The following is a 57,671-nucleotide window of genomic DNA, read 5'->3' as shown; positions in this document are numbered from 1 at the left end:
TCAGTCACGGGTGGAAACCTGGGTGGAAACAGGCTCAAATGTTTCTTCATTCTATGACCCGATGATTGCAAAAATTATTGTCACAGCAGCAGATCGCGAGCAGGCCATTGCTGCGATGCAAAATAGCCTAAGTAATACGGAAATTGCAGGGATTGAAACCAATCTCGAATACTTACAGGAAATTATCGCGGGTGAGGTGTTTCAGCAAGGCACACAGACCACGCGTTTCTTGAATCATTTTGAATGGAAAACTCAAAAAATAGAGGTGTTGCAGGCAGGAATTCAAACTGCAGTGCAAGATGTAACAGGTCGCTTGGGTTATTGGGATGTTGGTGTTCCGCCTTCAGGCGCGATGGATGCATTGAGCTTGAATGTTGCTAATCAATTGTTGGGCAATGCATTTAACAGTTCTGGACTAGAATGTACTTTGCTTGGACCGACTTTAAAATTTCATTGTGACAGTCAGATTGTCATCACTGGCGGTGAGATGGAGGCTAGTCTGGATGGGCAGCCTGTGGCGATGTGGTCGACCGTTAATGTCCGTAAAGGTCAGGTACTTAAATGTGGTCGTATCAGTACAGGTTGTCGTAGCTATATTGGGATTAAACATGGATTTAATCTGCCTGCTTATTTAGGTAGTTTAGCCACATTTACCTTAGGGCAATTTGGTGGTCATGCAGGGCGTAACTTACTGATTGGTGATATGTTGCCAATCACTGAAGCGAAAATCGAGCAAACAGTTGCATTAAAGCCTGAACAAATCCCAAGTTTTAAAACCGAATGGGAAATCGCGGTCATGTATGGCCCGCATGGTGCACCTGATTTCTTTACGCCAAATGATGTTGCCATGTTTTTTGATCAAGACTGGGAGATTCATTTTAACTCGAGTCGTACTGGCATTCGTTTGATTGGACCTAAACCTGAATGGGCACGGATTGATGGTGGTGAGGCAGGTCTACATCCGTCGAATATCCATGACAATGCCTATGCGATTGGTGCAATTGATTTCACGGGAGATATGCCGATTATTTTAGGGCCAGATGGTCCGAGTTTAGGTGGCTTCGTTTGTCCTGCGGTGGTGATTAACTCCGAGTTGTGGAAGTTGGGGCAACTGAAAGCAGGCGATAAAGTCAGATTTATTCCTGTCAGCTATGCGCAGGCGCAACAGTTAGAACAGCGTTATCAATCGGCCTTACAGAATGAAACGGTATCACAGATTAATTTTGAACCGATATTCAAAGCAGAACCTGTCACCTTAAAAAATGCGGTATTGGCGACTTTGGATCAGGGTGCGGATAAACCCAAAGTAAGCTATCGCCCCGCAGGTAACCAATATTTGTTGGTAGAATATGGTGAACTGGTCTTAGATCTCAATTTACGTTTTCGTATTCATGCCTTGATGCAATGGGTACAGCAACAAAATATTCAGGGCATCATTGATCTAACCCCAGGTATTCGTTCATTACAGATTCATTATAATTCAATGATTCTAGAGCAACTGGATTTACTGCGCTTGTTACAGGTGGCTGAAAGTGAATTACCTGATATTGAAAATATGCAGGTACCGTCTAGAACGGTGTATTTGCCCTTAGCTTGGGAAGATTCACAAACGCAGCTTGCAACCGAAAAATATACGCAATTGGTTCGTCCTGATGCACCGTGGTGTCCAGATAACATCGAGTTCATTCGCCGTATCAATGGTCTTGCATCGAAGCAAGCGGTAAAAGATGTGGTTTATGACACCGCTTATTTAGTGATGGGGTTGGGCGATGTCTATCTGGGCGCACCTGTTGCCACACCACTAGACCCGAGACATCGTTTAGTCACCACTAAATATAATCCTGCACGAACATGGACGCCTGAAAATGCGGTCGGAATTGGTGGGGCTTATATGTGCGTTTATGGGATGGAAGGGCCGGGTGGCTATCAATTCGTAGGACGTACCACACAGGTGTGGAGTCGTTATCGTCAAAATCCGAATTTTGAACCACATAAGCCATGGTTGCTTAGATTCTTTGACCAAATCCGTTTTTATGAAGTGTCTGAACCTGAACTGTTGGACATGCGGGAAGACTTTAAAGCAGGTCGTTTGCAACTGAGGATCGAAGAAGGGGTACTGAATCTCAAGGACTATAATGCTTTTCTAAAAGACAATGAAAGCCGTATTCAGGCTTTTAAACAGGTTCAGCAAAGCAATTTTGAAGACGAGCGCCGTCGATGGCATGAAGAGGGCTTGGCTGAATATGTTTCTGAAAGTCTAGATGCGGTACTGGATGATTCAGAGATCACAGTTCCAAACGGTGGCATGATCGTGGAGTCACATATGCCAGGCTCAGTCTGGAAAATTGAATGTACCGTGGGAGATATTATTGAAGAAGGTGAAACTTTGGCGGTGATTGAAGCAATGAAAATTGAAATCCCAATCCTTGCGCCTGCAAAAATGAAAGTTGATAGTATCTTGATTGATAAAGCGCAAACGGTAAAAACAGGACAGGCATTATTCACGCTTGCACCTGCTGTATAACGATTAAACTCATGATGCAGAAAAGGCCCTATGATGAAACATAGGGCTTTTTTTATGTGCATTTATTCAGCAATTCACACGGTTTTTTTCTACTTTAGTTGGCTAAAAAACTGGCATAGATACTGCATTAAATATTACGAATTATAAATTTGGTATTACTCAGGCTGAGGTGGTTATGAAAACGCAATCAATCCTAATTCAGTATTTCAAAGTTGCAGCGCGCTGTTTTGCCAATTTACTGAGCGTCCGTGCAGGTCTGTATGTAAAGCAAACCCAGCTTCCTAAACACTAGTCTGATCATTATGAATGCTCGTCCTAAACTGACTCGAATCAGTATTACCGTCCCTGAAAAGACGGTTGAAGCCTTAGATCAAACTATTGTCGAAGAGCATTATGAAAGTCGCTCTCAGGCAATTGTCGACATGATCAACAAGCATCTCATTGCTGAACAGGCACAGCAAAATGCAGTCATGGTCGGCACGCTGACCTTGCTGTACGACGCCAGTTGTATGCCGCTGCGTATGCAGCTCTTAGATTTACAGCAGAAGTTTTTAGAACAGGTGATCAGTTCATTACATATTCAACTGGATCAACAAAAAATATTGGAAGTCATGCTGTTACAAGGTGGCAGTAATGACCTTAAACAGATTAGCCAACAATTTACTGCCTTAAAAGGGGTGATTAAAGGGCATCTGGAACTTATGGATGCCGTGATGCCACCCTTACAGCAAAATGAATAGGAAGGGACTACTGCATTCCTATTGTCGATAAACACATGATTGAGATGTGGGCAAAATTTTCAAAAAAGATATGGGGTGATTATGAAGCAAGCAATAGCAACTTTATCTGTTTCAGTGCTGTTGGGACTGGGCCTTACAGCGTGTGATAATTCGGCTAAAGTGCCAACAGCAGAGAAAGCAACGGAGTCCAAAGATTCGATGTCAACGACTCCAATGACGATTGGCTATAGTGATTGGCCTGGTTGGGTGGCTTGGCAAGTAGCAATTGAAAAGGGCTGGTTAAAAGACGCAGGCTTAAATGTTGAATTTAAATGGTTCGATTATTCTGCCTCAATTTCTGCCTTTGCTGCCAATCAACTGGATGCTGTATTTATTACCAATGGAGATAATTTAGTCAATGCCTCGGGTGGAAGCAAGGGCATGGTCATTATGGTGACCGATTATTCTTCGGGTAATGATGTGATTATTGCCAAGAATGGCATCAACAGCATTCAGGATTTAAAAGGCAAATCCATTGCTACAGAAAAAGGATTAGTCGATCACCTGTTGTTATCGACGGCTTTGACCGATGCCAAGATTCCTTTTTCAGATATTAAACTGGTCAACTCAGTAACCAATGAACTTCCTCAAGTGTTTAGCAGTCAGGATATTGCTGCAATTGCCGTTTGGCAACCCGTTGCCAATCAAGCCTTAAAAGCCGTTGCAGGCTCTAAGATCATTTATAGTTCCAAAGATAAACCCGGCTTAATCTACGATACGCTTGCGGTGAATCCAACTCATTTATCTGCACATAAAGAGGATTGGAAAAAGCTGATCCAAGTGTGGGATAAAACAGTGAAGTATATTCAAGACCCTGCAACACATGCAGATGCAGTAAAAATCATGGCTAATCGTGTTGGTGTTGATCCTCAACAATATGAGCAATTTATTGAGGGGACGCATTTACTGGATATTGCTGCGAATAAGAAAGTGTTCCAAAAGGGAACAGGCTTTGATTCGATTTATGGTTCGACCTATCACGTTAATCAGTTCAATGTCGATAATGGGATTTATAAAACTGCAGTGGATGTAGATGGCTTGATTTATCCAGCGTTGGTGGATGAGTTGAAATAGTGCTCTGTTTGATCAGATGTATTTTCAATATATCCAAAATAAAAAATCATAGCGGAGTCATATATACATCTCGTCTTATTATTAAATTAACCACTGCGTCTTGCACTTCAGTTGAAATATATTTCAACGTCGTTCAGGTTCGACCTACTTTTCTTTCGGGAAAAGTAGGCAAAACCATTGTCATCTGCAAAACCTGTTCTCTTCTTTCATTTAAATATAGATATTGCAAAGACAATACTTTTATAGATATCAGGCAGGTTGCAGACGACATTTCCGAGTATCATTTTGTTGATGAATTTAGATTTGCAATATTTAACTTAGTTGAAGAGTGATTTTTTATATTTATAGATTTTCAAATAATTAGGGCGATTACGATAAAGATATTTATCACAATAGCCCTTGTCTAGGTTAATCAGATAGAAACAGGATTAGTAAGTTCGCGTGGCATTTTTTAATAAATGCTTTTGCTCGGCATCCAACCAGTGTTGTGTATCTGTGGTGGTTGCTGTTGTGGTATTAAATACAAAATCAGGTAGATACATATCCAGATGAAAATAAAGTCGATACAGCTCACCTTCAATCTGTTTCAGTTGGAGCAGGGTATTGGCATCTTTTATTTCAAAATCATCGAGTGTAATTGATTGCTGCAAACGACTGGTGATTGTACTAAAACCAATAGAAGAACCATTTAAAGCAACCGAGACTTCATAGCTTTCAATGGCTTTGAGATCATTTTCAGGATGATCAATTGGACCATTCCTCAGTTGATTTTGTTGTTGGGGAAGGCGTGATTGTGCATAAGCCATGTGTTGATCGGCGATCATCAAGCCCCCATCCATAGGTACAATCTTTTGTGTTGCCACATGTTGCATTTGAAATAGACGTAAACCAAGCAATAAGCCATGCTGAGCCTGTTGTCGCCAATCTTCTACGTAGGCATGGGAAGGTGAGAACTCTAAAATGCTATTGCCGATCGGGTAAAGCTTGGCGGGTTCAGGCCATTGAATATGATTCTGATAGTTCTGATGAACCTGCCAAGAGAGTAATTCGCGCTCTGAATCCCATAAAGTATCGCCAATCCATCCTTGTCGCTCATGCACTGCAGTTTGATTGGCATCGATCAGTCGTAGATCAATGCTAAAAGATCTGGACTGAAACCAATACACAATAGTTTTTTCATCGGTCATGCCATTAAAGAAGCTGATACTTTTACGTCTAAAACATCCCAATAAATAGCGTGGTAAGGGCAAGTGATCATCAATTACTGTTGGCTCAAGTTGCGCTAATAAGTTGATTAAATTCATTCGCTTGCTCCCTGTTCATTTAAGCCAAAGGAGTGCAGTGGACGGGCATTTTCAAGTACCAACTCACCCGACTGAATGCGTTGCTTGAGGTACATAAAAGTTTGAGCGGTTTGATTAAATAGATGCTCACCACCTTTCATTGGCGGATATAACGGCACTTCATTTGGAATGAGTGGCTGAATCAGATAGTCATAATCACAGGAGAAGAACAGCGGAAATGAATAACGCTCTTGCTGTACCCGTCTTACACGATGCTTGGTTGCCAGATAACGACCATTGGATAAGATTTCCATCATGTCACCAATATTCATCACCATGGTGTTTTCGATTAAAGGAATATCGACCCATTCACCTTGTTTATTGAGTACTTGCAGACCTTCAGCCGTTGGAAATAAAAGGGTAAAACATTCATAGTCGGTATGTGCGCCAATACCCGATTGATCTTCAGCCTCGGGATTGTAAGGATAATGAATTAGTCTCAATTGGCTCGGCGCATGCTTTGAATGCGGTTCAAAAAAGTCCTCATTCAAATCAAGTGCCAAAGCAAAAGCTTTAAATAGCTGATTGCCGATGGCTTTGATATGTTGATAATAATTTAAGACAGTGTGTTTAAAGTGGGCATCTTCAGGCCATAGCGTTGGGCCGAGCAAAGGACGACGATGCAGCTCACCGAGATAGTCATAATTGATGTCATAGGATTCTTTTAGATCATAGACATTGGTTTTGAATTGTTCTTCGCCGATTGGCACATAACCACTATGATTTTCGGATAGACCAATATAATGTTGCATTTTAGTGGCTTGGTCTTGGCTAAAATAATGCTGCGCGGTTTGTTTTAACTGATCGAACAGTTCAGGTTGAAATTGCTCCCCCTGAATGTATAAGAAGCCGACGTCTTTACAGGCTTGATCAAGTTGCTTCACTACTTGTTTGCGATCTTCTAAACTCGCGCTGTTGAGGAGTGAAATATCAATTAAGGGCAACACATAATCATGGTTCATGAGATTCACCATTGGCTGGTCGTCCAGCAATAAATGAAGCAGATTGGGTCGTCCCAAACGCTATTTTATTTCTGTGTACTCATTTGGGTCATACGTGGAATTTTAGGTAAATCCTGCAACGCGGGATCTAGGGCTTCCTCTTGGTGATGCACCAATAGATCAACACGCTGCCGTAGCTGTTTGAATTCAGGTGAATGCATCAGTTCCATGCTTCGTGGACGTGGTAAATCGACTTCGATAATCTCTTTGACTTCACCTGGATTGGCTTTTAAAGCCACAATACGATCTGCCAGTAAAATGGCTTCATCCATGTCATGCGTGACAAATAAAATAGTGATATCAATGTTTTGCCATAAGTCCATGAGATGCTTTTGCATTTTTTGTCGGGTGTAGGGATCGAGTGCGCCAAAAGGTTCATCCATCAATAAGATTTTGGGTTCATTGACTAGGGCACGGGCAATGGCGACACGCTGTTTCATCCCACCTGAAAGTTCATGTGGAAACTGATTTTCATATTTTTCTAAGCCAATAATATTGATCCATTCACGTGCCATTTCTTCGGCACGGGTTTGACTGATGCCTTTCATCAAAGGCCCAAACATCACATTTTCTTTGACGGTTTTCCATGGAAATAAGGTGTAACCTTGAAAGACCATACCACGTTCTGAACTTGGGCCTTTAATCTTTTGTCCTTCAACCAGAACTTCGCCACTATGGTAGTCATCTAGACCTGCAACCACACGGCTTAAGGTTGATTTGCCACACCCTGAAGGACCAATTACACAGACAAATTCGCGTTTATGAATACGAAGGTCTATCTGATTGAGTACGATTCTTTCAGATGTGCCATGCTGAAAAATTTGTGTCAGTTGCTTGGTTTCCAGCATCACGGGACGCGTATAAATATGCTCAAAATAGGCTTTGGCATTAAAATTATCCGTCATATTTATACTCCTTTTTTCCATTTGAATAGGAAAGTGCCCAGTTTCATTAAAATCAAATCACACAACAGGCCAATTACCCCGATAATCAGGATGGCTGCATAGACATTGTCAAAGTTTTGATAACGTGCTTGTTGGGTAATAAACCAAGTGATCCCAGACGTTGCACCAATCAGTTCTGACACAATCAAATAGGTCCAAGCCCAACCCAGTAACACTCGTTGATCTCGATAAATATCAGGCAGTGCAGCAGGGATCATCACATGAAACAGGCTTTTGAGCTTATTGGTGCCTAGTGTGTAACCTGCTTCAATTAAGCCGCGATCGACCATGCGGGTGGTATTGGCAATAATCAAAATTTGCTGAAATAAGGTACCAATCACGATAATGGCAATTTTCGGAGCATCATTAATGCCTAAAATCGCCACCGCCAATGCCCCAAAGGCAGGTGCAGGCAGGTAGCGAAAAAACTCGACAAAGGGTTCAGTTAGCTTGGAAATGGTATTGGAAAAGCCACACAGAATACCAAGTGGCACACCGATCAATGAAGAGATAAAAAACGCCGTAAATACAATCTTGATACTGTGCCACAGGCTTTGATGTAACCAAGGGGCATCGGCCTGTTGTGGGGGCGTGGTAAACGAGGTGAAAAGTGCTTTCGCCACTTGATGCGGTGCAGGCAAATAAATTGGATTGACCAGAATACCTGTAGGCGGTGTTTTGCCTTGATTGACGGCATCTTGAGCCTCTGCATAATAAGCCTGCTTATCTATTCGGGTGCCTGCCTGTAGATAAGTGGCTGAGCCTGCATTGGTAATTTGAACTTGTGGATGCCAGATAAAAGGTAAGTAACTGACACAGCTCCAGATTAAGATGGGAATCAGAAAAGATCCCAAACTCAAGTAAAGCTTTTTCCTTTTTGACAATACTGAATGATGCATAGGTGCACACCCGTAGTAATACTAATTGAATAAAACGTAATACTATTTAGCAATTTTGATGCCAGTGCAGATGCTGAATCGCAAAATCAGGATGAAGTGCATTCAATGAAAAGTGAGATAGGCACTTTGTAATGCTTTTAATGTGTTTGTGCCTATCTGTAAGTGAGTCCTTAATGATTGAATAGATTCAGGTTGTTGAATTTTATAAGCAGTTGATCAGGAGATTCTACCCACGCTGGGTCAGGCTGAATACAATCGATGGGACAGACAGCGAGGCAGGTGGGTGCTGTGTAGAAACCGACGCATTCAGTGCAACGTTGTGGGTCGATTTCATAGACTTTTGCACCTTCATTAATCGCTTGATTGGGGCATTCAGGCAAGCACATATCACAATTGATACATGCATTGGTAATGATGAGTGCCATATCAATCTGCCGAATAGGCAAGTGCAGCAGATTGCAACTCGGTTGTGGCGTGCGGCAAATTACGAATCAATAGGGCATATTCAATATCGATCTCAGCGGACAGTGGAATTTCTACGATATGACCTGAACCTTTGGCATTTTCAATGACATTGCCTTTAAGATCACGCATCTGTTCTAATTTGAAGTTGATATTGCCTTTGGGTGTCATCAATTCAAGCGAATCACCAATCACAAAGCGGTTTTTAACCTCAATGCGAATATAGCCGCCATTGCGACCAATCACTTCGCCGCAAAATTGTTGATAGTCAAAATGTGATGATCCGTCTGCATAATTTTGATAATCGCTATGCACATGACGACGCAAGAAGCCTTCGGTATAACCACGATTGGCCAATCCTTCCAGTTGAGTCATCAGGCTTGGGTCAAAGACTTTGCCTGCCAGTGCATCATCAATGGCTTTGCGGTAAATCTGCGCAGTACGAGCACAATAAAAATAAGATTTGGTACGACCCTCGATCTTTAAAGAAGCAACACCCATTTGAGTCAGACGATCGACATGCTGTACTGCACGTAGGTCTTTGGAGTTCATGAAATAGGTGCCATGTTCATCTTCTTCGGCGGCAAACATGTCTTCATCATTACGCTGCACCAAAACAGTTTGCGCCATATTTGTGCTGTTTGATGTCTGTGCGCAACATTGCTGTTGAGTAGTAACCTGCTGAACAGGAATGACATCACCATTGGCATCTTCTTGCGCTGAGTGGATTTTATAGTCCCAACGACAGGCATTGGTGCAGGCCCCCTGATTGGCATCACGTTTATTCATATAGCCCGATAACAAGCAACGTCCTGAATAGGCCATGCATAGTGCACCATGCACGAACACTTCCAGTTCAATTTCAGGCACATGTTTCTGGATTTGTTCTATTTCTTCGAGCGAAAGTTCTCGTGACAAGATCACGCGACTTAGACCATAGTCTTTCCAGAATTTTACTGTGGCCCAGTTAATGGCATTGGCTTGTACTGACAGATGAATCTGCATCTCGGGGAAATATTCACGTACTAACATAATCAAACCGGGGTCTGACATAATCAGCGCGTCTGGCTGCATGGCAATAATCGATTCGATATCTCGAATAAAGTTTTTGAGTTTGCTGTTATGCGGCTGGATATTGACCACCACATAAAATTTTTTGCCTAGCGCATGCGCCTCATCAATCCCGATTTTTAAATTGTCATGGTCAAATTCATTGTTGCGCACGCGTAAGCTATAACGAGGCTGGCCTGCATAGACCGCATCGGCACCATAAGCAAAGGCATAACGCATATTTTTAAGTGAACCAGCAGGAGAGAGTAATTCAGTATTCATGATGCAGCATAAAAGGCATATAAAAAATAAGGAATTATTCTAGAAAGTTCAGCACAAGGATTCAACCTAGCATTTTGCTCAGGATTTTATAAACGTTTAGGGGAAATCTAGGCCATAAAAAAGCACCCGAAGGTGCTTTTTAGAATTAGTGATGACGGTGCTTTCTTTTCTTCTTGTATTTTTTAGACTGGTAATTGTCATAGTCACGGTCTTGACCGACTTTACGGCCTAGAGCAGAACCACCTGCCGCACCAGCAGCAGCACCGATATAACCGCCAGTCGTACCACCGATGTTTTTACCTACAGTATAACCACCCACGCCACCTAAACCACCACCAATGGCAGCTTCAGTACGGGTACGTTTGCTACTTGCAGCAGCTGCACCACCAGCACCACCGAGCGCAGAGCCAATCATTGCGCCGCTGTTTCCACCCATTTCTTTACCAATTGCAGTACCTACAACACTACCAAGCGCAGACGTCGCAGCAACACGGGTTGCATTATCAGCATGAGCAGCAGTAACCAATGATGAGCTCGCAAAAACAGCAGCACATAACCAAGCATTTAATTTCATTTTTGACTCCGTGTCCGAAACATGGCGGACCTCTTTTTCATGGCTGCAAATGTAACAAAATTTGCATATGAAAGTGTGGAGAAGCTTTCCTGAATTATTACACTTTAGTGTCTGGATTGTAGTGTTTTGTTGCTAAGAATATCGAAGAATGAGGGTTAAGTTCGATTAAACAATAAGATAGTTAATCACTGCACAAAAAAAATGAAACCTTATTTTAAGGTTCCATTCATTTTTGAATTAATCTAATGAATCATCTTTGCTGCTTTGTTCTTCAAGTTTGAGCTGTCGCGGATTCAGTTCAGTTTGCAAACGTAGATAGTTTAAGTCACGGATATTCTTTTGGGTTGCGACCACGCCAAACAGGCTTAATAAGAAAGACATGATGTAAAAGCCTTTTTCACTCATGGTCAGATCTGCATTCCATAAACTCACCAATAAAAGACCGATACAAAGCGCCATCGAAGCCCAGCATAGTCCATAGTAAATCGCCGTAACGGGAATTTCTTCGAGTTGGTCACGGACAGTTTTCTGTAAAGAAGCCGCAGAAAAAAGTCCATAAAGCAAGATCACCAGATAATAGCCTTTTTCATGCAAGGGCATATTGGCATTCCATAGTCCAATCATAAAGCCAACGCCACCTGCGAGTAAGGCCACCCAGCTCGCAGCGATAAAGGCTGAGGTGGGGCGGTTTATAAAATTATTCATAGATTATCCTATTGTTTTATCTTTCTATTTGTCTTTCATTATTTATATATAAGCCTTGATCAGAGAACAAGCAATGAAAACTAAAACTGAACAATTTGTGATGAAATGGGTGAGGAATAGTAAGTTCCCCTGATTCTCTATGTCTTTTAAGCAGTAGAGTCTGTAAACTATGCGCAATTTTTTGATTTTGCTCGTGCTTCATTGGCACTGAGTCTTTAGATTTTGAGATATTCCGCCCATGAAAGCATCACTCCGTTTAAGACTCGATCAACTTTGTGATCGTCACGAAGAGCTGACTGCATTACTCGCTGATGTAGAAGTAATTTCGGACAATAAACGTTTTCGTAAACTGTCCCGTGAACACAATGATTTAACTGAAATCACCGAGGTTTGGAGCAAATATCGTCAAGCGGAAGAAGATATCGAAACGGCTGAAATGATGAAATCAGATCCTGATTTCAAAGACATGGCCGAGGAAGAAATCAAAGAAAATAAAGCACTTTTGCTTGCGCTTGAAGAGCAATTAAACGTGTTGATGATTCCGAAAGATCCAAATGACGCCAACGCAGCCTATCTTGAGGTTCGTGCGGGTACAGGTGGTGATGAAGCTGCGATCTTTTCGGGTGATTTATTCCGTATGTATAGCAAATACGCTGAAACACAAGGCTGGCGTATTGAAGTGCTTTCTGAAAACGAAGGCGAGCATGGCGGTTATAAAGAGATCATTTGTCGTATCGATGGCGAAGGCGTGTATGGTCGTTTGAAATTTGAAAGTGGTGCACACCGTGTACAACGTGTCCCTGCGACTGAATCACAGGGACGTGTACATACTTCGGCCTGTACCGTTGCGATTCTGCCAGAAGTCGATGTAGATACCACCGTCGAAATCAACCCTGCCGATTTGCGTATTGATACTTACCGTGCATCAGGTGCGGGTGGTCAGCACATTAACAAAACCGATTCAGCAGTACGTATTACCCATATTCCATCGGGTGTAGTGGTGGAATGTCAGGAAGAGCGTTCTCAGCATAAGAACAAAGCCAAAGCGATGGCATTGTTAGTCTCACGTTTAGAAAATGCCAAACGTGCGGCAGCGGATGCAGCAACCTCAGAAATGCGCCGTGACTTGGTTGGTTCGGGTGACCGTTCAGAGCGTATTCGTACCTATAACTACCCGCAAGGTCGTATGACCGATCACCGTATCAACCTGACTTTATATAAGTTGGATGCGATTATGGAAGGTGATTTAACCGAACTGTTAGATAGCTTACATCGTGAATATCAAGCGGATCAGTTGGCGATGCTTGCACAGGAAAATGGCGGCTAATGAATATTGCTCAAGCATTAGAGATCAAAGGTGAAATTGATAGCTATGAACGTCAAGAGGCGGCGTGGCTACTCGAACATATTTTGGGAATTAATACCTTAGAACTTAAATTAAGACTTGAGCAAGAACTGACTGAAATGCAGGAGCAAGCTTATTTAGATGGGCTGGCTCGTATCGAACAAGGTGAACCGTTGGCCTATGTCACAGGTTCACAACCGTTTTGGACGCTCGATTTAAAAGTCACCCATGATACTTTGGTGCCGCGTCCCGATACCGAAATCCTTGTGGAAACGGTATTAAAACTGCCTTTAAGTTCACAAGCCAATATTGTTGACCTAGGCACAGGAACAGGTGCGATTGCTTTGTCACTCGCGTGTGAGCGTCCACAGTGGCAAGTGACAGCAACTGATATCTATGCACCGACTTTAGCGGTGGCGCAGGACAATGCCGTGCGACATGGTCTCATGCAGGTTAAGTTTGCTTGTGGTGCTTGGTTTGAGGCTTTAGAACAGCAACTGTTTGATCTGATTGTATCGAATCCGCCATATATTGATCCTGACGATGTGCATATGCAAAAGCTCAAGTCTGAACCTGAGCGTGCATTGATTGCAGATAAGCAGGGTATGGCAGATATTGAAATTATCATTACCCAAGGTAAAGACTGGCTTAAACCGAATGGCTGGATTGTGCTTGAACATGGTTATGACCAAGGCCAAGCAGTACGTGATATTTTTGAGCAGCATCATTTTAGCCAGATTAAAACAATTCAGGACTACGGACAAAATGACCGCGTGACCTTGGCCTGTTGGATCTAAGCTTGTTTGTGGATGCTATCACGCCAACGTAATAATCTATTTTCCAGTAGTTTCATCAAACTGTCGGATATTTTTCCAAGCAAAGCCAATAAAATAATCGCAATGATCACAATATCTGGGCGTGAAGTTTCTCGTCCATCACTGAGTAGATAACCAATTCCTTGAGTTGCGGCAATCAGTTCGGCGGCAATCATAAACATCCATGATAAGCTCAAGCTATTGCGTAAACCGGTCAGGATTCCAGAGGAAGCAGCAGGCAACACAATTGAGATAACCCGTTGAAATGCATTGAGGCGATAGACCTTTCCAACCTCAATCAGTTTGCGATCTACATTATGGATTGCTGCAACCGTATTGGTATAGGTCGGGAAAAATGCACCAATCGCAATCAGCGCGATTTTAGAAGATTCATCAATCCCTAACCAAAGTAATAATAATGGAATCCATGCAAGGCTTGGAATGGATTTGAGTGCGGAAAAAGTGGGTTCTAAATAGGCTTCCACTTCTTTGCTTAGGCCGACCCAAATCGCAAAAATTAAAGCGAAACCACTACCGATTGCAAAACCGATGAGTACCCGCCAAGTACTGATGTAAATGTGCTGCAGTAAATCAGTTTGAGCCAAATCCCAAAAAGATTGCCACAAACTACTGGGTGCAGGGAGTAAATACGCTTCGATATCGCCATTTCTGACTAAAAATTCACAGAGTATTAACAGCAGAGTAGGAAGTAGCAATGCTTTTAGCCAACGAATGAGGTTTGGGCTAAAACGCTTTTTATTTGTTTGTGCGCTTTGCTGAGCTAGAAAATCCGTTAGCTCTGCTTTGTGACTTGAATTGCTCATGGATTATTTCGCAACTTTTTGAGCAAAGCGTGGGTCAAGTAGTTGATCGACCACTTGATTGACATCTGTCCCTTTTCTAACCAAGTCTTCTTCTGTCAAGATTTTTCCTGATCGTTTCAGGGCTTGTGCTTGGGTAGCAGATGGAATGTTTTGCTCAAAGTTTGTACGGCTCAATTGTAATTGTGCCACTGGTAACGGGAGCTTAGCTTCACGTGCCAATAATGCTGCAACTTTATCTGGATTGGCTTTGGCCCATTTTCGTGCTTGTTCGTAGGCTTTAATTACCGTCTCAATCGCTTCTGGGCTTTGTTTACTAAACTCTTCTTTGACGCTCAAGACGCTATAACTATTAAAAGCAACATTACGATAAAGCAATTTAGCCCCAGATTGGATTTGTGCAGACGCCATTAAGGGATCAAGCCCAGCCCATGCATCTACTTGTCCACGTTCTAATGCAGTCTTGCCATCTGGATGTTGTAAATGAACCAATTGAACATCACGTTTATTCAATCCTACTGTATCCAATGCCTGTAGCGTAAACAGGAAAGGATCTGTACCTTTGGTTGCAGCAATTTTTTTGCCTTTGAGGTCTTTTAAGTTTTTGATCGGCGAATTTGCTGGAACGACCAATGCTGTCCATTCAGGTTGGCTTTGAATATAGACTGTCTTGATTGGGCTGCCGTTGGCGCGACTGAGCACCGCAGCCAAACCCGCGGTTGAAGCGAAATCAATACTATTGCTATTTAAATATTCTAGAGAGCGGTTACTGCCTTGGCTAAATACCCATTTAATTTCGGTATTGGGAAGGGCTTTTTCTAACAGTTTTTGATCTTTCACCACCAAGCTGGTTGGTGCATAGTAGGCATAGTCAAGTTTAAGTGTGGTGGGAATGGCAGCAAAACTGGAAGATATAAATACCGTAGAGAAGCCTAAAGCGAATAAAGTCTTAGAGAGAGGTAATTTAGAAAGGAAAGACATGAGCTAAATCAGCGCCGTATAATAAAATATCAGCGATCTTTACATGTATCACAGCGCATCCCAACTGAGTTATTTTGATTTAGAAATCATGATAATAGATAAAAATCAAATTGGTCTCAAAACACTGTTTTTATTCACGAACAATGTTGATTATTACGTTGGGCTGCTATTGAAAATATCGTGATATCCTCAGCTTAATCTTGGATATATTGCTGTACTGCATTGGCTAAACGACTTTCACCTTGTTGTTGCAGTCCATCCACCACGCCCAAAGCATCTGGCTTTTCCCGATTTTGGCTGAGTTTAAACTTTCCTGTGATCTGTGAGATTGGAATTTCGATACCGACAATGCCTTGTAATTCCTGTGTAATATATTCGTCTGGTGCATCAGACATTTTCCAAGGCGTTGCTTGTTTGGCCTCATGGGTACGTGTCAGTCTGGCCAAGATACCGCGTAAAGATTTTTCGTCATGCAGAAAATTGATGCTTCCTTTGACGTGAACCACTTGATAATTCCATGTGGGTACATGTCGATGATGTTGTTGCTTGCTTGGATACCAATTCGGTGAGATATAACCGTGTTCACCCTGAAAAATAATTAAAACTGTTGCACCATTTTCAATTTGAGTGTGTAGCGGATTATTCTTGGCAATATGCGCAATCAGTGTCGCTGTTTGGCTGTGCTCATCACGTAATAAATGAAAGGGTATATGATTGGCTTCTAAGCCTTCAGCACTATGACTTATCAGTGTGGCAAAAGGGTAGTCCTGAATTAGTTGGTATAATTTTTCAAGATCTGTTTCTTCAAATATTTCAGGCAAATACATTGTCTACTCCTTCGATTATTCTAAATGACCCAACCGTTTCTTTTTATTGGGTGAAGACTTCCTATAGCTGCCCGGACTGACCCCCGTCCATTTTTTAAAGGCACGATGGAACGCACTTGGGTCATGGAAATGCAAATCATCACTGATGTTCTGGATTGAATCATTCGTTTTACTGAGTCGTTCAATGGCAATATCACAGCGAATGTCATTTTTAAGCTGTTGATAACTGACACCTTCTTGCTTTAAACGACGTTGAATGGTAGCAGTCGACATATTCAGTTGCTGGGCAATCTCTTTCAGTTCATCCCATTGCGATGGTGGCTGTAGCAGCAGTTGACGGCGGATTTGCAAGCTTAACGAGTTCTCATTTTTAAAGCGTACAATCAGGTTATAAGGTGTGTGTTTGAGAAAATCCTTGAGTGCTTGTTTATCTTTTTTGATTTTATGCTTGAGATAATGCGCGTCAAACTCGATTTGATTTTGCTCGGCATTAAATTGAATGTTCTCGCAAAACCGTACCCGATAATCTTGTATTTCCACAGGTGGATGACATCTAAAACTCATTTTTTGGAAACCAATGCGCTGATCACTCAACCAGCACATTAAACTATGCACTAACATTAAATAGGTTGAATAGGTAAACATCCGTTTCGGATGCTCACGATCATGCAAGATCAGATAGGCTTTACTGCCTTTTTGAATCAGTTCACCCCGAATATCATCCAGCACCAAACTTAAAAATTTTAAAATTTCTTGGATGGCTTGCTCCAGCGTTTCGGCATTAAAAGCTAATTTTGCTAATAGGCTATAACTGCCTCGGCGCATGGGATGAGTATCCATACCAAGAAATTCATCATTCATACTTTCTGCAACTTCGACCCATAACTGCGCACATTGGGTCACAGGCACTCGCGCCTTGGAGGAAGTCAATAGTTCAGCTGAAATACCTGCGCGATTGGCGATATTGACAATATTCAACCCACGACTTGCAGCAACACTTAATGCTTCACGGATTAAAGCATTTGAAATGGTGTCCTTAGCCGAATTAAGATCGAGGTTGAGGTTTTTGTTCATATATCAATAAAATACAGGAGAAGAATGAAATCGAATGCTCAAAAGCCGCAGCAAATTTGCTACTTTTTGAAATTGTATCGGAAAAAACTTGCCTTTAGGCTTAGTTATAAAAATTTATATCTTTAATTTGATAGGAAACGTAAATGAAAATTCAGGGAAAACATTTTGTTATTACAGGTGGCGGTTCAGGCCTAGGCGCAGCAACAGCGGAATATCTAGTTGAAAAGGGGGCTTCAGTCACTTTGGTTGATATGAATATCGAAGCTGGGGAGCAACAAGCGCAGACTTTGGGTGCAGCAGCAGAATTTGTAAAACTGGATGTGACCGATGAAGCGGCAGCAGAACAGTTCTTTAAAGATGTATTGGCGAAACATGGCAGCGTTTATGGTTTGATCAACTGTGCCGGCATTGGTCCATCTGCAAAAGTCGTCGGTAAAGAGGGCGTACATGATTTGGCCATGTTCTCAAAAACCTTGCATATCAATGTCACAGGTACATTCAATATGCTACGTTTTGCAGCAGATGCGATGAGCAAAAATACCGTAGCAGAAGACGATGAAGATCGAGGCGTGATTGTGAATACCGCGTCAGTGGCGGCCTTTGATGGTCAGATTGGACAAGCGGCTTATTCGGCATCAAAAGGTGCTGTGGTGGCGATGACTTTACCGATTGCACGTGAGTTAGCGCGGCATGGAATTCGGGTCATGACCATTGCTCCAGGGATTATGGAAACCCCAATGTTGAAAGGTTTACCTCAAAATGTACAAGATTCCTTAGGGCAAATGGTGCCTTATCCATCACGTCTAGGTCGCCCAGAAGAGTTCGCGCGTTTAGTGGCGCATATTGCTGAAAATTCCTATTTGAATGGTGAAGTGATCCGTTTGGATGGTGCAATCCGTATGGCTGCAAAGTAAATTTTATTTTAATTCAGAGATTAAACTCTGATTTTATTTAAAGCCGTTGTGGATCTCACAGCGGTTTTTCTTTGGTATTTGATATTGTGTCCGAATCGATTTCGTTTTAAGGTCGAATCATAATATTGATCTGGATGATAATAACAACGATGAAAGCAATGATTTTTTTATCTGCAGCAATGTCTGTGTCTTTAGCAGGTTGTGTGGGCAATATGAACCCGACGGGTGGCAACTCAAGACCGAACTATCCTTATTACGTCACGCAACAACCGATGCTGGTTAAAAAAATCCATGTTCCAGCAGGAACGACTTTGGTCTATGAGGAACAGTACTTCAAAAAAGGCAAACAGCCTGAGATCATGTCAGTAAATAAACTGACCGATATTCGATTGCCCATTGGCCAAAGCATTGATTGGGGTGGTGTACCAGTCACCATGATTTCACAGTTTTTTAATTCAGCTATGCGCGGCTATTCTGTGTATCCCGACTTTAAAAAATTAGATGCAGCTAAGCGAACCAGATTTTCTCAGCTATGGCAGCGTTGTGATGATGATCTAGGCATCAGCATCAAAGATCGAAGGGATTGGTCATTTAATAAAGCCAATATTGCTGATGTGCAGAGCTGTAGCGGTCTTTATCAACGTTACTTTAAAAATGACAAAGAACAGCAGCAGTTCTTGGATCTTATGTATCATGAGTTGATGAAAATCAATGGTCAATAAAAGAGGCAAAGCTGGTTTTGCCTTGCCTTATATTAAAGATTATTTGGCCTTAACTTCATCGCCAATCAGATAAAATGTACCGCCTGCAATGTAATGCAGGCTGCGCAACGCTTTACTGGCCTCTTGAAAGTGCCAATGACCATCACGAAATACCCGTGAATCAGCCCAAGCACCCACCACCGAGCCGATAAACAAATCATGCGCTTGTTGATTGTGTGGTTCTGGAATCACTTTACAGACCAGCCAAGCCAGGCTACCTGCCACCAGTGGGACAGGAAAATCATCTTGGTAAAACAATTCAGTTTTGCATTCTTCTAGCTTGCTTGGATGATCAAACTGACTGATGCTTCCAAGTTGATGCACCATATCAATTTGCGCATAGCAGGGCACTTGTAAGGCAAAATAACCACTTTGCTCAACCAATTGGCGAGTCTTGGTACTTTTATCTAAGACCACTGTGACTTTGGCTGGGGTAAGTTCCAGTGCGCAAGCCCAAGCTGCTGCCATGACATTGCGCTCTTGCCCATATTGAGCAGAAACCAAGACTGTCGGGCCATGATTGAGCAGGCGATAAGCTTTGGAAAGTTCAACTGCGGTAATTTCTGGCTGACTCATATAACATCCACAAGGTTGAGACATCGCTCCATTGTTACATAAACTTTTGTAAAACTTTATTCAATTTCCCAACGTTTATAGGCACGATTAAAACTTGAGAGAGAGGAATACCCCAATTTTTTAGCAAGTTCATCTTTGGTGATAAAAGGATTCAACATCAGTTTTTTTGCTTTTTCCTTTCTTACTTCATCATATAAGGTTTGAAAGCTGATCATTTTTTCTTGCAACATCCGTTGTAAGGTTCTTTTGGTCAGGTTTAGCTTTTGAGCAACTTGATCAATACTCAATAAGCCCTCTGTTTTATCATCAATCAGATATTTGACCCGTTGTAAAATATCTTGTGTCGCAAGTAGTTCATCCAATTCTTTCTGGCACAGTAATTTAAATTTTTCTGCGGTGAGAGGATCAGCCATACTAAGTGGCGCATCAAGAAAAGTTGCAGCGGCAATTAAGCGGGTATAGGGCTGTTCATAACGTATCTCTGCAAAAGTCGATGTCAATATCTCATCAAAACGAGAAAAATAATTAGGGTATTTACATTGTAGATCAACACTTGGCTTGAAATCTGGAATAAAGAAACGGACTAAATGCACAAAACCGGTCAGAAAGAAAATACAGCTAAATTCGTAGGCTTGTGTATCTGATTCATCATTAAAATTCAGTAGTGATCGATCATAGGCAATGTTGTAATAGGCGAGCTCATTTTCAACTTTAAAATTTAATTCGACAAATGAACATTGCAAGCTGACAAATTGATTAATGGTTTCAATGGCTTCTAAGGCATTTTTTGAAATGGCAACGGTAAAACCGAGTAAGCCATGCGAACTGATTTTTAACTGCGTACCTGCATAAAAACCGATGCCTTGTTCCTGTGTCAGTTCAATGGTTCGGGCAATCACTTTTTTAAAGGCATTCAGGCTGATCTTATCATTGAGATCAGATAGTTTGTCGATTTCAACACCCGTGCCCCAAAATAAGGTTTCAGCTGAAATATTCCATCGTGATACCACCTCACTCAGTAGGTGTGCATAAGAACTGCTAATAAAATGCTGATTATGAAGACGGGGAATACTCATAGTGCGAAGTAAATTCCATGTTAAAGCTGATCCAATTCATTCTGAAATTAAAGCAGAGTGATGGATTTGAAAATGTACATTCATCGGAATTTTTTCAATCCAGCGTAATTTTGGCACGAATTGTTATGATTTTGGCACAGTTTGTTTTAGTCTAAAAATCACACAATATTTCGAAGGAGTATAATTTCTGCCAGTCGTTTGTATGCTCGGAATGATTCCAGATACGAAGAAAAAGACTAAATCGTTGTAATAAAAATGAAAAATGCTAGGAGCAAAACGTGAAGAAAAAATATTTAAATGTCATGGCGCTAATGGCGGGCATATTGGTGAGTAGTGGATCTGTGGTACATGCAGGTTTGTTCGATTTTTTTGCACCAAAAGCATCATGGCAAAACTGTAATGTGAACTCTTGTTCAGTCGGCGGTAGCACCAGTGTTACATCAAGCTATGCAAAAACCAAGTATCCAATTCTACTTGCGCACGGGATGGCAGGCTTCTCTGCTGTTGGTCCTTTGCAATATTGGAATGGCATTACCGAGGACTTGGTGGGTAATGGTGCGAATGTATTCGTTGCACAGCAAGCTTCTTTTAATTCATCGGAAGTACGCGGCGAGCAATTGTTGCTACAGGCGAAGCAAGTATTGGCAATTACAGGTGCGGAGAAAATTAACTTAATTGGCCATAGTCATGGCTCTCAATCGGTTCGTTATGTCGCAAGTTTGTTGCCGAACAAAGTTGCTTCAGTCACAGCAGTGGGTGGTCCAACCAAAGGTTCAGATGTTGCAGATGTGGTTGACTCAGTGGTTAAGTCACCTGTGGGTCCAGTACTCGCACCCGTGATCGCAGCAGGGGTAAATGCCTTCTTCTCATTGGTGGGGATTGGTTCAGGACATTATTATGATCAAGATGCACTGGCGGGCTTAAATTCATTAACCACTAGCGGTTCAGCAAACTTTAACCAACGTTTTCCAGCAGGTGTACCAACCACAGCTTGTGGTTCAGGAACAGAACTGGTCAATGGTGTACGTTATTATTCATGGAGTGGAACCAGTCCATTTACCAATGCTTTAGATCCAATGGATTATGCATTAACAGCAACTTCTTTACTGATTTCTGGTGAAAATGATGGCTTGGTGCCACGTTGTTCGAGTCATTTGGGCACCGTGATTCGTGACAATTATGCATTTAACCATTTGGATGAAGTGAATCAGATTCTCGGTTTGGTTGGATTCTTACAGAACCCAGTAACACCTTATCGTACTCAAGCAAATCGTTTAAAAAATCAAGGTTTATAATTCATTTACCAAAGGAGCAATTCGTTGCTCCTTTGGTTTTAACGGTTCAAACAAAGAAAGAATGATAAATAGAGCAAGGGATGATGAACGGTAAATTTTTGAATAATAAAACCATTAGTATAGTTTTAATCGCATGTTTATTGCTCTTATTGGCTTTAATCTATTGGATATTTAAACCAGATCCTCAAAATAGCCAGCATGCGCCGAATCAACAGGCTCAATCACAGGTCTCAGAAAATGGCTTAGAGGCAGGTCCGCAGCATAATCAAAAAGGCAAAATGCCTGAATTGGCATCTTCATTGCGAGGCACTGAAATTGACTGTCCGATTCAGGTTGATGCCGATGGTAAATTGATTTTAACCGTTGGAATTCGCAGTTGTTTTGATTATTTCTTTTCTAGTTTAGGTGAAAAAACTGAAACGGAACTGATTGCAGATATTCGACAGTATCTCAGTGCGACTTTACCTGACACGGCTTCAAGTTATGCCAGTTATTTGCTAGATCAATATGTCGCCTATACCCACGCCTTAAAAAATATCAAACCGACGGGTAATTTTAAAACTGGTGATATTGATGGTTATCAAAAAGTGATTGAGCAGATGTACAAAGTACAACAGCAATTTTTTAATGCCGCTGAGATCAATGCTTTATTTGGTAATGAACGTAATTTGAACCAGTTTAATATCGATCAAATGCGTATTCATGCCAATAAAACCCTGACCGCTCAGCAAAAGGCGGCTGAATTGGCGAAATTGATTGATCAACTTCCAACAACTTTGGCTGATGGCGTTCGGGTTTCGATGCAATTTGCTGAGTTGCAGCAGTTGACTCAAGAAGTTCGGGAAAACGGTGGTTCAGCACAAGAGCTGCGCAATATGCGTGAAAGTTTATTAGGGCCTGAAGCGGCGGATCGTTTGGAAAAGGTTGATCAAGAAGAAGCCGGATGGCAAACGCAGGTGAATGGATATTTGGCAGCACGTGACCAAATTTTAAAAAGTGATGCAAGTGATGCCAGTAAACAGCAGTCGATTAATCAATTACGCAATCAATCATTTGGAACTAAAGAAGATTTATTAAGAGCGCAGTCTTATGAAATGATGCATGATCGGAAGTAGAGTCAAAGTAATAGATGGAAATATAATCGGTAATCATTTTATTAGGCAAAGTTGAATATGTATGTGGCTGATTATATTGGTTTAGCATTGATCCAAGATATGACAGATAAGTGTTTGCCTCAGTCTGAAGTGATGATTAAGGGGGAAAACACAGGGGTTATGGTTGAGGGTAAAGTGTTAGAAGGTGTGGTTTGTGTATATTCTCACTGCTATCTTCTTTTCCTTAGCCATGATTGTATCTTTGAAGAAACTTTAACTTTGGCCTTAGTCGATCTGGATAAAAATATATTGTTGGAGTCATTATGGATAGGACTGGCTTATCAGACTGATATCTTTACTGGTCCGAGGATATGTGATGATAAAATCTTATTTGAATTTTTAGCTGAAAAAACATGGGTTCTTCACGTATTACAAACTGCCAGAATTCGATTTCCTATTTCTTTAAACGCTTTGATACATCGTGGTTTTCAGTTTAAATCTTATCTCCAGTTAGAACATTAATTTATGTGACGTATGCCGTCATGAACCGCAGTTGGATTGTCTAAATTCTCAATCTCTTTTTCTAAATGACGTATGCCGTCATGAACGCCCTTGTAACTTACCCATTCCGACGACAAGTTTTCTAAATGACGTATGCCGTCATGAACTGTAGCAAGTAAACCAAGCTTTAGAAATGCATTTTCTAAATGACGTATGCCGTCATGAACTATAAAATAATGAAAATAATATAAGCTAAAACATCAAGTTATATCCAAAAAGGCAGAAATACCCAAAGTTTTTAACTGATATAGTAACTTATTGATTTTATTAAGCTGTTAAAGAGTAAGAAAAATATTGGGGTAAAAATAGCTTTTTGTCAAAAGAAAACAGTGTTCGTTCCAATTTATTACTTTCCTCAAATCCGACATCGACTTAAAATCAGCATTACCCTTGATGATAAAGAAGCAAGTCACGTGTCAGACCATTTAGAAAACGAATTTGAGCTAAGTAATGAGGAAATGCATCTCTATAGTCGTCAGATTTTATTAGATGGTTGGGATATCGAAGCACAAGAAAAACTAAAACTCGCCAATGTACTGATCATCGGAGCAGGCGGGATTGGTTGTACCAGTGCTGAGCTATTGGCACGCGCAGGTGTGGGCAAGATTACGATTGTCGATGCTGATACCATTGAAATAAGTAATCTACAAAGACAAATCGCATTTACAGCAAATGATTTAGGTCGGTACAAAGCCGAAATATTGGCCAAACATCTACAAGACATTAATCCGCATATACAGGTCAGTTATCAAAATATACGATTCGATGAAACGAATGCTGATGAACTTGTACAGCATCAAGATGTAGTCTTAGATGGTTGCGATAATTTTACCACCCGTTATCTGGTCAATACAGTATGTAAAAAGCATCAAGTCCCACTCATCAGTGCGTCAGCAATTGGTTTTGAGGGGCAGATGTTTATGGTGGATGCTGATTCAGCCTGTTATGAATGCCTCTTTCCAAAAGAAGAGCATGCCAATGAAGGGCTGCGCTGTGCAGAGTCTGGCGTATTGGCAACTACACCTGTAATGATGGCGTCATTACAAGCACATCACACTTTGCTGTTTTTAGGGCTTGGTCTGACGCCATTGAAGCAAAAATTATTGCTTTGGAATGGCTTAAATCTATCGCAACGCATTCTTAAATTTGAAAAAGATGTAAATTGTCCAGTTTGTCAGGCAACTTGATCGGTAAATTGAGCAAAATTTGCTAAACTAATGCCATCTGTGAGGCAAGAAAGATTATGAAAAGAAATATTTTATTCGATGGATTACGATCTGTTGCACGTATTGGTGAAACAGTGGTGGTTGCAGCACAAGCAGGTGTGAAATATGCAACTGAAAAACCAAGCAACGCCAAACTTATGCGTGAGACCTTTGAGTCGCTTGGTTCGACTTATATCAAACTGGGGCAATTTATTGCCAGTACGCCGTCTTTATTCCCCCGCGAATATGTTCAGGAATTCCAAGGCTGTTTAGATCAAACCCCGACTTTACCGTTTAGCTATATTCAAAAAGTATTAGCTGAAGAGTTTGAAGGTCGTAATCTCAATGAGATTTTCAGTTTTATTGATGAAAAACCTTTGGCTTCCGCCTCAATTGCACAAGTCCATGCCGCTCGATTAGTCACTGGCGAAGATGTGGTATTAAAAGTTCAAAAACCTGGTGTCGAAACCATTTTATATACCGACTTAAATGTAGTGCATTGGGCGACAAAACTTTTAGAAAAAGCTGTACCAAAAATCAAGTTTGCATCGCTTTCTGAAATTGTGGATGAGATCAAAACACGGATGGTACGTGAAGTTGATTTTATTGAAGAGGCCCAGAACTTAGATGACTTTATTCAGTACTTAAATGTGTCTGGTAACCAAGCGGCAACTGCACCAAAAGTTTATCACCAGTTTTCGACTCGCCGTGTGCTCACTATGCAGCGTTTATATGGTGTGTCATTGACTGACTTTGATGTGGTGAAACAATATGCCAAAGACCCGACGCAAGTATTGATTACTGCGATGAATACGTGGTTTGGCAGCTTAATGCTATGTAAGAGTTTCCATGCGGATTTACATGCAGGCAATCTGATGCTGCTTGAAGATGGGCGTATTGGTTTTATTGATTTCGGTATTGTTGGACAGCTAAACCCTGAAGTATGGACAGCATGTATGGCGTTTATGGATGCTTTACAGCATACTAATTACAACGCAATGGCTGAAAACATGCTGAAAATGGGCATGACTCATCAGAAAATTGATACCCAAGTATTGGCTGATGATTTAGAGCGCTTATTTAGTGGTGTGTTATTGGCAGATCCTCAAGAAATTCTCAGTTCCAATCCTGCAGATTTGAATGACATCATGATGGATATGGTGGCTGTAGGTGAGCGTCACGGCATCAAATTCCCACGCGACTTCGCCTTGTTATTCAAGCAAATGCTATATTTTGATCGTTTCATGCGTGTTCTCGCACCATATACCGATATTTATGCTGACCAACGTTTAAAAATGGTTCACAATATTGAACCTGCTTCGTTTTTAAAGCATTAATTTATTTATCGGTTCATTAGGTCATTATGGATGTCATTATAATTGAAGGGTTGAAGGTTGATACTGTGGTTGGCTGTTTCAATTGGGAACGCCAGATTATTCAACCTTTAATGCTAGATCTCACCATTCATAATGATCTATCACACGCTGCCTATTCGGATGAGCTAGAAGATACGCTCAACTATGCGCAGCTTTGTGAGCTTGCAGCCCAAGTTATACAAGAGGCGAAACCGAAACTGATTGAGCACGCCGCACAATTGGTACTTGAATGTCTATTTACCACTTTCCCCTCGATCGAATCGATCAGTATCACCATTCGCAAACCCGCCATCATTGCACAAGCCAATGCAGTAGGAATTCGCCTTGAACGCAACAGAAACAATTTTTGCGCTCGCACTGGCGAGTAATGTTCAGCAGCAACAAAATTTCACTTTTGCCTATGAGCAGCTCGCAAGTTTGGGCACAGTGGAATTTTCTCCGATTTATGAAATTCCATGTCGAGACGGGATCGGGGCTGATTATTGGAATTCTGCCTGCCTATTAAAGAGTCGGCTTTGTGTCGATGAAGTGACAGAAATTCTTAAAAAATTAGAAGCACAATCAGGTCGAGTTCGTCCATCACATCATATTAGTTTGGATATTGATGTGATTGCGTGGGGTGAAACTTTAGATCATATGCAATTTAATCCAAAAAAGTTACCATTGGCTTTGGATGTAAAAATTCCTTTATATGATTTATGGCAGCATACAGATTTAGCCTATCTTCAAAGCATGCATTATCCTGTCATTACAATGTAATACTTTGATAAAGTAACACTATAATAATAGGAAGTTTTTTATGAAACTTATTTTAATTTTGTCGACTTTAACGGTTTTACTTTCGGGTTGTGCGGCCATGAGTGTCGAGCAATGCAAAACAGCAAATTGGTTTAATGTGGGCGAAAGAGATGGCTCCGATGGGCATGAATCCCGTTTAGACAAATATTATTCTTCTTGTCAAAAAGCCAATATTGTGCCCAATCAAAAACTCTATGAACAAGGCTATCAAAAAGGTCTCGGCTATTATTGCCGACCCGAGATTATCTTTAGTGAAGCGCTCGAAGGTCGTGGTGATATTCGTGTTTGTCCAGTCGAAAAACGTGAATCCTTACGCAGCTACTATCAAGTGGCTAATGAATACTATCAAGCAGATTCGGAGCTTAATCGTTCTCAAAATGATATGAACCGTTATTTGAAAGAGCTGGAACGGAAAGATCTTTCAAGCAAAGTACGGGATGATTATCAAAAACGTTTATATGATTTGCGCATCAATAGCAGCTGGGTACAGTCACGTTACCATCAAGCTGTTCGAAATCTAGAACGCTTTAAGGCCGAACATGGTTTGTATTAAACAGTGATGCTTAAGTGATGATTTAAAAAAATCCATGGTTGCGTCTATGGATTTTTGTTTGTGACGAAACACACTTGAGTTACATACGCATGTATACAGGGATGTTTAAATAGATAACAAGCGAATAATGAAGGAATTATTTATGCAAGCCAAGTTACTTATTGCTCTAGGGATTATCCTCTATGGCAGCATGAACTCAGCCTATGCAATTGATGCCAAATATAGACAACAATTAGAACAATCGGGTTGTACCCAAGTCAGTGAAGTACAGGGCTGTGATATAACGAAAAGCAAAGAGGAAAATAGCAAGGCGGGATTTGTCGAGCAGACGGAGGTATTAAGCCCGAGTGCATCAGCAACAACGCAGCAACCACAGTGGATTGCGGAAAGATCAGATGGCACAACTTTGGCTCTGATTAAAATTGATCCGCAGCAGCGGGTTTGGGTGAATGACACGCGTGTTATTGCAGTAAAGAAGAATGATCAGTTGAGTTTTAGACAAGGTAAAATCGACTACACGATTTTTACAGATTTAGATAAGCAGTCGCAGAGCTTTTGGAATGACCGTTATTCGACTGATAAAGGCAAAATTGTATTTCGTTAATTTTGATCTTGTCAGTTAAAAGAAAAGGGAATTACCTCGCAATAATTCCCTTGGATAACTTAAAGATAATAACTGGTTTTAGTCATGAGTTTTGAAATGGCAGTCATGGTAATCCGTACAGGTGCAGGTAAGTCCACACCACCTGCTTCTAAGGCGGTATCGCGATGATGCAATTCATCTTCATTCATCTGGACTAAAATTTTACGTGAACGTTCATCATGTGCAGGAAGTTGTTGGATATGTTCCTGTAGGTGCTGACTAACTTGACGTTCCGTTTCTGCCACAAAACCTAAGCTATATTTGTCGCCTGCAATCCCTGCAATCGCGCCCATACCATACGACAAGCCATACCAAATTGGATTTAACACACTGGTGTGGCTATCTAATTCTTTTAAGCGATCTTCACACCAAGCTAAATGGTCTTGTTCTTCAATCGCGGCTTGCTGCATTTCTTCACGGACATGCGGTAATTTTGCAGTGAGTGCTTGACCATGATAAAGCGCTTGAGCACAGACTTCACCACTATGATTAACTCGCATCAAGCCTGCAACATGACGGGCATCACTGACACAAAGTTGTGATGGTTCATCATTGGCAGGATTGGTCCGTTGAGCACTGGTCGCGCCTGGTACCAAACTACGTAAGGCTTGATCAAAAGAATGAATTACTTTATCGAGACCTGTGTAATGACGCATAGATTAATCCTCTAAAGTATTGGGAGCATTTTCCAATAAAGGTTTTAGGCGTTTTAATAACCAAAATGAAAAAATTGCACTTAAAACAGCGGTAATGGTAAATAAGATTTTAATATCAATTTTTAAAATGCTTAAGATTAAAATCGAGAAAACTGCGGAAGAGACCATAAATACAGCATTTAAAATGTTATTTGCTGCCACAACTCGCGCTCGGTGTGAGCGTGGTGAATAGGCCTGCATCATGGCATAGAGTGGCACAATATAAAATCCACCACTAATGCCCAGTAAAGTCACTGCCAACATCACATGATAATAGACTGCACCGAGCGTAAACATATCTTTTAAGCTGAGTAAGTCACCTGTACGCTCAGGTACAAAGGCTAGACTTGCTGCCAGATATAGCGCGAAAACGGTTAAACCAATTGCGCCATAGGGCACCATCTTAATATTAATGTCTGACCCACCAATTTTTCGGCAAAGCAAAGAACCGACACCAATACCGACCGAGAAAAAGGTGAGTAATAGGCTCACCACATTTTCTGAAGCATGCAGGTTTTGTTGAGTCAATTGCGGAATCTGGGTTAGGTAGGTTGCACCATAGAACCAATACCATGAGTTGCCTAGCAAAATTACAAATACGACAGGGATGCTTTTGGCATATTTGATGGTTTGAAAACTAGTACGAATAAAGTTCCAATCAATTTTTAAATCGGGTGCAGCAACTTTTTGAGGCAGAATAAAACGACTACATAAATAGCCTAAGCATGCAATCGCCACGACCGTAATACTAATCCAAAGTAAGTTACCTTCAGACGTGGCAATCACGGCACCACCTAAAATCATCCCCAGTAAAATCGCAATCGATGTACCTGACTGAAACAAGGCATTACCTGACATGAGTTCTTGTGGTTTTAGTATTTCAGGCAAAATCGCATATTTGATTGGGCCAAAACAGGTTGAGTGAGTACCCATTAAAAACAAGGCGAACAGCAGTAGCCACAAATTCCCGAGCAGGAAGCCAGCAGTACCAATTAACATGATCACGATTTCTAATATTTTAATGAAGCGAATTAGTTGCGAGCGCTCGTATTTATCTGCAATTTGACCAGCAGTCGCTGAAAAGAAAAAGTAGGGCAAAATAAATAATAAGGCAGCTAAATTATTGAGGGTACTGACAGGGACACTTTGTTGTTGAATCCAGCCATAGGTAATAACTAACAGCAGCGCTTGCTTATAAACATTATCATTAAGTGCGCCAAAGAACTGAGTGAAAAACATCGGGGCGAACCGACGCGAAGTCATTAAGTGCTCGTCTTGTTTCATCGTGTGTTCACTTCATTGTGATTTATAAAAAAATGTGACGAACTGTAAAAATGTGATGAAATGCATGTATGATACCTATGTCTGATTGGATGAAAAATCAAAGATTTGAAGTTATTTCACCCATCAAAAACGATAAATTAAAAAACAAATTTAGAGTTTTACATGCCATCTAAAACGAAGTTTAAACAGTCGACACTGGTTCATTCTATGCATTTAATTTTTAAAATGCAGGGTTTTCCTAAACTTATTTGTAGTGGTTTTTTAATTAGTTCTTGTATATCAGTTGCTTATGCTCAAGAACAAAATTCAACTGTGTCTGAAAATCAGGCAGCTGAACAGACGGAACAACCGGTCGAATTGGCCGTTGCAGCGGCCGCGCCGATGGTTCCAGCAATCAATCTTGCTGATCAAGGGGTATTGCCAGGGCAAGACAGTTTGGCTGCATTAAAAGAACAAGAACAATCCACTAACCAAATTAACGAATTGAAACCGATTCAGTTGGATGACAATTTAGAAAATTTGCCTGTGATTCCAGTGGATCAGGGGATGGCAAATGAAATCTTCCGTGTTGCTGAAGATGCGAAAAATGAAGCACAAGCATATCGCGAAAATACGGCAAGAAATCCTGAACCTATCATTGCTGATGCATCACAGACGGAACTGACGGAAATCAAGCAAGCACCGCTGAATATTGACCAGTTGATGGGTGAGATCCAAGCAGACAGTAAAATCGTGGTTGAGGCCAATGAAACAGGTAAAACATTAGCTGATTTGCAACCTAAGTCTGATCAACCACAGGAAAAAGTTGGATTCTTTAAGCGAATTGTGAATCGTTTCCGCCCAGATAATTTACTCAATACGGACAAAATTCCACGTATTTCTGCAGATGTGACGGGTGCACCTGCGATTTTGGCACTGAATATCAAAGCCAAGCTATCTAGCTTCACTCAAGAATCCTTTGAAGATTTTAATGTTGCCTTACCGCAACTGCGTGCTTTGACCAATCAGGCAGCGCAAGCAGTAGGTTATTACAATGCCACTTATACCTTTGTAAAAGAAAGTGAAAGCAAAGTAAAAGTCATTGTGGTGCCGAATGAACCGGTAAAGATTAAAGAACAAAATATTGAATTTACTGGTGCAGGTGCTAATACACCGCAATTCCAAGTGATTCGATTAATTCCAGAACAAGATGTCGGTGATATTTTTAATCACGGTTCATATGAAGCAACCAAAACTAAAATTACCACGGTGGCTTCGGACAATGGTTATTTCGATGCTTTTTGGCGATTGCATGATGTCAAAATTAGTCAGCCTGAAAAAACAGCTGAGATTAATTTAAATTATGAAACAGGTGAGCGTTATAAATTAAAGCAAGTTGAGTATCGGATGAGTGATCCAAGCAAGCCGTTGCCACTCACTCAGAAGGTTTTAGATAGTTTGGCACCATGGAAAGAAGGTGATGATTATGCCTTCTGGCGTGTCAATGCATTGGCGAACAACTTAACCAACTCGCGTTATTTTAACTATACCTTGGTTGATACGATCAAGCCAGATGCCATTCAACCGCCTCTTGATTTACCACCTGACTTGCAAGCTTTAGTTGATCAGCAACGTGTGCAAGAATCACAATTGATGAGCAGTCAACAAAAAGCAGATATTGCGCGTGCAAAAATTACCTCTGCGCAAGAAGTGACGCAGGATGTCGTGGATGAATCGCAATTTTCAGGTGCTGAACCTGCACAACCTTATGCTTTGGCTCGTTCAATGCCAATGCCCCCTGCACATGATGATGACGATGAAGAACGTCAAAAACTAGAAGAGCAAGCACGGGTAGAACGCAAAATTCCTGTTGTGGTGACGCTGAATGCCGATCGTTTAAATAGTCTTGAAACAGGTATTGGTTATGGTACAGATACGGGTGCACGTATTCGTACTCAGTACCGCCGTGCCATCGTCAATAAATATGGGCATTCTTTCGATGCCAACGTTGAGGTTTCAGAAATCCGTCAATCGATTGATGGTCGTTATAGCATTCCGTATAAACATCCATTAAATGACTACTTTAACCTTGTGGGCGGTTATGAACGTGAAACCCGTGACGATATTGGTCCAGATGTCAACTTATTGGTTGAATCAGCGGTACTGGGTGGTGAGCGTGTAATTAAGAATCCATTGGGTGATTGGCAACATACTTTTGGTTTACGTTATCGTTTAGACCGCCTCACCAAAAAAGGTGATGTCAATGTTGATGAATTACCTGATGCTTTTAAAGTTTCAGGAATTGATTCTGAGCAAGAATCTTTGCTATTGGGTTATGAAGCATCAAAAACCAATACCAATACCCGTTTAAATCCAACCCGTGGATTTAAACAGACTTATAAAGTCGAATTGGGGACTGAATCTTTACTCTCCGATGCCAATATGGCAATTGTAAGTGCAGGTTGGCGCTTCATCTATTCCTTGGGTGAAAATGACAATCATCAATTTGTCGGTCGTGGCGATGCAAGTTATATTTTCACCGATGACTTTAATAAAGTTCCTTATAACTTGCGCTTCTTTACTGGTGGTGATCAGTCTTTGCGTGGTTTCGACTATAAGAGCTTATCACCTGAAGAAAATGGCTATAAGATAGGTGGTCAAGCCTTAGGTGTTGGCTCCTTAGAATATAATTATCAATTTAAAGATGGCTGGCGTGCTGCTGTGTTCTCGGACTTTGGTAACGCTTATGACAAACAATTTAGCAACCCAACCGAATATAGTGTGGGTGTGGGCATCCGCTGGAGATCGCCAATTGGACCAATTCGATTAGATATCGCATCGGGTATTTCTAATGATAACAATCCAATTCGATTGCATTTCTTTATTGGTCCACAGCTTTAAAACTTTTTAGCCCTGTGTTTGATCAGGGCAAACAATCTCGGGTTGATTATGACGGAAGTAGAACAGCAACTTACCCCTCCAACAAAACCAAGACCACCGCGGCGCATTGCTCGAAATGTTGTGCTGATTGTGCTGATCATTCTTTTATTATTGGTCAGCTCTTTGGTTGTGATGATGTCAACGGATAAGGGGAGCCGTTTTCTATTAGACCGTGTACTTCAAAGCCAGAAAACCATTAAATACGAATATGAAAGCGGTAATCTGCTTTCAGGCATTATCTTAAAAAATGTGTTGGTACGACTGGAAGGAATTGACGTTTCTTTAGACCGTGCCGATGTGTCTTTAGGGTGGAGAGCGATTCTTAAGAAAGAAGTGCATCTTAGCCACGCCGATGTTCGTAATCTAAAAATTCTTGATAAGAAACCACCATCAGGTAAACCGTTTGGATTTGATCCAATCAAACTTCCTTTTGTATTGCGTGTTGATGAAGCCAGCCTAGACCATTTGCAACTTCAAACCACAACATCTAAAGTCGATTTTAGCGATATTTATTTAAAAGATGCTTTATGGTCAGAAACCAAATTAAAGTTCGAAGACTCTCGCATGAAGATGGAGTATTTGGCCGTCCAAAATGCAACGGGAGAAATGGACTTTAGTGGAAAATATCCAATCAATGCCAAAGCAGACCTGATTATTCCATCACTCAAAAGCCTAGATATTGATGTCATTAAAGTTGCTGCCAGAGGTTCTTTAGATACCTTAAAAGTAGGGGTTGCAACACGTACCCCAGACCTGCTCACAGGTTGGGCGGTCGTCCATCCAGTTCGTGATCATGTACCGATGAATGGTGAGTTGTTCTTTAAAAACTATCATTTGCCATTACTCAAAGATCAAAAGCTGTTTGCTAAGGACGGTATTGCGAAATTTAATGGGGATATCCAAAAACTGATTTTAAGGTTGGATACAGATCTAAAAGGCGAGCAAGTGCCGGAGGGTCAATATACAGCACAGATGGATACTGATTTAACTCACCAATTGAATATCCGTGAGTTTAATGGCCAGTTGATGGGTGGTGTGGTCAGCTTACTGGGTTTTGTAAACTGGCATGATCATGTGTCTTGGGATGTTAAAGGTCGCTTAGAGCGCTTAGACCCGAAAGACAAAACCGTACCGCAAATTGCACAAGATTTCTTGCCACCAAATTTGGATGCGAATTTAAGTTCTATAGGTTCAATGGAAAAAGGTTTGGTGCTGAACGCACAACTTGCATTTGATAAATTTGAAACTTGGGCGGTTAAGCTAGACCAAGCGGAAGAAAAAGATAATAAAGCACAACCAATGTTACTGGATGTTTCATGGAAAGGGATTGACCGTGCCATGCCATATATTGGCTGGCTCAGTAGTGAAGAAGGTCATACTAACCTGACCTTAAAAGAAGGCCAGCAAGACATCTATCTCACAACAACGATTCGTCCTCATGAACAAGCTTTGTTACCAACAGGAAAATATGATGCGCGTTTAGATGTAAAAGGCGATCTATTAGATGTGGAAAGCTTCCGTTATGAGGCGGAAAAAGGCAGCTTGTCGGGACAGGCCAAAGTTAAGCTGCCTACCGAAAAGCAACAGCTTTCATGGCAAGCTCAGCTTAAAGCTCAGGATTTTAATCCGCAAACAGTTGCCGCTGCTGCACCGATTAACTTATTAAATGGTGCAATAAAAGCCACTGGCTTTGCCAAGCCGAATCAACAAATTATTCAGCTTGAACAGATTGATTTAACAGGGCAATTGCCACAAGACAATAAAACAGAAACCATTGCCCTCAAAGGGAAAAGTACGGCTGCCTTGATTTTTAATGACGAAAAAGCAGGTGGTGGATTTAAGAGTTTTGCAGTCAATTATGATGGCTCTTTAAATGCATTAAACCAAGGTAACGGCGTATTAAAAATCAAGGTTGCAGGGACACCTGATTACATCAAGATCAATGAACTTAATCATGATGGTGTGGCAGGCAAAATCTTTGCAACGGGTGCAGTCAATCTCAAAGATAAATTAGGTTGGGATATTGATGCCTCGCTAGTACGTTTTAAACCACAATATTTTGTATCAAGCGTCAAAGGTGAAGTTTCTGGGCGAGTTAAAACACTTGGTGTTTGGTCCGATAAACTGAAACGTATTGATATCCGTCAGCTCAATCTTGCAGGCTTCCTGAATAATAAACCGATTCGTGGTCGTGGTAATCTGAGTTTATTGCTTGATTCGAATCAACAAGGTTTCTTGCCACAACAATTCGAAGCCAATGACTTATTTTTTGCCTATGCACAGAACCAGTTGCAAGCCACAGGCAATGCGCAAAACTTACGCATTAAGTTGAATGCGCCTGCTTTATATGAGCTTTACCCGGGCTTACGTGGTCGTGCATACGGTAGCTTAAATGTACAGTCGCAGCCACGCTTAAAAGCAACCGCAAATATGATGGTTGATAACTTTGCTTTTAATGATCTGGTGACGATTCGTTCATTAAAAGTGCAAGGTGAATTACCGACTTCTGAAACCACACCTACTCAGCTGACTGCAACTTTAGATCGTTTGCGTAATGGCAATCGTGAAATTGAACAAGCGACAGTAAACTTGGCAGGAACACGCAAGGCACATGTGTTGAAGGTGGAGAGCAAAAACCGTCAATCGAATTTCTATCTGCAACTTGCGGGTGGTTTTAATCCGAAGAACGACTGGTTAGGCCAATTGCAAAAAGGTAACTTTACTTCGCGTAATATCAGTTTGGTACAAAACCAAAGTGCGCCGATTATCTATACCACGGCGCAACAGGAATTGTATGTTGGTCAACATTGCTGGCAGAGTTCGAGCAGTCAGTTATGTCTGGATCAACCTGCACGCCTTAGCAAAGCCAAAGGTAGCTTCTCCTTTATTACCAAAAATCTGGATTTAAAAGACTTTACTGCATTTATGCCTGAAGGTTTGGCGGTTACAGGTCAACTCAATGGCTATGCCAAAGCGTCTTGGGCTCAGGGTAGTCATCCAAAACTAGATGCTCGTTTAGTCACTCAGAAAGGTGAAATCGGATTGGCGGCGGATGATCCACAAGATCCTGCGACAACGGTCACTTATGATGAGTTGAGTCTGATTGCAAAAAGTATCAGCGAAGGTTTGTTATTACGTGTCGATATGAAGACACCAGATATTGGTACAGGTTATGCTAATGTAATTGTTAATCCGTACCAAGCCAATATGCCAATGCGTGGTGAAGTTGCATTTAATGATGTGCAGTTGAAAGTCTTTAAGCCGTTTATTAAAGACGTACGTTCAATGTCAGGGACTTTGGCTTTGGCTGGTAAAATGAATGGGACCTTGACTCAACCTGAGTTTGTCGGTGAGATGCGCTTGAAAAATGGCGCAATTTCGATGATCTCGCTGCCTGTGAATTTAAGCAATATCCAGCTTTATTCCTCAATACGCCAGCAATCTGCCAGTATTGATGGCGCATTCAATAGTGGTCAGGGTGTTGGGCGTTTGAAGGGTAATTTTGATTGGAAGAATGACCCACATTTAAATCTGACCCTGAAAGGCGACAACTTATTGGTACGCCAAGCACCGATGATCACGGCGATTGTAGAACCTGATTTAAGCTTGGATGTTTATCCTTTTGATCAGAGATTAAGCCTGAAAGGGAAAGTTGATGTGCCACGTGCACGTATTTCGATGCCAGAAAGTTCTGCGACGGTAGTGAATCTGTCACCAGATGTACGTGTGGTTCAACAAGGCCAAGACTTGCTGGCGACTTTAAAAGCGGCTAAACCGTGGGATATCCGTGCCGATATGACTGTGACTTTAGGCAACCAAGTTATTTTCCAAGGTTTTGAAAGTACCATTCCATTGGTCGGTCGTTTGCACTTATCGCAACGTGGTTTAGAAACTGCAATGCGTGCCAATGGTGCGATTGGTGTCAGTCAAAAAGTGAAGATTGAAGCCTATGGTCAAAGTCTTGATTTGAATCGAGCGATTGCACGTTTCAATGGACCATTGGCCAACCCGACGTTGGATATTGATGCCAATAAACCGGTTCAAGGTAGTATGGTCGGCGTGCGTGTCACAGGTACAGCCACTGTGCCGAATATTCAGATTTATAACGATGCAGGTTTGTCTGAGCAAGAAGCCTTGAATGCCTTACTCACAGGTCGTATTAATGAAGGTAACAGTGGTTTAAGTAATACTGAAGGCTTTAAGTCTGACGTAAATAACACCATTGCTGCTGCGGGTATCAGTATGGGCTTAGGCGGTACGCGTGCCTTGACCAACCAGATTGGTCGTACCTTTGGTTTGAGTGGTTTGGCGTTGGATGCACAGGGTACAGGTGATGATACGCAGGTGAGTCTGACAGGCTATATTACGCCTGATCTGTTTATTCGTTATGGTATTGGTGTATTTACCCCAGTGAATAAGTTGACCTTGCGTTATCAGATGAACCGTCGTTTATATCTGGAAGCGAGTCAGTCCTTAGAACGTGCGATTGACGTATTCTACAACTGGCGATTCTAACTATACTTTAAGCTTGGTTTAGAATCAGAAAGAGGAATTATTTCGATGAAATAGTTCCTCTTTTTTATGGTTGTAACACTACTTGAACCTCCCAAAAAAGCATCCACATAAAAATTAATGAGGACAGATGTGTTAATGGTCTGAGCGAATTTTTAAACAGATTTCATAGCGGATGGTTTTAGAAAACAAGAATTGTGATAGAATTAATATAAACTATTGAAAATAAACGATTTTATGACATTTTTTGGAGGAAATAAATGAAATCTGTCACTTTTGGTCAGCTTTGGGCAGTGCTTGGCTTAGTGCTCCTCAGTTCGACACTCCAAGTCAATGCCAAGGAATATTATAAGTGGGTCGATGCCAAAGGCGTCACCACTTATTCAGCAACGCCCCAACCTGTACAAAGACAAGAACCTCAGCTCGATCCAATCAAAAAGAATAGTGCTACCACAGTACAACAGCCGACTGCTCAAACTGGAACGGCACCGAAAGAGCCAAAAATCACAACAGTAACTGCAACTACAGCAACAACACCAACTAAACCTGTAACGACGACCACAACAGCCACAGGCAATCTTACTGCGACAAGTGACGTGCTTATCGCCGTCAAAAACTGTAATGGAGTTAGATGCTGGGATATGAAAGGCAAGTCATATAATCTAGTTGCAGGAACGACATACCTCTCTGCCAATGGAGGAAAATGTCAAAAGTTAGGCAATAACATGCGCTGTAGCAAATGATTTGTATGTTTTTATTACGGAAAGCAAGCTTTTAGCTGCTTCCTTTTTGCAAAATAAACAAGTTTCAGTATGATGGTGGGCATCAAATTAGCCGCAGTATGATGATGAAAAAAGTTTTGTTTATTGCAATAGGTTTAGTTTTGGCTGGTTGTGCTGAGAAAAAGCCGTTAACCCCTGAAGAACAATGGCATGGCTATTGTGTCAGTGTGGGTAACGCTGCACGTTCGATTACACTAGATCGTCAAAATGGAATTGAGCAAAAACAAGCAACGGAATATGCGGCAAAGATTGAAGATGAGACCACACGTAAGTTTATCTTTAAAATTTTGGACACAGTTTATGCACTTCCTGCCGATCAACTGAAAAAAGATCCAGAAGCATTACGTGAGAATTTAAAGAAACAGTTTATGGAAGAATGCTTGGTTACCCCACATGACAAGCTGCCTAACTATAAACTTTTTTAATGTGTATATAAAAAAGACAACACCGTTTGTCTTTTTTTATGGATGTAATTTATTGTTTTATTAGACTTTAACCTAAGACCAAAGCGGTATTTCCAAGGGATGAACATTTCGCTATAAAATAATGGGCATCACGTAGAAATACGGTAGTTGCATTAACATTTAACGCGAAGTCTAGTAAAATTTTGCTGTCCACATTACTTGTAAAGCTTGTAGCAAGCTGGAACTTACAAGTAATTTTTTAAAAAAGAGGAATAACACTGTGCTAGAAGCTTACCGCCAACACGTTGAAGAACGTGCCGCACTCGGAGTCCCACCGAAGCCGCTTGATGATGCTCAAACTGCTGAACTCGTAGCCTTATTAAAAAATCCACCAGCAGGTGAAGAAGCTTATTTAGTAGATTTACTAGAAAATCGTGTTCCAGCAGGTGTTGACCAAGCTGCATATGTAAAAGCTGCTTTCTTAGCTGCTGTTGCAAAAGGCGAAGCAACCTCTCCACTCGTATCTAAAGAACGTGCAGTTTACTTACTAGGTACAATGCTTGGTGGTTATAACGTAGCACCACTTGTTGAACTTCTAGACAATGCTGAGCTTGCTGAATTAGCGGCTGAAGCGTTAAAGAAAACACTTCTTGTATTTGATGCATTCCATGATGTAGCTGACAAAGCAAAAGCAGGCAATGCTGCTGCTAAAGCAGTATTACAATCTTGGGCTGATGCAGAATGGTTCACAAGCCGTGCTGACGTTCCAGAAGAAATCAAAATCACTGTGTTCAAAGTAACAGGTGAGACCAATACGGATGACTTGTCTCCAGCTCAAGACGCTTGGAGCCGTCCAGACATCCCATTACATGCAAACGCAATGTTGAAAAACGAGCGTGACGGTATTAACCCTGAAAAACCAGGTGAAGTTGGTCCATTAAACCAAATCAAAGAATTGATCGCGAAAGGCAACCAAGTTGCTTACGTAGGTGACGTTGTTGGTACAGGTTCTTCTCGTAAATCTGCAACGAACTCTGTACTTTGGTTCTTCGGTGACGAACTTCCACACATTCCAAACAAAAAAGATGGTGGTGTGTGCTTAGGTTCTAAAATCGCGCCAATTTTCTTTAACACAATGGAAGATGCAGGTGCATTACCTGTAGAAATCGACGTTGCCAACATGAACATGGGGGACGAAGTTGTATTGAAAATTGATCACGCTGCTGCAAAAGTAACTGCATTTAAAGACGGTGCACAAATTGCAGAAGCTGAGCTTAAAACCCCTGTACTTTTAGACGAAGTACGTGCTGGTGGTCGTATTAACTTGATCATTGGTCGTGGTTTGACTGCGAAAGCGCGTGAAGAATTAGGTCTTGCACCTTCTACATTGTTCCGTACTCCAGTACAACCTGCTGACACTGGTAAAGGTTTCACCCAAGCACAGAAGATGGTTGGCCGTGCATGTGGTTTAGCAGAAGGTCAAGGTATCCGTCCGGGTACTTACTGTGAACCTAAAATGACGACTGTTGGTTCTCAAGATACAACAGGTCCGATGACGCGTGATGAGTTAAAAGACTTGGCATGCTTGGGCTTCTCAGCTGACTTAGTGATGCAGTCTTTCTGTCACACTGCTGCGTATCCAAAACCAGTTGACGTAACAACTCACCATACATTACCTGACTTCATCATGAACCGTGGTGGTGTATCTTTACGTCCAGGTGACGGTATTATCCACTCTTGGTTAAACCGTATGTTACTTCCAGATACTGTTGGTACTGGTGGTGACTCACACACACGTTTCCCAATTGGTATTTCATTCCCAGCGGGTTCTGGTCTTGTTGCGTTCGCAGCTGCAACTGGCGTTATGCCACTTGATATGCCTGAGTCTGTACTTGTTAAGTTCAAAGGTAAAATGCAGCCTGGTATCACTTTACGTGACCTTGTACATGCAATTCCTTACTACGCGATTCAAGCGGGTGACTTAACTGTAGAGAAGAAAGGTAAGAAAAACATCTTCTCGGGTCGTATCCTTGAGATTGACTTATCAGAAATGGAAAATGACTTGACTGTTGAGCAAGCATTCGAACTTTCTGATGCATCTGCTGAGCGTTCTGCTGCTGGCTGTTCAATCACACTTTCTGAAGAGAAAGTTGCTGAATATTTACGTTCTAACATCACCATGTTGAAGTGGATGATTGCTGAAGGTTATGGCGATGCGCGTACTATGGCGCGTCGTGCTGAAAACATGCAGAAGTGGTTAGATAACCCAAGCTTGTTAAAAGCTGATGCTGATGCAGAATACTTAAAAGTTTACGAAATCGATCTTGCTGACATCAAAGAACCAATTCTTTGCTGCCCGAACGATCCAGATGACGCGAAACTTCTTTCTGACGTTCAAGGCGACAAGATTGATGAAGTATTCATCGGTTCTTGTATGACCAACATCGGTCACTTCCGTGCAGCGGGTCAGTTACTTGACAAAGTACCTGGTGGTTCATTGTCTACTCGTTTATGGTTGGCTCCACCAACTCGTATGGACGAGCATCAATTGATGGAAGAAGGCTTGTATAACATCTATGGCCGTGCTGGTGCGCGTACAGAGATGCCAGGCTGTTCATTATGTATGGGTAACCAAGCACGTGTAGCACCGAACACAACATGTGTATCGACTTCTACACGTAACTTCCCGAACCGTTTAGGTCAAGGTGCAAACGTTTACTTGGCTTCTGCTGAGCTTGCATCTGTAGCTGCGGTTCTTGGTAAATTACCAAGCCCAGAAGAATATCAACAGTACGCGTCGCAAATCGACAGCGCTTCTGCTGACATCTACAAATACTTGAACTTTGACAAGATGAGCGAATATACAAAAGAAGCTGATCAAGTTGATACCAAGAAAATCCAAGCAGCTCAATTGACCTAATATGTTAGTGAGCTAAAAATAAGGGCTGAGTAATCAGCCCTTATTTTTTTGAAGCTTCAACTGATTGTTATATCAGATGCGACTTAAAAATTTAGGCAAAGCAAGTGTATTAAAAATGAAGATTTACTTTTCAGAATAATTTTAATCTGTATCTTTTCTTGAGTAATTTTAAATTTGCTTCTTTTTTATGCTAATTAAATCATCAATACATTTTAATTATTCATGAACAATAAACTTTCTTGTTTATGCCCAAGGGCAGTGCTTGTTGTACGGTAGCTTAAACATACAGGGTTTTATTCAATCATATAACAAGGAGCTAGATGATGAAGACTTTACCCAAAGCATATGTTAAGGCAGCAGGTATTGTATTTGCAGGATGTCTATTGGCAGCCTGTAATGACGATGATAAGAAAAAAATCAATTCTGAGATAAAACTGCAAACAACCACAGTGGCCTTAACCGCTTTAAGTCAGAGTCTTGTTTGGAAAAATGACCAATGTGATGTGGTATATCGAGATGCGATAGAACAAAATAATAAAGCATTAACGGCCTTGCAAGATTTGAGGGCGGTATTAACCACACAGCAGAATAATTTAGCCGCTTTTATAGATCAGCGTATGTTGCCTAAGCTCACTCAGTTTGGTTCAGAGGCCAATTTTATCCGTGAACGTTGTAACGCTCCAGATTATGATGGCACGGGCGTGAGTATGGAACGTCCTGCAATGCTGCGTGAAATGCTGAATGAATGGCAGGGAACGATTGATTTATTGATAAAACAGCTCAATAAACCGCCACAAATGAATGTATCAATTCAACCCGCACGTTTAACTAATGTAGAGGTTAATGCAAACACCGTTGCGGCATTCAAATTTAAAGACTGTTCAGATAGCTTTTGTCCTGAGTTGAGCGTGATTCCTGAGGGAAGTTATCAAATGGGTGGCACACTGGAAGAGCAGGAGCGAGAAGGCGTGCCAGCACAGGCAAGACCCTATGAACTTCCTCAACATCAAGTCAATGTTACACAACCATTTGCAATGGCATCTCATGAAACAACGGTCGCTCAATTTCAGCAATTCCAGAAAGAAACAGGTTGGGAAGTGCAAGGATGTCGAAGTTGGGAGGTACGTGATGGTGAATACAATATGTGGTATCGCAAGGACTTAAACCCGAGCAATCCAGGATTTGCGCAAACGACTCAAGATCCCGTGGTTTGCGTACGCCGTGAAGATGGTCAGGCTTTTGCTGCATGGTTGTCTGAAAAAACAGGAAAAACCTACCGTTTGCCGACCGAGGCTGAATGGGAGTATGCAGCACGGGCAGGGACCACTACTACATTCTATTGGGGTAATGCCCATGAGCGTGATCAAGCTTGCAAGTACGCCAATGTTTTAGATGTAAGCACGACAAGCACGGAAACCAATACAGCCACATGGCGGGCATTTAACTGTAATGATGGTTATGCATATACCGCACCTGTGGGCTCATTTTTACCGAATGCTTTTGGTTTATATGATGTACTCGCCAATGCACGTGAATGGGTAGATGATTGTTGGCATGCCAATTATCAAGGTGCACCTGCAACAGCAGTACGTTGGGGTGCAGAGAATAATGGTCTGTGTAATTTCCCTGTATTACGTGGTGGTGCATGGATTTATAACGTACATAATGTACGAACGGCTTATCGCAATGCCTATTATTCATCTCAAGCACGTTCAACCATGTGGGGTTTTCGGGTAGTGCGGGGAATTTAGCATTATAGATAAAGTTGATATTTAGAAAATCTAACAAGTTGTTTTGTTGACTTAATATTTTGATTTATCTAAAAATAAGGGTTGAGTAATCAGCCTTTATTTTTTGAGCAATTAAAATGAAAAACTTTAATGTGTTACAACAAGAATATTTAAAAATACTTTCTAAAGTAGACGAGTCTTTTTTTAATGTAGTGCATGAGTATAGTAAAGAAAAAGAGGGACTATCTGGTTTATTTCTTGCAAGTGAACCTGATCATTATTGGACAGCTAAAAATAGAATCATGATAGTTGGGGCTGAAACAAGGGGATGGAACATCAAGTTAGACCAAGTGTATGATTTAGAGCATTACATTTTTAAATCAATTGAAAAGAATAAGAACTTTTTCCAAAAAATGATGCTTGAAACCAGAACGAAAAAAATTACCTTTCACGATTTTACTCGGGCAGTTGCCGATAAATCTGGTTCAGAAGGATTAATTTACTGCAACTTATTTTGTTTTGCTTGGAAAGAAAAAAGCCCAATAAAATCAAAATATTTTGATCAAATTAAAAATATTTCATTTGATCTGTTAAAGGCACAAATTGATTACTTTGAACCGAGTGTGATCATATTTGCGAATGGTAGTCAGAATACTATTTATAGAAGAGAGTTATTTGATCCAAAATTCTATTCAGAAGGCAAAGATTACAGTGAAGAAAGCATAGATAAAAACCAACTTTATAAATTTATTTATGATGGCAAATACTTATGTTACAGAATCCAACATCCTTCAACAATTAGAGGAAAAAGAGCAGCCTTTTCTGCAAGGAAGAAGTTATTGGCATTACTTCCTGAATTATAAAATAGTAATAAAAATATTTTTTAGTTAGAAAGGCACTTCAAGTGGATTGAAGTGCCTACTTAAATTAAATCACCAATAACCCAACACTTTCCACCAAAGTCCGCCAATCACTACAAAGATGATGATATTGACGATACTCATAACAAAGCCAGCTTTCCACCATTCACCCAGCGTGGTGTAACCTGAACCGAATACCACAGGCGATGTACCCGTTGCATAATGGGTTAAGGTCATCATGATACTCGAAGCTGCTGCCATCATTAAGGCAAATAACATCGGTGGTGCACCCAGCGCCAGTCCAGCCGTATAGAAGGCCGCAAACATGGCAGTGATATGGGCCGTGGTACTGGCAAACATATAATGTGCATACAGATAGGCGAGCATCAATAACAAACAGGCAGGCATCCAGCTTAAACCTAAATGACCAATCCCTGTTTCTAATACCCCTGAGAACCACGTGATTAAACCGAGCTTATTTAAATAAGTTGCCATCATCACCAAGGCCGCAAACCAAGTGATGGTATCCCACGCGCTTTTTTGCGTCAGGATATCTTCCCAAGTCAGTACCCCAGTGATGAGTAGTAAGCCCAAACCAATAAAGGCAGTGGTCGTCGGATCAACCGCCCAAGCTGAACCGAAAATCATGGCAGGGATGCCTGCCCATAACAGTAGTAAAATCCCAAATACGCCAAGCATAATGATTTCATTTTTGCTGACTGGGCCCATTTCTTTTAACTTGGTTTTGGCAAACTGAGCTGCATTGGGAGTTTCTTTGACTTCAGGTGGATACATCCAGTACATAATCAGCGGCATGATGATCAAGGCAATTAAACCCGGTAATAACATTGCTAATGCCCATTTACTCCAGCTTAAGGAAATTTCACTATTGGTTGCTTTCGCTACCAGATCGACCACCAACGGGTTAGGGGCGGTTGCGGTAATAAACATGGCAGAAGTAATCGGATTGGCTTGGTAGTTCACCAAAGCTAAGTATTTCCCCATACGACCTTCGGTGCCTTTGGCTGGGTCAGAGTCATAACTGGTAGAAATTGCACGTACAATCGGGTGAATAATCCCACCACCACGTGCAGTATTACTTGGGGTAACTGGTGCAAGAATCAGTTCAGAAAGTACCATGCTATAACCGATACCAATGGTTTTCTTGCCCCAAACCGCGATAAATAAATAGCCTAAGCGTGCACCGAGTCCCGTTTTCTGCAAACCTTTAGAGATCATGATCGAAATACCAATCAACCAGATCAGTGGGTTGGCAAAACTGCTGAGTGCATCTTGAATGGCGCCACTTGGACTATCGTTGGTAACACCTGTCACGGCGACTAAGGTAATGGCAATAATCGCAATCGCACCAATCGGCATGGCTTTACCAATAATGGCAGCAATCACACCGACAAACATCGCTAGTAAATGCCATGCATCAGGATCAACGCCTGTAGGCACAGGAATCACGAACCAGATCAATAATGCAATAAATAAAGAGATCAGCGTCGGGAGAGCTTTAAATCCCATGTAAATTCCCCTTGTTGTTACGGGTTTAATAAAATTTATAGTTCTTTATGAATGAATCGTTAAAGAAAATAACCACTAAGCTTTTATTATCGTTGACGCGAGCGCCAAACTGCAAAGAAAATTTTGTTGAAACCGCGTTATATAGGGCAATGAGTTGGCGAATGATTTTGTTTAATTCGAGAAAAATAGGGCATTCACTTAAAATCTCTTATTAAATATGAAAGCATCATGCTACATTTTCAGCTTGCTTGATCAAACAATAAGTATGGTATGACTCAATTTTCATGGCAGCAATTAAGACGCTTTGTTTATGACAATTTGCACAATGATGACTATAAAAGTACGGTAAGTACCTGCGTAAACTATCTATTGATTGCTTTGATTATTGGCAACGTTGCTGCAGTTCTGTTGGAGTCCGTCAACGAATTTTATCAACTGTATAAGCCTTATTTCGATATCTTTGAAAATCTCTCGATCATGATTTTTAGTGGCGAATACCTGCTTAGGCTCTGGAGTATTGTTGAGGAGGAGCCACAAGAGGCTGCGTGGAAACAACGGATTCGCTGGATGAAAAGTGGTGGGGCAATTATCGATCTATTGGCGATTTTGCCTGCTTATCTCAATTTCATTGTTCCGATTGATTTGCGTTTCTTACGGGTCTTACGCTTGGTTCGTCTACTCAAGCTAACCCGTTATTTTGTTTCCCTGCAAATTCTATTGCGCGTGATTCAGCGCGAAAAAGGCTCATTTCAAGCGGTCATTTTTATCTTGGTGATTATGATCGTGATGACGGCATCTGCGATTTATGTAGTTGAAAACAAAGCTCAGCCTGAGGCGTTTAGTTCAATACCGCAATCGATGTGGTGGGCAGTAGTTACCTTAACCACTGTCGGTTATGGCGATGTGACTCCTGTGACTAACTTAGGGCGGATACTCGGTGCATTCATTACCATTCTTGGCGTCGGTATTGCCGCTTTACCTGCGGGTATTTTGGCTTCTGGTCTTGCCAATGAACTAAATATGCGTAATCAGCGACTGGAACAGGAGTTTAGAGAGGTACTCCAGGCCAAAGGTTTGGACCTGCTGCATGATCAAGTGGAAATTGAACGGATTCGTAAAAAAGTCGGTTTACCCAAAGAGCAGACCCATGAAATTATTATGCAACTGGTCAGAGAAAAGTTGCTAGAAGATCAGGAGCAGGAAAAGAAACTATGCCGTTACTGCCCACACTGTGGTGAAAAGCTTCCTGAATAATTTGAAATTTATTATAAAAATGTAGCCTAAGGCTTCAGTATAAGTTGGTAATGCTTAGCTATTTATTCGGACGAGGCGACACTCGATTTGGCTCTAAAGCTCGGTAATACTGAGACTTAGGGCTTTTTTATTAAAAATTAAAAGTTCAGTTCATTAAGCGTTACTTCACGCAGATATTATTTCATTTAAAAAAGTTAACAATAATCTTTATCATTTGTGATAGTTTCTTGTTAAATGTTTTGTAATTTTTAAGTTTCTTTTAAGTTTAAGCATCCTATGAAGTTCTCCCAACATGATTAAGCGGCGTTATCTAATTTTATTATTGCTTCCACTGGCATTGATTTCCTTATTTGTCGGTGTAGGCGAGATGAGTCTTGCTGGTTTGTGGGCAGGCAATCCACAGGACTGGCAATTGTTCTGGACCAGTCGTTTGCCGCGACTTATGGCAATTGTTGTGGCTGGCGCGGGCCTGAGCGTCTGCGGTTTGATTATGCAATCACTCAGTCGCAACCGTTTCGTTTCTCCAACCACCGCAGGTTTATATGACTGTGCCCGTTTAGGTGTACTGGTTTCGATTATCTTGCTACCGAGTGCTTCAATTTTTGTAAATACAGGTTTTGCCATAACTGTGACACTGATCGGGGCAATGGCCTTTATGAGCATCCTGGCAACCCTCAAGCATCGAGATACCGTCTTTGTTCCTCTGGTGGGGATGATTTTTGGCAGTATTATCTCAGCCTTTACCACCTTTATCGCCTTGCAAATGGATCTATTGCAGAACTTGGCAGGCTGGTTACAAGGTGACTTTTCCACCATTTTAAATGGTCAATATGAACTGATCTATCTTAGCGTTCCTGTCTTGATTCTGATTTATATCTTTGCCAATCGTTTTGTCTTGGCAGGCTTGGGACAGGATTTTGCCACCAATCTTGGACTGAATTATAAACAGACCTTATTTCTGGGTTTGTTACTGGTCTCGGTGATTACCGGTGTGGTGATTGTGACCGTGGGTGCGATTCCGTTTCTTGGGCTGATCGTACCGAATTTGGTCAGCTTATATCTAGGTGACAATATCCGCCGAACCTTATCACATACGGCGCTCCTCGGTGTTTTGCTGGTTCTGCTCTGTGATGTTTTTGGTAGGGTAGTGATCTATCCCTATGAGGTGTCGGTGAGCCTGATTATGGGCATCGTTGGTAGTGTGATTTTCCTGTGGTTATTGCTCAGGAGATACCGCTATGCCACATAAAACCAAGCTCATTGTTTTAGCCTTTTTAACTATCCTCAGCATTGCCTTGTATTTGGGTTGGGGCTTAGGTGTGACATGGCAATATGCACTCGGTCTGCGTTTAAAAACTGTTGCTGCAATCATTGTCGCTGGCGTTGCCGTAGGGGTGTCGACCTTGGTATTTCATACCATTGTCAATAATCGGGTCGTGACACCGCAGGCATTAGGATTGGATAAATTATATGAACTATCCAAGACCAAGATTATTTATTTCTTTGGTGCCAGCACCTTGCTGTCATTTAACTTTGTCTTGGATTATTTGATCAGCTTGGTGTTAATGCTGAGCTTTGCCTTATTGTTGTATCGCTTTATTTTCAAGAAAGTTGCACAGCAAAATATTTACTTCCTGTTGTTGGTCGGGCTGATCTGTTCGACTTTATTCGACAACATGACCACTTTCTTTCAAGTCTTGCTCGATCCTGATGAATTTCAGATTGCAGCCTATGCCGGTTTTGCCAGTTTTAATGTGGTGAAAATGGAAACTGTTGGACTGTCTTTACTGACCATTGTGCCGATTCTATTTTACAGCTTAAAGCATTATCACAAGTTGGATGTGATGGCGTTGGGACGTGATCATGCTCTGAATTTGGGTCTGGATTATGACAAGACCAGCCGCTCGCTATTGATTCTGGTGGTATTGGCGTTGGCTTCTGCGACAGCCTTGGCAGGCCCGATGATGTTCCTTGGTTTGCTGGTCCTCAACATTACCCTTGAGCTGTTCAAGACCCATCAACATCACATCTTATTAGTCGGCATTATTTTGGTCAGCATCCTGTGTCTGATGATTGGGCAATTCATCGTATTACATCTATTGAATCTTAAAACCACGCTCAGTGTGATCATTAATTTTGTCGGTGGAATTTATTTCTTCTGGATATTACTGAAGGAAAATAAAAAATGGCAATAGAGCTAAAGAATTTAAGCAAAAGCTATCAGCAACAGCAGGTGGTACAAGAGCTTTCACTCAGTATTGCCAAAGGTCAGTTTACGGCTTTTATTGGCCCGAATGGCGCGGGAAAAAGTACCGTGCTTTCGATTATGAGCCGTCTAATCGAGGCTGATCAAGGACAAGTTTTGCTGGATGGACAGGATCTACGCCAAATGAAAAGTGCCGAGATTGCAAAAAAACTGGCCATCTTAAAACAGTCCAACCACACCGAGTTACGACTGAGTATTGAAGATTTGGTGGCATTTGGTCGCTTTCCCTATTCACAAGGACGCTTAACCGCAGAAGATCGTGAGGTGATTAACCGTTCCATTGCTTATATGGATTTAGAAGCATTACGCCATCGCCAACTGAGTGAGCTGTCAGGTGGTCAACGTCAGCGCGCTTATATCGCCATGATTCTGGCACAAGACACTGATTATATTTTGCTGGACGAACCTTTGAATAATCTGGATATGAAGCACTCTTCACAGATTATGAAGGTGTTAAAAGATCTGGCTGAAAATCATGGCAAATCCATCATTGTGGTAATTCATGACATCAATTTTGCCTCGGTCTATGCCGATCACATCATTGCCATGAAAGAAGGGCAACTGGTCTACCAAGGTCATCCACAGCAGATGATGGATGAACGTATTCTCAATGATATTTTTGATTTTCATATCCCGATTCAACAGGTTCAACAGCACAAATTAGGTTTGTATTTTATTAGTTAGGAGTTCGTTATGCTTTTCAAAAAAACATTGCCAGTCATGATGCTGAGTGTGGTCTTGGCTGCATGTGGTAATTCCGAAGCACCTTCTGCAAAACAGGATGTAAATGCTACTGCGACACAGGATAGTTTGAGCTTTAGCAGCAAGGCTGGTCAGATCACGATTCCTGCAAACTTGTCTCGTATTGCGGTACTGGATACCAATGCCCTAAATACCATTCATGCCTTGGGTGCGAGTGATAAAGTGGTGGCCTTACCCAAAGGCACGCCCTTACCGAAAGTACTGCAAGATTTTAATGATGGGAAGTATCTGGATATTGGAACAGCCAAAGAGCCCAATCTGGAAAAAATTGCAGCCAGTCAGCCTGAACTGATTCTCATGAGTGGCCGTATGGAAAATTTGATGGACCAGATTAAACAGATTGCGCCAACTTATTTTGTTGATGTGGATTACAACGATCAGTTTAATTCCTTTAAACAGCAAACCCTAAATATCGCTGAAATGGTGGGTAAAAAGCCAGAAGCAGAGCAACAGTTGCAAACTTTAGAAAAAGACATTAACGCATTAAAAACCAAGACTAAGGGTAAAACAGCATTAGTAATCTTGGTCAATAACAGCAAAATTGCAGCGTATGGTCCAGGCTCACGTTTCGGTAATATCCATGATCTATATGGTTTTACTCCTGCAGATCCTTCAATCAAAGTGGGCTTGCATGGTATGGCGGTGTCGCATGAATTTATCGCTCAGAAAAATCCAGATTATCTATTCGTGATTGACCGCGGTGCTGCAATTACTGAAAATCAGCAAGGTGCAAAACAAGTGTTGAATAATAAGATTATCAACCAAACTAAAGCCGCGCAAAATGGCAATATTGTTTATCTAGATTCAAGTAACTGGTATTTAATGAACAATGGTTTGGATGGCATGAAGGCGATGCTGAAAGAAGTGGCAGATGCCGTGAAATAAAAATTTAATCTGCTAATTTTATAACAAAAACCCGAAGGACTTCCTTTGGGTTTTTTATATGATGGGATTTAATAAATCACTACTTTTATAACATCATGCGTATTTCTTTATTGTATTTGGGTACGGCGATTTTAGCCATTTTGCTGCTGATTTCCGGAATTCAGCCTTTTGATCGAACCACGTGGTGGCTTGAAGTGATACCTGTATTGATTGTGGTCCCGTTATTATTTGCGACTTATAAAGCTTTTCCACTCACTCCTCTATTATATGGACTGATTTTCTTGCATGCCATTGTGCTGATTGTGGGCGGGGCATATAGCTATGCGCGTGTGCCGTTGGGTTTTGAAATGGCACAATGGTTTGGTTTAGAACGTAATCCTTATGACAAAATTGGACATTTTATGCAGGGCTTTGTCCCTGCCATAGCTGCGCGTGAAATCCTGATGCGCAACCATATTTTAAGCAAAGGCAAAATGCTCAGTTTCATTGTGATCTGTATTGTATTGGCCATCAGTGCCAGCTATGAATTGATTGAATGGGCGGCTGCATTGTCTTTGGGGCAAGGGGCAGAAGAGTTTTTGGGGACACAAGGGGATGAGTGGGATACACAGTCAGATATGTTTTTTGCCTTGATTGGGTCGATCACAGCCTTATTGTTATTCTCTCGATGGCATGATCGACAAATAGCAGAGTTAATGTCGTAATTTTTACAGTAATGAATCTGCTATTAAGACACGGCAGATTCATTTTTTTGTGAATATTTGGCGTACGCTAGCGCAATCAATAGAATCGCTAGACCGCCTAAACTTAATACAAAACCTACCCAAATTGGCGCTAACCAACCCATATTATGACTGAGGACCCAGCCTCCTAAGAATGCACCGAGCGCATTGGCCAAGTTGAAAGCTGAATGATTCAGTGAGGCCGCTAAAGTTTGCGCATCACCTGCAATATCCATTAGATGGGTTTGTAAAGCACCGCCTAGACCGATTACGGTAAAGCCGATCAAGAATAGGGCTGCAATTGCTGTATAAAGATTGGACATCATAAAACTGGCGGCAACAAATGCCAGTGCCGAACTGATCAAGATGCCAATAATGGTTTTAAATAGATTTTTATCTGCCAACCAGCCAGCAACCAGACCACCAATCACCATACCCACACCCCAAATTGCAAGGGCCACAGGCACCACACGAATATCGGCATGGGTATATTCGGTTAGAATTGGTGAGACATAACTATACACCGAGAACATGCCACCAAAGCCAATTGCACCAACGGCAAGGGTGAGCCACATATTGATATTCTTTAAACCCGCCAACTCTGCTTTGATACTGGCCGTTTTCTGCAATGGAATATTGGGAACAAATAGACTGACACCAATCAGGGTAATAAACGCAATCACCGCAGAAAACTCAAAACCTGATTTCCAGCCAAATTGCTGACCCAACCATGTGGCAATCGGCACGCCAATGACATTGGCAATGGTGAGTCCCATCATCACTTGTGCAATCGCTGTGGCACGGCGTTGTTTGCCTGCCAGTTCAGCCGCAACCAATGCTGCTACACCAAAATAAGCACCGTGTGGAAATCCTGCAATAAAGCGAGACAGTAACATGGCTTCAGGTGTAGTGGCAAAAGCGGTTGCTGCATTGGCCAAGCCATAAAAAAGCATCAAGCTAAGCAATAGTGTCTTACGGGGTACTTTTGCGCCTAAGATCGCAATAATCGGTGCACCCACCATGACACCGAGTGCATAGGCGCTGATGAAATAGCCTGCATGTGGCACACTAACGTTTAAATCGGTAGCGATTTCCTGAATCAATCCCATTGCCACAAATTCAGTAGTACCAATACAGAAACTACCCACTGCAAGGGAGAAAATAACCAGAAATAAGGAATAGTTGGGTGAGGGAGATGAGTGCAAGGGAGAGCTTGACGAGGACATAATATCTCGAGTCTAAAAGTACCGCCGTATTATATTCGACTCGCTTTGGGAAAGGTGAAATAGAACACAATTTTTATCTCAATTGGTTTGGGGGCGATACTATATAAAAACACAATAATTGAATGATAATTATTTTCATTTATGTATAATGCAAAGCAGACATTTTTTAGCTGAGCTTTTATAAAGGGTGGGAAAAGAGTGAAAAAATTATTAATTAGTCCATTGTTGCTTGTTTCAGTTTATAGCTTTGCTCATGAGCCCTATGTTGCGCCGCTTGCATATACAACGGAACAAACCCAAGTCGCAATTATCTCGGGTTATGCAGAAGAAGCTTTACAAAGTGAATATGCATTAAAAGATGCGAAGTTTGAGATTACTGCACCGAATAAAACTAAAACCACGATTGAGCCAGATTCTAAGCTCAGTTCGGCAACTGTATTTGACTTGAAATTGCCTGAAGCAGGAACTTATACGGTCAAAACCAGTGCCAGTTATCCATTGAAATATGTACAAGATCAAAAAGAATGGAAAATGTTCTTTGATATGCCAGCAGACAAAGCACCTGTCAGAGCTGAGCGTGATTTTGTCATTCCTTCAGATTTAAAAGCGAAAAAATTTACACCTGTTGAAATTACCCGTGAATGGACATTTTTGACTTATGTGTCTAAAGAGAAGAATACGCCAGTGCAAGTAAGCACAGCACCGATTCAAGTTGAATTTTTAACCCATCCAAGTGAGCTAAAGGCCAATCAAACGGTGAAAATTAAAGTATCAAAAACCAATCAAGCATTGGCCAATGCCAATGTGGTTATTCGTGCTAAAGGTGCAACTGATAAGCAAGGCATTAGTTTGAAGACAGCCACAGATGGCAGTGCTGATTTAGTTTTTGCTAAAGCAGGCGAGTACCTGATTGAAGTCAGCGAAGCAGTTGATGCGAAGCAAAAGCCAAGCAATCAGTTCTATAGCATTATCAGTGTTGCTGTAAATTAAGAAGCGGAAAGGCTAATTCATCTGAATTAGCCTTTTATTTTGATGTCTATTTTATTGATTTGACTCATCATCCATCGCATTACTATAAAATTTAACGCCCAATTTAATGCGATCACGACCATTGCTCATACGCCAGCGATTGCTATCTCTGAGTGAATAGACACAGCCACAGTATTCCTGTTGATAGAACTCTTCACGTTTGCTGATCTCTAGCATACGGACTGCGCCGCCATGTTTACGCCAGTTATAATCCCAATATTGGATATCTGGATAATGCGCCGCTGCACGCAGACCACAGTCATTGATTTGCTGCATATTCTTCCAACGTGAAATGCCCAGTGAACTGCTGATCAGACTAAAGCCATGTTCATAGGCATATAGTGCGGTACGTTCAAAGCGCATATCAAAACACATGGTGCAGCGAATACCTTTCTCAGGCTCATTTTCCATGCCTTTGGCACGGGCAAACCAGTTATCTGTGTCGTAGTCACAATCGATAAACGGAATATTATGCTTTTCGGCAAAGCGAATATTTTCCTCTTTACGGATTAGATATTCTTTGACTGGATGAATATTCGGATTATAGAAAAAGATTGAAAAGTCGATGCCAGACTCAATCAAGGTTTCCATCACTTCACCTGAACACGGTGCACAGCATGAATGCAGCAACAGTTTGTCGTGTCCTTCAGGTAGGCTGAGTGTTTGGCGTTCAAGCGTCTTTTGACTTGGATGTGGCATCGTCGGCATAGTCTGCAAAAGTGAATTGTTTATTGTAAAAGCTTTAAACGTCTGTGGAGCTCTAATTCCATGAAATGTTCTCAGCTCAAGCTGAAAATTTTTAAATACCAAAAGCACTGGAGTGTTAATCGCAATTGGTGTGCTGAGTTTTTAAACGACCGTGAACGGGTAAATAATGAAATAAAAGCCATGTTGAGACAAACTAATTAATATCATGCTAAGATGAATTAAATTCAATAATGGTAGTGGTCGTGTTAGAACTCCGTCATTTAAAAACGTTAATTGCTTTAAGAGAGCACGGTTCATTGGTATCTGCAGCAACAGATTTATGTCTTACGCCATCGGCAATTTCACATCAATTAAAAGAATTGGATCACTGGTATGGGGTAGAAGTGGTTAACCGTCGTAGCCGTCCTGTGAGTTTTTCCAATGTGGGGGAACGTTTACTGAAACTTGCAGATGATGTACTGCCACAGGTGCAAATTGCACAAACCGATATTACCCGTATTGTGCATGGGCAAACTGGACGAATTATTTTCTCATCGGAATGCCATAGCTGTTTTGATTGGCTGATGCCATTACTCAATCAATATCGCCTGCAATATCCTGATGTGGACCTAGACTTTGCAGCAGGTTTCGAATCGAATCCGCACGAGTTATTGCAAAATGCGGAATTTGATTTATTGATTACGGCTGATCCCATTGCATTAAAAGGAATTGAGTATTTCCCAATCTTTGAATATGAATCTCGTTTAGTGCTTTCCAACACCCATCCCTTGGTACGTGCAGAGCAGGTTTCAGTCGAAGATTTAGCAGAAGAAACGTTAATTACCTATCCCGTTGATAAGCATCGTCTTGATATCATGGCGCATTTGTTTATCCCTGCCAATATTCAACCCAAACATATTCGTACCACAGATTTAACTCAAATGTTGATTCAATTGGTTGCCAGTGGGCGTGGTATTGCAGCATTACCTGATTGGGTCGTGAATGAGTATGAGCAAAAGGGTTGGGTAGTAAGCCGTCGTTTAACCTGTGTTTCACCACAAGGATTGAGACGTACCTTATATGCTGGTTATCGAACAGAAGATAAGGAAAAAAACTATTTTGAGGGCTTTATTAAGCAACTTGAAAAGTTTTCTAAGATGCGAACGGTTTATTACGAGCAATAATTGAGTTTTGATTGCAATTTATAAAAGGTAGAGGGAAATAGCCTTCTACCTTTTAGCAATAAGATAATGCATGCAAGCATTCAATATTTAAGACTTGCCAATGAGAAGAGATAAGATTCCTGCGGCAATCAATGGACCTACAGGAACACCGCGTAATAGCGCAACGCCTGCCACGGTCCCGATCAGAAGCCCCGCAACGACATCGGGTTGATTACTCATCAGTTTGACACCGCGTCCACCGAGCCACGCCACTAATAACCCAACTGCAATCGCAGCCAATGATTTAATACTGATAAATGATTTTAGAATGCTTTCACCGCTGATTTTGCCGCTTGCGATCGGTGCAAGGACACCAATGGTCAGGATAATAATGCCAATATTCAAACCATGATTTTGAATATAGGGGAAAAACTGATTTAGAGGAGTCAGTTTAACTAAGATCAGGCATGCTGCTGCGACTGTGACTGCCGTGTTTTGACTAAAGATACCGCAGCCCAATAAAACAAGCAGAACCAATAAGTTGACATCAAATTGTGAAAACATGCGCGAAACGTTTGCGGGAAAGAAAGTTGAATTATACCGTAAAATATAGGCTAACTTCGGTTAAATTCATTTTAATAGCTGAGGGGAAGGCTTTCACAATCAGGATTTTGTAGATTCTCCAAGACATTAAAAAAGCCATCTTTCAACTAAAAGTTGAAGATGGCTTCCTTGTGCGAAAGAGATTAAGCCAATTTTTTGAATGTTCCATAATAGGCAATTTGTTCATCCCAGAACTGTTCCCATAAATCGCAATATTCAAGGCAAATTTGGCGGATCGATGCATATTCAGATTCAACACAGGCTTGTGCCAATACGAACCATAAATCGTCTTCATGATCATCATCAGCCGCTTCAGCAGATGCATCATGTGAAACACCATGAACATAGTAATAACCGCTATTAACATCAAAGCCGATAGCGTTGGTTGCTTGACGCAATGCAGGGCTAAATAAAATGACTTCCTCTTCCGCGACTGCTAACAGGGCAGAAACGGCTTGATAGCTGTGAAATGAGTTTTCCAGATAATTGCGAACACGTTGTGAAATGAGCGAAGGTTGATAGTCATTCCGTTCTGCTTGACTGAGTTCAAAGTCATTTAACACATCTTCAAATAGTGGGTAGTGGGCATACTCAGGATTGCCTGAATAGTAACCTTCTTCGTCTAAACCAGGACGGAAACCAAATTCATCCAGAATATTAAGATTAAGTAAAAAACGAGGGAACATTTTAGAACCCGATAATAAACGTGGTTCTAACTGTTTGGTTTGAAATTGAGCCATTAATAACGCATCTGTAAATACTTGTACGATGGCATGGCGATATTCTAAATGAATGTGTTTTAAAGTTTCTTTATCAATAACACCGTCATTTAAAAGTTGAATCGCTGGATGGCGTGAAACAGGGTGATTTGAAATTTCTGCGCGTAGTTGTTTCAGAAAGTTCAGGTTCTTGTTCCATTGTTCAGCAGAAATACTATTCTTCATTCCTTCAATAGCTTTCTGTCTTGGGTCGTTAAAGTTTTCAAATTTTTTTGGCATAGTCTTGTACTCGATGAATTAATAATATTATTGCTTTTCCAATTATTTAGTTAGATTTTGTTTGGTTGCTTATGAATATAACTATTAG

General features: G+C 41.3%; 52 protein-coding genes (1 of these 52 cut by a window edge). 31 read left to right on the top strand and 21 right to left on the bottom strand.

Translation table 11 applies throughout. From position 1 onward, the window contains the following. The 3 genes from uca to F902_RS13930 all read left to right on the top strand — a co-directional run. Window positions 1-2,524, top strand: partial view of an urea carboxylase gene (uca, locus tag F902_RS13940; RefSeq protein WP_005204388.1) — the 3' portion only. It extends 1,082 nt beyond the left edge of the window; 2,524 of the gene's 3,606 nt are visible here — the last part of the coding sequence; its start codon lies off the left edge, out of view; its stop codon occupies window positions 2,522-2,524. Between the two features lie 302 nt (window positions 2,525-2,826). Then, window positions 2,827-3,264, top strand: a complete 438-nt coding sequence (locus F902_RS13935) for a CopG family ribbon-helix-helix protein (RefSeq protein WP_004654007.1) — start codon at window positions 2,827-2,829, stop codon at window positions 3,262-3,264. Between the two features lie 81 nt (window positions 3,265-3,345). Further along, entirely contained in the window at window positions 3,346-4,377 is a 1,032-nt protein-coding gene (locus tag F902_RS13930) for an ABC transporter substrate-binding protein (protein WP_005204387.1), read from the top strand. Between the two features lie 428 nt (window positions 4,378-4,805). Here F902_RS13930 and F902_RS13925 read toward each other — a convergent pair whose 3' ends face one another. The 8 genes from F902_RS13925 to yiaA form a co-directional block, all read right to left on the bottom strand. Beyond that, a complete protein-coding gene (locus F902_RS13925; RefSeq protein ID WP_005204385.1) occupies window positions 4,806-5,681 on the bottom strand; it encodes a hypothetical protein in 876 nt (291 codons plus the stop codon). Continuing rightward, window positions 5,678-6,694 carry an isopenicillin N synthase family dioxygenase gene (locus tag F902_RS13920; RefSeq protein WP_005204377.1) on the bottom strand — a complete coding sequence of 339 codons (1,017 nt, stop codon included), beginning with the start codon at window positions 6,692-6,694 and terminating at the stop codon, window positions 5,678-5,680. The genes F902_RS13925 and F902_RS13920 overlap by 4 nt, the downstream gene beginning before the upstream one ends. 53 nt (window positions 6,695-6,747) lie before the next feature. Then, on the bottom strand, window positions 6,748-7,626 hold the full coding sequence (locus F902_RS13915) for an ABC transporter ATP-binding protein (protein ID WP_005204376.1): 879 nt from the start codon (window positions 7,624-7,626) through the stop codon (window positions 6,748-6,750). A gap of 2 nt (window positions 7,627-7,628) precedes the next feature. Continuing rightward, a complete protein-coding gene (locus F902_RS13910; protein WP_005204374.1) occupies window positions 7,629-8,564 on the bottom strand; it encodes an ABC transporter permease in 936 nt (311 codons plus the stop codon). A gap of 170 nt (window positions 8,565-8,734) precedes the next feature. After that, window positions 8,735-8,989 (bottom strand): YfhL family 4Fe-4S dicluster ferredoxin, encoded by a 255-nt coding sequence (locus F902_RS13905; RefSeq protein ID WP_017402366.1) that lies wholly within the window; start codon window positions 8,987-8,989, stop codon window positions 8,735-8,737. Between the two features lies 1 nt (window position 8,990). Continuing rightward, entirely contained in the window at window positions 8,991-10,358 is a 1,368-nt protein-coding gene (gene trhP, locus F902_RS13900) for a prephenate-dependent tRNA uridine(34) hydroxylase TrhP (protein WP_005204372.1), read from the bottom strand. Between the two features lie 145 nt (window positions 10,359-10,503). Then, window positions 10,504-10,932 (bottom strand): hypothetical protein, encoded by a 429-nt coding sequence (locus F902_RS13895; protein WP_005187711.1) that lies wholly within the window; start codon window positions 10,930-10,932, stop codon window positions 10,504-10,506. Between the two features lie 237 nt (window positions 10,933-11,169). Further along, complete coding sequence (yiaA, locus tag F902_RS13890; protein WP_005204370.1) at window positions 11,170-11,637, bottom strand: inner membrane protein YiaA; 468 nt, start codon at window positions 11,635-11,637, stop codon at window positions 11,170-11,172. Between the two features lie 238 nt (window positions 11,638-11,875). Between yiaA and prfA the strand changes: the two genes are divergently transcribed. Both prfA and prmC read left to right on the top strand, forming a co-directional pair. Next, window positions 11,876-12,964 carry a peptide chain release factor 1 gene (prfA, locus tag F902_RS13885; protein ID WP_005204369.1) on the top strand — a complete coding sequence of 363 codons (1,089 nt, stop codon included), beginning with the start codon at window positions 11,876-11,878 and terminating at the stop codon, window positions 12,962-12,964. Beyond that, window positions 12,964-13,779: a peptide chain release factor N(5)-glutamine methyltransferase gene (gene prmC, locus F902_RS13880; RefSeq protein ID WP_005204368.1), complete on the top strand. Its 816-nt coding sequence runs from the start codon at window positions 12,964-12,966 to the stop codon at window positions 13,777-13,779. The genes prfA and prmC overlap by 1 nt, the downstream gene beginning before the upstream one ends. On the opposite strand, the gene F902_RS13875 is transcribed toward prmC, so the two are convergent. From F902_RS13875 to F902_RS13860, 4 genes are all read right to left on the bottom strand, one after another. Further along, complete coding sequence (locus F902_RS13875) at window positions 13,776-14,621, bottom strand: ABC transporter permease (protein WP_005204367.1); 846 nt, start codon at window positions 14,619-14,621, stop codon at window positions 13,776-13,778. The genes prmC and F902_RS13875 overlap by 4 nt on opposite strands. A gap of 3 nt (window positions 14,622-14,624) precedes the next feature. Next, entirely contained in the window at window positions 14,625-15,599 is a 975-nt protein-coding gene (locus F902_RS13870; RefSeq protein ID WP_005204366.1) for an aliphatic sulfonate ABC transporter substrate-binding protein, read from the bottom strand. 194 nt (window positions 15,600-15,793) lie between these two features. Further along, the gene (locus F902_RS13865) at window positions 15,794-16,426 is read right to left on the bottom strand and encodes an FMN-binding negative transcriptional regulator (RefSeq protein ID WP_005204365.1); all 633 of its coding nucleotides are present in this window, start codon (window positions 16,424-16,426) and stop codon (window positions 15,794-15,796) included. Window positions 16,427-16,441: 15 nt separating this feature from the next. Further along, a complete protein-coding gene (locus F902_RS13860) occupies window positions 16,442-17,500 on the bottom strand; it encodes an AraC family transcriptional regulator (protein ID WP_005187732.1) in 1,059 nt (352 codons plus the stop codon). Window positions 17,501-17,643: 143 nt separating this feature from the next. Between F902_RS13860 and F902_RS13855 the strand changes: the two genes are divergently transcribed. Then, complete coding sequence (locus F902_RS13855; RefSeq protein ID WP_005204363.1) at window positions 17,644-18,414, top strand: 3-hydroxyacyl-CoA dehydrogenase; 771 nt, start codon at window positions 17,644-17,646, stop codon at window positions 18,412-18,414. Window positions 18,415-18,563: 149 nt separating this feature from the next. Continuing rightward, window positions 18,564-19,136, top strand: coding sequence for a hypothetical protein (locus F902_RS13850; protein WP_005204361.1), 573 nt, complete (start codon window positions 18,564-18,566; stop codon window positions 19,134-19,136). Between the two features lie 39 nt (window positions 19,137-19,175). Here the strand turns inward: F902_RS13850 and F902_RS13845 are convergent, their stop codons facing one another. Together F902_RS13845 and F902_RS13840 are read right to left on the bottom strand one after the other, a co-directional pair. Further along, entirely contained in the window at window positions 19,176-19,751 is a 576-nt protein-coding gene (locus tag F902_RS13845; protein ID WP_005204360.1) for a flavin reductase family protein, read from the bottom strand. A 56-nt stretch (window positions 19,752-19,807) separates the two neighbouring features. Beyond that, on the bottom strand, window positions 19,808-20,827 hold the full coding sequence (locus tag F902_RS13840; RefSeq protein WP_005204359.1) for a helix-turn-helix domain-containing protein: 1,020 nt from the start codon (window positions 20,825-20,827) through the stop codon (window positions 19,808-19,810). 278 nt (window positions 20,828-21,105) lie between these two features. Between F902_RS13840 and F902_RS13835 the strand changes: the two genes are divergently transcribed. The 9 genes from F902_RS13835 to F902_RS13795 all read left to right on the top strand — a co-directional run bounded on the left by F902_RS13835 (window position 21,106) and on the right by F902_RS13795 (window position 28,313). After that, entirely contained in the window at window positions 21,106-22,122 is a 1,017-nt protein-coding gene (locus F902_RS13835) for a lipase family alpha/beta hydrolase (protein ID WP_005204358.1), read from the top strand. An 83-nt stretch (window positions 22,123-22,205) separates the two neighbouring features. Beyond that, window positions 22,206-23,237 (top strand): lipase secretion chaperone, encoded by a 1,032-nt coding sequence (locus F902_RS13830; protein WP_005204357.1) that lies wholly within the window; start codon window positions 22,206-22,208, stop codon window positions 23,235-23,237. Window positions 23,238-23,294: 57 nt separating this feature from the next. Beyond that, complete coding sequence (locus F902_RS23125) at window positions 23,295-23,738, top strand: hypothetical protein (RefSeq protein WP_005204356.1); 444 nt, start codon at window positions 23,295-23,297, stop codon at window positions 23,736-23,738. 497 nt (window positions 23,739-24,235) lie between these two features. Further along, the gene (locus tag F902_RS13820) at window positions 24,236-24,964 is read left to right on the top strand and encodes a HesA/MoeB/ThiF family protein (protein ID WP_277606981.1); all 729 of its coding nucleotides are present in this window, start codon (window positions 24,236-24,238) and stop codon (window positions 24,962-24,964) included. Between the two features lie 56 nt (window positions 24,965-25,020). Further along, a complete protein-coding gene (locus tag F902_RS13815) occupies window positions 25,021-26,319 on the top strand; it encodes an ABC1 kinase family protein (RefSeq protein ID WP_004806458.1) in 1,299 nt (432 codons plus the stop codon). A 26-nt stretch (window positions 26,320-26,345) separates the two neighbouring features. After that, window positions 26,346-26,726 carry a dihydroneopterin aldolase gene (gene folB, locus F902_RS13810; RefSeq protein ID WP_005204350.1) on the top strand — a complete coding sequence of 127 codons (381 nt, stop codon included), beginning with the start codon at window positions 26,346-26,348 and terminating at the stop codon, window positions 26,724-26,726. Beyond that, a complete protein-coding gene (locus F902_RS13805) occupies window positions 26,683-27,117 on the top strand; it encodes a 2-amino-4-hydroxy-6-hydroxymethyldihydropteridine diphosphokinase (RefSeq protein WP_005204349.1) in 435 nt (144 codons plus the stop codon). Before folB ends, F902_RS13805 begins: the two co-directional genes overlap by 44 nt. 40 nt (window positions 27,118-27,157) lie before the next feature. Continuing rightward, window positions 27,158-27,709 (top strand): DUF2799 domain-containing protein, encoded by a 552-nt coding sequence (locus F902_RS13800; RefSeq protein WP_005204348.1) that lies wholly within the window; start codon window positions 27,158-27,160, stop codon window positions 27,707-27,709. A 142-nt stretch (window positions 27,710-27,851) separates the two neighbouring features. Then, window positions 27,852-28,313: a hypothetical protein gene (locus tag F902_RS13795; protein WP_005204341.1), complete on the top strand. Its 462-nt coding sequence runs from the start codon at window positions 27,852-27,854 to the stop codon at window positions 28,311-28,313. A 59-nt stretch (window positions 28,314-28,372) separates the two neighbouring features. Here F902_RS13795 and coq7 read toward each other — a convergent pair whose 3' ends face one another. Together coq7 and F902_RS13785 are read right to left on the bottom strand one after the other, a co-directional pair. Beyond that, window positions 28,373-29,008: a 2-polyprenyl-3-methyl-6-methoxy-1,4-benzoquinone monooxygenase gene (gene coq7, locus F902_RS13790; RefSeq protein WP_005187762.1), complete on the bottom strand. Its 636-nt coding sequence runs from the start codon at window positions 29,006-29,008 to the stop codon at window positions 28,373-28,375. 3 nt (window positions 29,009-29,011) lie between these two features. Next, a complete protein-coding gene (locus F902_RS13785; protein WP_017401942.1) occupies window positions 29,012-30,331 on the bottom strand; it encodes an MFS transporter in 1,320 nt (439 codons plus the stop codon). Between the two features lie 162 nt (window positions 30,332-30,493). On the opposite strand from F902_RS13785, the gene F902_RS13780 reads away from it, so the two are divergent. From F902_RS13780 to F902_RS13750, 7 genes are all read left to right on the top strand, one after another. Further along, on the top strand, window positions 30,494-33,211 hold the full coding sequence (locus tag F902_RS13780; protein WP_005204336.1) for an autotransporter assembly complex protein TamA: 2,718 nt from the start codon (window positions 30,494-30,496) through the stop codon (window positions 33,209-33,211). Window positions 33,212-33,259: 48 nt separating this feature from the next. After that, the gene (locus F902_RS13775) at window positions 33,260-37,765 is read left to right on the top strand and encodes a translocation/assembly module TamB domain-containing protein (RefSeq protein ID WP_005204333.1); all 4,506 of its coding nucleotides are present in this window, start codon (window positions 33,260-33,262) and stop codon (window positions 37,763-37,765) included. Between the two features lie 257 nt (window positions 37,766-38,022). Next, on the top strand, window positions 38,023-38,505 hold the full coding sequence (locus F902_RS13770) for a DUF4124 domain-containing protein (RefSeq protein WP_005204331.1): 483 nt from the start codon (window positions 38,023-38,025) through the stop codon (window positions 38,503-38,505). Between the two features lie 104 nt (window positions 38,506-38,609). Further along, window positions 38,610-38,969 carry a hypothetical protein gene (locus F902_RS13765; protein WP_005204329.1) on the top strand — a complete coding sequence of 120 codons (360 nt, stop codon included), beginning with the start codon at window positions 38,610-38,612 and terminating at the stop codon, window positions 38,967-38,969. 259 nt (window positions 38,970-39,228) lie between these two features. Further along, window positions 39,229-41,868, top strand: coding sequence for a bifunctional aconitate hydratase 2/2-methylisocitrate dehydratase (locus F902_RS13760; RefSeq protein WP_004653959.1), 2,640 nt, complete (start codon window positions 39,229-39,231; stop codon window positions 41,866-41,868). Between the two features lie 323 nt (window positions 41,869-42,191). Next, a complete protein-coding gene (locus F902_RS13755) occupies window positions 42,192-43,619 on the top strand; it encodes a formylglycine-generating enzyme family protein (protein ID WP_005204327.1) in 1,428 nt (475 codons plus the stop codon). A gap of 116 nt (window positions 43,620-43,735) precedes the next feature. Further along, window positions 43,736-44,461 carry a hypothetical protein gene (locus F902_RS13750; RefSeq protein WP_005204324.1) on the top strand — a complete coding sequence of 242 codons (726 nt, stop codon included), beginning with the start codon at window positions 43,736-43,738 and terminating at the stop codon, window positions 44,459-44,461. 69 nt (window positions 44,462-44,530) lie between these two features. Here F902_RS13750 and F902_RS13745 read toward each other — a convergent pair whose 3' ends face one another. Next, a complete protein-coding gene (locus F902_RS13745; protein WP_005204322.1) occupies window positions 44,531-45,988 on the bottom strand; it encodes a DASS family sodium-coupled anion symporter in 1,458 nt (485 codons plus the stop codon). A gap of 270 nt (window positions 45,989-46,258) precedes the next feature. Here F902_RS13745 and F902_RS13740 point away from each other — a divergent pair, with 270 nt between their 5' ends. The 6 genes from F902_RS13740 to F902_RS13715 all read left to right on the top strand — a co-directional run bounded on the left by F902_RS13740 (window position 46,259) and on the right by F902_RS13715 (window position 51,859). Continuing rightward, window positions 46,259-47,242 carry an ion transporter gene (locus tag F902_RS13740; RefSeq protein ID WP_004806485.1) on the top strand — a complete coding sequence of 328 codons (984 nt, stop codon included), beginning with the start codon at window positions 46,259-46,261 and terminating at the stop codon, window positions 47,240-47,242. Window positions 47,243-47,534: 292 nt separating this feature from the next. After that, on the top strand, window positions 47,535-48,491 hold the full coding sequence (locus F902_RS13735; RefSeq protein WP_005204320.1) for an ABC transporter permease: 957 nt from the start codon (window positions 47,535-47,537) through the stop codon (window positions 48,489-48,491). Continuing rightward, window positions 48,481-49,437, top strand: a complete 957-nt coding sequence (locus tag F902_RS13730) for an iron chelate uptake ABC transporter family permease subunit (protein ID WP_004806488.1) — start codon at window positions 48,481-48,483, stop codon at window positions 49,435-49,437. The genes F902_RS13735 and F902_RS13730 overlap by 11 nt, the downstream gene beginning before the upstream one ends. Next, a complete protein-coding gene (locus F902_RS13725; protein WP_004806490.1) occupies window positions 49,428-50,192 on the top strand; it encodes an iron ABC transporter ATP-binding protein in 765 nt (254 codons plus the stop codon). The genes F902_RS13730 and F902_RS13725 overlap by 10 nt, the downstream gene beginning before the upstream one ends. Before the next feature lie 9 nt (window positions 50,193-50,201). Then, entirely contained in the window at window positions 50,202-51,155 is a 954-nt protein-coding gene (locus F902_RS13720) for a siderophore ABC transporter substrate-binding protein (RefSeq protein ID WP_004806492.1), read from the top strand. Window positions 51,156-51,250: 95 nt separating this feature from the next. Beyond that, window positions 51,251-51,859, top strand: a complete 609-nt coding sequence (locus tag F902_RS13715) for a DUF2238 domain-containing protein (protein ID WP_005204317.1) — start codon at window positions 51,251-51,253, stop codon at window positions 51,857-51,859. Window positions 51,860-51,882: 23 nt separating this feature from the next. Here the strand turns inward: F902_RS13715 and F902_RS13710 are convergent, their stop codons facing one another. Continuing rightward, a complete protein-coding gene (locus F902_RS13710; protein ID WP_005204315.1) occupies window positions 51,883-53,103 on the bottom strand; it encodes an MFS transporter in 1,221 nt (406 codons plus the stop codon). A gap of 198 nt (window positions 53,104-53,301) precedes the next feature. Between F902_RS13710 and F902_RS13705 the strand changes: the two genes are divergently transcribed. Continuing rightward, window positions 53,302-54,093, top strand: a complete 792-nt coding sequence (locus tag F902_RS13705) for a DUF4198 domain-containing protein (RefSeq protein ID WP_005204313.1) — start codon at window positions 53,302-53,304, stop codon at window positions 54,091-54,093. Window positions 54,094-54,144: 51 nt separating this feature from the next. On the opposite strand, the gene F902_RS13700 is transcribed toward F902_RS13705, so the two are convergent. Beyond that, window positions 54,145-54,840, bottom strand: a complete 696-nt coding sequence (locus tag F902_RS13700) for an epoxyqueuosine reductase QueH (RefSeq protein ID WP_005204312.1) — start codon at window positions 54,838-54,840, stop codon at window positions 54,145-54,147. A gap of 242 nt (window positions 54,841-55,082) precedes the next feature. Here F902_RS13700 and F902_RS13695 point away from each other — a divergent pair, with 242 nt between their 5' ends. Further along, window positions 55,083-56,003 carry a LysR family transcriptional regulator gene (locus tag F902_RS13695; RefSeq protein WP_162180561.1) on the top strand — a complete coding sequence of 307 codons (921 nt, stop codon included), beginning with the start codon at window positions 55,083-55,085 and terminating at the stop codon, window positions 56,001-56,003. A gap of 87 nt (window positions 56,004-56,090) precedes the next feature. On the opposite strand, the gene F902_RS13690 is transcribed toward F902_RS13695, so the two are convergent. Together F902_RS13690 and F902_RS13685 are read right to left on the bottom strand one after the other, a co-directional pair. Beyond that, window positions 56,091-56,546: a DUF441 domain-containing protein gene (locus F902_RS13690; RefSeq protein WP_005204306.1), complete on the bottom strand. Its 456-nt coding sequence runs from the start codon at window positions 56,544-56,546 to the stop codon at window positions 56,091-56,093. Between the two features lie 182 nt (window positions 56,547-56,728). Continuing rightward, window positions 56,729-57,583, bottom strand: a complete 855-nt coding sequence (locus F902_RS13685; RefSeq protein ID WP_005204303.1) for a hypothetical protein — start codon at window positions 57,581-57,583, stop codon at window positions 56,729-56,731. Between the last annotated feature and the right edge of the window lie 88 nt (window positions 57,584-57,671).

The organism is Acinetobacter higginsii (genome assembly GCF_000369525.1).
GTDB lineage: Bacteria > Pseudomonadota > Gammaproteobacteria > Pseudomonadales > Moraxellaceae > Acinetobacter > Acinetobacter higginsii.
This window is presented reverse-complemented; position numbering and strand designations above follow the sequence as displayed.

Excerpts from the sequence above, each read along its gene's own strand:
- F902_RS13935 (WP_004654007.1), top strand. The coding sequence starts at position 2,827 with ATGAATGCTCGTCCTAAACTGACTCGAATCAGTATTACCGTCCCTGAA.
- F902_RS13930 (WP_005204387.1), top strand. The coding sequence starts at position 3,346 with ATGAAGCAAGCAATAGCAACTTTATCTGTTTCAGTGCTGTTGGGACTG.
- F902_RS13925 (WP_005204385.1), bottom strand. The coding sequence starts at position 5,681 with ATGAATTTAATCAACTTATTAGCGCAACTTGAGCCAACAGTAATTGAT.
- F902_RS13920 (WP_005204377.1), bottom strand. The coding sequence starts at position 6,694 with ATGGTGAATCTCATGAACCATGATTATGTGTTGCCCTTAATTGATATT.
- F902_RS13915 (WP_005204376.1), bottom strand. The coding sequence starts at position 7,626 with ATGACGGATAATTTTAATGCCAAAGCCTATTTTGAGCATATTTATACG.
- F902_RS13910 (WP_005204374.1), bottom strand. The coding sequence starts at position 8,564 with ATGCATCATTCAGTATTGTCAAAAAGGAAAAAGCTTTACTTGAGTTTG.
- F902_RS13905 (WP_017402366.1), bottom strand. The coding sequence starts at position 8,989 with ATGGCACTCATCATTACCAATGCATGTATCAATTGTGATATGTGCTTG.
- trhP (WP_005204372.1), bottom strand. The coding sequence starts at position 10,358 with ATGAATACTGAATTACTCTCTCCTGCTGGTTCACTTAAAAATATGCGT.
- F902_RS13895 (WP_005187711.1), bottom strand. The coding sequence starts at position 10,932 with ATGAAATTAAATGCTTGGTTATGTGCTGCTGTTTTTGCGAGCTCATCA.
- yiaA (WP_005204370.1), bottom strand. The coding sequence starts at position 11,637 with ATGAATAATTTTATAAACCGCCCCACCTCAGCCTTTATCGCTGCGAGC.
- prfA (WP_005204369.1), top strand. The coding sequence starts at position 11,876 with ATGAAAGCATCACTCCGTTTAAGACTCGATCAACTTTGTGATCGTCAC.
- prmC (WP_005204368.1), top strand. The coding sequence starts at position 12,964 with ATGAATATTGCTCAAGCATTAGAGATCAAAGGTGAAATTGATAGCTAT.
- F902_RS13875 (WP_005204367.1), bottom strand. The coding sequence starts at position 14,621 with ATGAGCAATTCAAGTCACAAAGCAGAGCTAACGGATTTTCTAGCTCAG.
- F902_RS13870 (WP_005204366.1), bottom strand. The coding sequence starts at position 15,599 with ATGTCTTTCCTTTCTAAATTACCTCTCTCTAAGACTTTATTCGCTTTA.
- F902_RS13865 (WP_005204365.1), bottom strand. The coding sequence starts at position 16,426 with ATGTATTTGCCTGAAATATTTGAAGAAACAGATCTTGAAAAATTATAC.
- F902_RS13860 (WP_005187732.1), bottom strand. The coding sequence starts at position 17,500 with ATGAACAAAAACCTCAACCTCGATCTTAATTCGGCTAAGGACACCATT.
- F902_RS13855 (WP_005204363.1), top strand. The coding sequence starts at position 17,644 with ATGAAAATTCAGGGAAAACATTTTGTTATTACAGGTGGCGGTTCAGGC.
- F902_RS13850 (WP_005204361.1), top strand. The coding sequence starts at position 18,564 with ATGAAAGCAATGATTTTTTTATCTGCAGCAATGTCTGTGTCTTTAGCA.
- F902_RS13845 (WP_005204360.1), bottom strand. The coding sequence starts at position 19,751 with ATGAGTCAGCCAGAAATTACCGCAGTTGAACTTTCCAAAGCTTATCGC.
- F902_RS13840 (WP_005204359.1), bottom strand. The coding sequence starts at position 20,827 with ATGAGTATTCCCCGTCTTCATAATCAGCATTTTATTAGCAGTTCTTAT.
- F902_RS13830 (WP_005204357.1), top strand. The coding sequence starts at position 22,206 with ATGAACGGTAAATTTTTGAATAATAAAACCATTAGTATAGTTTTAATC.
- F902_RS23125 (WP_005204356.1), top strand. The coding sequence starts at position 23,295 with ATGTATGTGGCTGATTATATTGGTTTAGCATTGATCCAAGATATGACA.
- F902_RS13820 (WP_277606981.1), top strand. The coding sequence starts at position 24,236 with ATGCATCTCTATAGTCGTCAGATTTTATTAGATGGTTGGGATATCGAA.
- F902_RS13815 (WP_004806458.1), top strand. The coding sequence starts at position 25,021 with ATGAAAAGAAATATTTTATTCGATGGATTACGATCTGTTGCACGTATT.
- folB (WP_005204350.1), top strand. The coding sequence starts at position 26,346 with ATGGATGTCATTATAATTGAAGGGTTGAAGGTTGATACTGTGGTTGGC.
- F902_RS13800 (WP_005204348.1), top strand. The coding sequence starts at position 27,158 with ATGAAACTTATTTTAATTTTGTCGACTTTAACGGTTTTACTTTCGGGT.
- F902_RS13795 (WP_005204341.1), top strand. The coding sequence starts at position 27,852 with ATGCAAGCCAAGTTACTTATTGCTCTAGGGATTATCCTCTATGGCAGC.
- coq7 (WP_005187762.1), bottom strand. The coding sequence starts at position 29,008 with ATGCGTCATTACACAGGTCTCGATAAAGTAATTCATTCTTTTGATCAA.
- F902_RS13785 (WP_017401942.1), bottom strand. The coding sequence starts at position 30,331 with ATGAAACAAGACGAGCACTTAATGACTTCGCGTCGGTTCGCCCCGATG.
- F902_RS13780 (WP_005204336.1), top strand. The coding sequence starts at position 30,494 with ATGCCATCTAAAACGAAGTTTAAACAGTCGACACTGGTTCATTCTATG.
- F902_RS13775 (WP_005204333.1), top strand. The coding sequence starts at position 33,260 with ATGACGGAAGTAGAACAGCAACTTACCCCTCCAACAAAACCAAGACCA.
- F902_RS13770 (WP_005204331.1), top strand. The coding sequence starts at position 38,023 with ATGAAATCTGTCACTTTTGGTCAGCTTTGGGCAGTGCTTGGCTTAGTG.
- F902_RS13765 (WP_005204329.1), top strand. The coding sequence starts at position 38,610 with ATGAAAAAAGTTTTGTTTATTGCAATAGGTTTAGTTTTGGCTGGTTGT.
- F902_RS13755 (WP_005204327.1), top strand. The coding sequence starts at position 42,192 with ATGAAGACTTTACCCAAAGCATATGTTAAGGCAGCAGGTATTGTATTT.
- F902_RS13750 (WP_005204324.1), top strand. The coding sequence starts at position 43,736 with ATGAAAAACTTTAATGTGTTACAACAAGAATATTTAAAAATACTTTCT.
- F902_RS13745 (WP_005204322.1), bottom strand. The coding sequence starts at position 45,988 with ATGGGATTTAAAGCTCTCCCGACGCTGATCTCTTTATTTATTGCATTA.
- F902_RS13740 (WP_004806485.1), top strand. The coding sequence starts at position 46,259 with ATGACTCAATTTTCATGGCAGCAATTAAGACGCTTTGTTTATGACAAT.
- F902_RS13735 (WP_005204320.1), top strand. The coding sequence starts at position 47,535 with ATGATTAAGCGGCGTTATCTAATTTTATTATTGCTTCCACTGGCATTG.
- F902_RS13730 (WP_004806488.1), top strand. The coding sequence starts at position 48,481 with ATGCCACATAAAACCAAGCTCATTGTTTTAGCCTTTTTAACTATCCTC.
- F902_RS13725 (WP_004806490.1), top strand. The coding sequence starts at position 49,428 with ATGGCAATAGAGCTAAAGAATTTAAGCAAAAGCTATCAGCAACAGCAG.
- F902_RS13720 (WP_004806492.1), top strand. The coding sequence starts at position 50,202 with ATGCTTTTCAAAAAAACATTGCCAGTCATGATGCTGAGTGTGGTCTTG.
- F902_RS13715 (WP_005204317.1), top strand. The coding sequence starts at position 51,251 with ATGCGTATTTCTTTATTGTATTTGGGTACGGCGATTTTAGCCATTTTG.
- F902_RS13710 (WP_005204315.1), bottom strand. The coding sequence starts at position 53,103 with ATGTCCTCGTCAAGCTCTCCCTTGCACTCATCTCCCTCACCCAACTAT.
- F902_RS13700 (WP_005204312.1), bottom strand. The coding sequence starts at position 54,840 with ATGCCGACGATGCCACATCCAAGTCAAAAGACGCTTGAACGCCAAACA.
- F902_RS13690 (WP_005204306.1), bottom strand. The coding sequence starts at position 56,546 with ATGTTTTCACAATTTGATGTCAACTTATTGGTTCTGCTTGTTTTATTG.
- F902_RS13685 (WP_005204303.1), bottom strand. The coding sequence starts at position 57,583 with ATGCCAAAAAAATTTGAAAACTTTAACGACCCAAGACAGAAAGCTATT.